Here is a 55004-nt window from a genome sequence, read left to right as displayed (position 1 = left end):
CGACCCCGTTTCGGGGTCGAACCGAACCCGACCCTCGACGGCGAGTTTGTCGAGGTGGGCCCGCACCGTCGCCGCCGCGAGCGCGCGCACCCCCGAGAGGTCGCGGTCGTAGGCCGCGTCGACGACGCTATCGACCGACGACGCCCCCTTGCGGACGGCGCGCTGGATTTGGCGCTCGCGGTCGAGTCGGTGGTCGTAGAGACGGTGGAGCGTCGCCCGCGGGTCGTCGACGACGGGGCCGTGCCCCGGATACAGCCGTTCCGGGTCGCGCGCGAGCAGTCGCCGGAGCGCAACGAGATAGGCGCGCATATCCCCCTCCGGCGCCGCGACGGCGACGCTTCCGGTCGCCATCACGAGGTCGCCGGCGACGACGCCCGCCGGCGTCTCGAAGGCGACGTGGTCCGGCGCGTGACCGGGCGTATCGAGGACGGACAGACCGCTCACGCACTCACCCTCGGCGAAGGTGCGGTCGGGAGCAACGTCGGTCGCAGACTCGAAACGGGCTTCGCGCCCGCGCCGCGCCCAGACGGTCGCACCCGTCTCGGCGGCGTAGTGCGCCACCCCACCGACGTGGTCGGGGTGGGCGTGGGTGACGGTAACGTGGTCGACGCCCCGGTCGGCGACGGCCGTATCGAGAGCGTCGGTGCGGGCCGCGGGGTCGACGAGGACGACGCCGTCGTCGCCGTCGAGGAGGTAGGCGTTCGTCGCGCCGCCGGGCGCCGACGTGTCGGTCGGGACCGAAACCCGGCGAACGCGGGAAGTCACTTCTCGATGATGCTCTCTTCGACCGCCTCGCCGAAGTGGCGGGCCACGTCCTCGTAGTAGACGAGAATATCGTCACCGGGTTCGAGGTCGGTGACGGCGGTCCGGCCCTCGTCGGTGTGGACCTTGATGGTCTCTGCGTTCTGGAGGAGCGTCTCGATGCGGTCGACGCCGTCCTCGGTTTCGACCTCCGCCTGAATCCGGAACATGGGGCGTTTCTCGATTTTCACGCGGCCGACGACGGTTTCGCGCGTTGCGCCCTCGGTGTCGACCACCTGCACCTCGTCGCCGCTCTGGAGTTCGGCGAGATACGTCGTCCCGCCACCCGGTGAGCGCGCGTAGGCGTGGACGGCGCCCGCGTTCACCCGGAAGGGGCGGGAGGCGACGTACGGAGATTCGGCCGTCTCGGCGTGGACGAAAAAGAGCCCGCGCGACATCGACCCGACGAGCATCCCCTCGTCGTGTTCCATGAGCGACCCGGTGTCGACACAGACCCGGTCGGCCATGCCCGTCCGCTCGACTTTCGTCACTTCGGCGTACTGCAGGTCGAGTTGTTCGCGGTCGGCGGCGTCCCGCATCTCGCAGGTCGAGCGAATCTCGTCGGGGTCGCCCGAATCGAGGAGGACGCCGTCGGCACCAATCTCTAGCGTCTCGAAGGCCGTCTGGGCCTCCTCCGCGCTGGTGACGCCGGCTATCAGGTCCGTCTCCTCGCCGATGCGGGCGATGAGGTTCTCCAGCGGGATGATGGTCCAGTCCTCGCCGACGACGATGGTGTAGTCGGCGTCCTGCGCGGCGGTTTCGGCGAAGCTCTCGTAGTCCTCGTCGAAGATGCGGACGTACGCGCCGCGTCCGCGGGCGTCGTCGCGGCGGAGCGTCGAGAGGTCGGCAGAGCCGGAGAAATCGGGCGGCAGGTCGACCGTGCCGTCGCCCTCGCTATTCTTGCCGACGATGTACGCGTCGGCGGTCGGGCGGTCGGATTCAGCGTCCTCGACGAGGTCGGCGTCGGTTCGGAACGCCGCGACGTTCACGTCACCGAGTTCCCGGACCTGAGCCACGTCGGACTCGTCGACGAGCACCCAGTCGACGCCGGCTTCGAGACCGGCAGTGATGCGTTCCTTTCGCGACTCCCAGTCGCCGACATCGCCGTCGGCTTTCAGCCACACGCTCCGTGTCATTATCTGAGACTCGACGGGGCATGGCTTCAACGTGGCGGATAGTGACGGTCAGGCTTCGAGGAGACCGCCGCGCCGAAGCGCCTCGTCGACGCCGACGTCGTCGTGGAGGATGGCCGAGATGGCGCGCGTGATGGCGCCGGGGTCGTCGTGCTGGAAGATGGAGCGCCCCATCGAGACGCCGGCGGCGCCGCCGTCCATCGCCCCGCGGACCATCCGAACCGTCTGGCGGTCCGTCCCGCGACTCCCGCCGGCGATGACGACGGGGAGACGAGTCGCCGAGCAGACGGGGGCGAAACTGTCGCCGTCGCCGCTGTATCCCGTCTTGACCACGTCGGCACCGAGTTCCTCCGCAAGGCGGACGGCGTGGGAGAGTGCCTCGGGGTCGTCCTCCTCGATGTCCGGCCCGCGGGCGTAGGCCATCGCGAGCGTCGGCACCCCGAGTTCGGTCGCGCGCTCGGTCACGTCCGCGAGCGCCGTCATCTGCTCCGGTTCGTACTCGGAGCCGACGTTGATGTGGAAGGAGACGGCGTCGGCGCCGGCCCGGAGCGCCGCCTCGACCGTGCCCGTGCGTCGCTTGTCGTCCTCGTCGGGGCCGATGTTCGTCGACCCGTTGAGGTGGACGATAAAGCCCGCGTCGTTCTTGTGGTCGTGGACGCGCGGCGCGACCCCTTTCTGGGTGAGGACGGCGTCGGCACCGCCCCCCGTCACCGCGTCGATTGTCCCTTCGATGTCGACCAGTCCCTTCACCGGCCCCAACGTTACTCCGTGGTCCATCGGAACGATGAGGTAGCGGTCGTTCGTGGAGATGCGCTGAAGGCGTGCGCGTGTTCCCGCATTCATGTGTTACCCTGTACCAGTGTCGCTTATGTACGTTCCGGATGCGGCTGTTCGTCCGCCGCCGCCCCCCGGAGCGCACCCTCCTTGATTTCGCGGGCTTTCGCCTCCAGTCGGCTAGCCACCGTCACCGGCGGGTCGCCGCGTTCGACGCCCTGCTCCACGATATCGATGAGTGCAGAGCCGACGATGACGCCGTCGGCGCCGGCTTCGACCACTCGCTGGGCGTGTTCGCCCGACGAGATACCGAATCCGACCGCCTTCGGCACGTCCCAGTCCACGACGCGGGCGAGGCTCTCCTCGGTCTGGTCCGAGAGCGCCGTCCGCGCTCCCGTCGTGCCGAGCCGCGCCTGCACGTAGACGTAGCCCGACACCTGCGACATGATGCGCTCCAATCGCTCGCCGCGCGTCGTCGGCGCGACGATGAAGACGAGTTCGCAGTCGTACTCGTCACAGGCGTCACGGAGCGGGCCGGCCTCCTCCGCAGGCAGGTCGGGGACGACGAAGCCGTCGATGCCCGCCTCCGCAGCGCGGCGAACGAAGGCCTCCGGCCCCCGCTCCTCGTCCTCGCCGAACTGGTAGATGAGGTTGTAGTAGGTCATACAGACCAGCGGAACCTCGACGTCGAGGTCCTCGACGAACTCGAAAAAGCGGGTGGGCGTCATCCCCGCCTCCAGCGAGCGGACGATGGCGTTCTGGATGGTCGCCCCCTCGGCGATGGGTTCGGAGAAGGGCAGGCCGAGTTCGATGATGTCTGCCCCGCCCCGTTCCAGCGCCTCGACGTAGGAGAGCGACGCCTCGTAGTTCGGGTCGCCCGCGGCGAGATAGGGGATGAAGGCCGGGCCGTCCGCGAAGGCCTCGTCGATACGGCTCACTGGAACCCCCCCGTCTCCGCGAAGGTGTCGATGTCAGGGGCGATGTCGATATCGCGGCCGTGAGTCTCCTCCAAGACGGTTTCGAGGTCCTTGTCGCCGCGGCCCGAGATGTTGAGCAAGACGGTGTCGCCCAGTTCGTCGTGGTGCTCCTCGACGTACGCGACGGCGTGGGCGGATTCGAGCGCGGGGATGATGCCCTCTAACTGCGAGAGGCGGTGGAAGCCTTCGAGGGCGGCGTCGTCGTCGACGTTCGCCGGCGTGACGCGGCCGCGGTCGGTCAGGTCGGCGAGTTCGGGTCCGACGCCGGCGTAGTCCAGTCCCGCCGAGACGCTGTGTGACTCCATAATCTGGCCGTCGCGGTCCTGCAAGACACGCGTTCGCGACCCGTGGAGGACGCCCTCCGTCCCCGTCGAGAGCGTCGCGGAGTTGGGCGCGACGCCCGCCTCCTCGTCCACTTCGAGGCTACTTCCGCCGGCCTCGACGGCGTACAGCGAGACGTCCTCGTCGTCGACGAACTCCGCGAAGACGCCCATGGTGTTCGAACCGCCACCGGCGCAGGTGACGACGGCGTCGGGAAGCGCACCGGTTTTGTCCTGTATCTGCTCGCGGGCCTCCTCGGAGATGACACGTTGGAAGTCACGCACCATCGCGGGGAAGGGGTGAGGGCCGACGACGCTCCCGATGACGTAGTGGGTGTCCTCGACGTTCGTCGCCCAGTCGCGCATCGTCTCGCTGATGGCCTCTTTCAGCGTCCCGCGCCCGACGGTCACCGGGGTCACTTCGGCGTCGTTGAGACGCATCCGGAACACGTTGGGGCGCTGGCGGTTGATGTCTCGGCGGCCCATATACACTTCACAGGGCATACCGAGGTGGGCACACGCCATCGCCGTCGCGGTGCCGTGCTGACCGGCGCCCGTCTCGGCGATGATGCGCTCTTTACCCATGTACTTCGCGAGCAAGACCTGCCCCAAGGCGTTGTTCAGCTTGTGCGCGCCGCCGTGGAGGAGGTCCTCGCGCTTGAGATACACCTCGCAGTCGTAGCGCTCTGAGAGCCGGTCCGCGTGCTGGACGGGGGTCGGACGCCCGCCGAAGTCCGCGAGGCGCTCCCGGAACTCGTCCATGAAGCCGTCCTCGTTGTTCAGAACGTAGCGCTCGTAGGCGTCTTCCAGTTCCTCGATGGCTGGCATCAACGCTTCCGGAACGTACTGTCCACCGTACTCGCCGAATTTTCCTGTATGAGAACTCATGCTGTCGTAAATCGTCGCACGTTTGCTGTCACGTCGCCGTCCATAATCGCGCTCCCGATGAGCAGGGCGTCGGCGCCCGCCTCGCGCATCCGGCGGACGTCCGCCACCGAATCGATACCACTCTCTGCGACCAGCGTCACGTCGTCCGGGACGTGGGGCGCAATCGACTCGAAGGTGTCGAGGTCGACTTCGAGTTGGCCCAAATCGCGGTTGTTGACGCCGACGAAGTCTGCCCCCGCTCCGAGCGCGCGGTCGAGTTCCGCCCGCGTGTGCACCTCGACCAGCGGCTGGAACCCCCGTTCCTCGGCGGCCGCGACGAGGCCGGACAGGTCGTCGACGAACCGCGCAATCAGCAGGACCAAATCGGATTCCACGAGGTCGAGTTGGGACTCGTCCACGATAAAGTCCTTGCGCAACACCGGGACGTCGACGGCGGCCCTGACGGATTCGAGCGCCGCCGTCGACCCGCCGAAGTGCTCGGGTTCGGTCAGGACCGAGAGCGCCGCAGCCCCACCCTCGACCATGGCCCGCGCGAGTTCGACCGGGTCGTCGTCGCGCCGCCCCTCGGTCGTCGGACTCGTCGGTTTCACCTCCGCGATAACCGGAACCCGGCCGTCGGCCTCGGCGTCCGCAATCGCCGCCGAGAACGAGCGGGGGTCGACCGACACGCGCTCGTCGCCGCCCGCGCGCTCCTGTGCCGCCGACAGAATCGAGCGCACTTCGGCCGCAAGTTCTTCACCATTAGCGTCCATCATTGTACACTAACGGACTGATTTGCACATAAGCCTTGCGTCCCGCTCGCTGGCCTCGCACGGGCGACACACGACAACCACTATGAGTCGACCGGCCCACCACGTCCGCATGGAAGGTATCTACGCACGAGACTCGTCGGTACTCGATCGCGCGGTGCAAATCGGCGTCGTCGCCGAGCGCGTGATTAGCGTCTCGTTCCCCGCCGAACCGCCCGCCGACGCCGAGCCCGAGCATCCGATTCTGGACCGCATCTTCGAGTATCTCGACGGCGCCGAGGACCACTTCGACGACGTGCCCGTCGGCCTCACCGTCCCGACGGAGCAACGGACCGTCCTCGAAGCCGTCCGGAACGTCCCCTACGGAGAGACAGTCGACGTCGCCCGCGTGGCGCGACTGGCGGGACTCGACGACGAGGACGAAGCCGCTCTCGACACCGTCCGCGAGGCGCTCCGGGCGAACCCCGCACCGCTCATCATCCCCGACCACCGCGTTTCGGGGCCGGGTGCCACCCCCGCGGCCGTCGCCGAACGACTCCGTGACCTCGAAGCCTAATCGCCCCGCTCGTTGACGACGAACTCCAGCGCGTTCACGAGATAGTGAGCGAGCACGACTGTCGCCAGACTCCCCGTGAGGACGAACGCCGCCGCCAGCACGAATCCGAGGAGACCGGTGACGACGACGCCGATTCGACCCTGCGCGCCGTGACCGAGCGCGAAAGCGACGGAGGAGGAGGCGGCGAGGAGCCACGGCGACACGTCGAATCCCGTCGCGAGCGCGCCGACGAGGATGCCCCGGAAGAGCAGTTCCTCGAACCCGGCGACGAGCGGGAGCGCCACGAACAGCAGGACGGCCCAGCCCGCGGGGGACTCGGGCGAGAGCGCCTCGCGGAGCGCTTCGGACTCGCCGAGACCGAACCGGTCGCCGAGTCGCGAGCCGAGGGTGTTCAGCGCGTGGAGCGCGACGCCGAGGGCGACGCCAGCGCCGAGCGCCGCCGGCCCGACGGCGGTAGGAGAAAGACCGAGCGCCGAGAGCGGAATGTCGGCGAGCCACACCCCGAGACCGAGCAGAAGAGCGAACAGCCCCTGCGAGACGACGACGTTCAGAAGTAGCGACGCCGTCGGGGGAGACGGCGACCCGACGACGCGGTCGTTCAGTGTCGACGGGTAGTCGTCTGGTGACTCGGTGGTCGAGGTGAGCGCGTCCGCGGACGCGTGTGACAGAAAGAGCAGACCCGCGAGGACGACGCCGACGAAGCCGGCGAAGGCCGTCCACGCGGGCATTACGGGAGCACGCCGCGTCTACTGCGGGCTGGGGCTGCTCGGACCCTGATTGACGCTCTGTTTGTCGAGCGCCGAGCCCGTGATTTGCTTGAGTCGAGCGACCAGCGAGTCCTTCTCGGGCTCGCCTTCGAGCGCCACGTCGAGCACTTCGCTGATGTGGCTGACGGGGATGATTTCTATCATGTCCTCGTACTCGTCCTCAATCATCACGTCCTGCATGTTGGCCTCGGGGATGATGACCCGGTCGCAGCCGGTCTTGGCGGCGGCCTCGATTTTGTGCGTGACGCCACCGACCGGGAGGACGTCGCCCCGGACCGAGAGCGAGCCAGTCATCGCGAGCGACTGGTCGACGCCGACGTCTTCGAGCGCGCTGATGACCGCCGTCGCGACGGTGATGGACGCGGAGTCGCCGTCGACACCGCCCTCACCCGCCTGAACGAACTGGATGTGGATGTCCTTCTGGGTGATGTCCTCGTCGGAGAACTTCTTGATGATGGCGGAGACGTTGGAGACGGCCTCCTGTGCCATCTCCTTCAGCTGTCCGGTGGCGATGACCTCGCCCGGACCCTGCGACGGCGTCACCTCGGCCATCACGGGAAGGACGATACCGGAGTCCTCGCCCATGACTGCGAGGCCGTTGACGCGACCGGCGACGTAGCCTTCGCTGACCTCCAGTTCGTAGTCCTTGCGGCGCTGGATGTAGTCGTCCGCGAGCTGCTGTTCGATGCTTCGCGAGCGACCTTTCGCCTGCAGGACGTGGTCGCGGGTAGTGTTGTCGGCGTCCTCGGCGCGAGCGATGTCGCCCGCGACGCGGACGAGCCCACCGAGGTTGCGGAGTTCGAGCGTCAGGTGGCCCTTCCGCCCCGCGCGGCGCCGCGCTTCGAGGATGACCTCTTTGACGGCGTCGTCGGTGAAGTGCGGGAGCCGCCCGTCTTTCTCGACCTCTTGGGCGATGAACCGGGCGTACTTCCGGCGCATCTCGGGCGTGTCCTCGATGGTGTCGTCCATGTACACCTCGTACCCGTACCCCTTGATGCGGGAGCGGAGCGCCGGGTGCATGTTCTCCATGGCGTCGAGGTTCCCGGCGGCAATCATGACGAAATCACAGGGGACGGGTTCGGTCTGGACCATCGCGCCCGAGGAGCGCTCGGACTGGCCCGTGATGCCGAACTCGCCCTCCTGAATCGCCGTCATCAGGTGCTGCTGGGAGCGGACGTCGAGCGTGTTGATTTCGTCGACGAACAGCACGCCCTTGTTGGCCTTGTGGATGGCGCCGGGTTCGACCCGGTCGTGGGACGGCGTCTCCATCCCGCCGGACTGGAACGGGTCGTGCCGAACGTCGCCGAGCAGCGCGCCGGCGTGGGCGCCGGTGGCGTCCTCGAACGGCGCCGTCTGCTGGTCCGCCGTGTTCACGATGAGGTTCGGAATCATCGCGTCCGAACCACGGGAGCCGTAGCGGAAGGCGAGATAAATGATACCCGCCGCGAGGATGCCGAGCAGGATGTTCCCCGCGATTATCAGGGAGTAGCCCAGCACGATGGCGATGATAATCCACATCAGGAACGAGCGCATCTGGTTGCGCTTGCGGGCTTCCTCCTTGTGGGCCTCGACTATCTGGTCGCCCTTCCCCGAGGGAACGGTCCGAACTTTGGGTTCGTTGCCGTCGTCGGGGTTGTGATAGACCAGCACGTCCTGCAGTTCCTCCTTCGGGAGGAGTTCGCTCATCGCCTTCGCGAGCATGGACTTCCCCGTCCCGGGGGAGCCAATCATCATGACGTGCCGGCGCTGTTTGGCCGCCTTCATGACCACGTCGCGGGCGTGTTCCTGACCAATCACCTGGTCGACGAGTCGGTCGGGGACCTTAATCTCGGCAGTCGAGTCTATCTGCAGACCACCGAGGAGGCCGTCCTCCGCGTCCTCGTCGATTTCGGCGTCTATCTGGACGTCGCTGCCGAGGTCCTCGATGGACCCCTCGTCCGCGTCGTCCGCACCCGTATCGGTGTCCGGGTCGGACGGGACAGGGACGTCGTCTTCCCATTCGTCGGCCCCACCGGCGTCGTCGTGGGGCGGGTCGTCGTCGACCCGCTCCGCGCCGTCGGCCGGGCGCTCGTCCGTGTTTGTGTCGTCGTTCATAGAACGGTGTCGTTGGTCGACCTGAAGGGTGCGCGATTGATATACTTTCTCCCACACCGGAGGTACGATAACGACCAGATACCTGCGTTAGAGCCAGTTTCTGTCCGGTATTCGAGCGATGAGCCGACTCGCCGAATTTATAAACACTCGCACGCACATCGGTACCATGCGGGGGTTTTACATTGGCCGCTTTCAGCCGTATCACGACGGCCACCAGCAGATGGTCAGCGAAATCGTCTCCGAGGTTGACGAACTCGTCCTCGGAATCGGCAGTGCTGGCCACTCTCACGGGATTCGAAACCCGTTCACCGCGGGCGAGCGCGTGATGATGGTCACGAAGTCCGTCGCCGAGTTCGACCTCACGACCTACGTCGTCCCCATCGAGGACCTCGACCGGAACTCGGTCTGGGCGAGCCACGTCCAGAGCATGACACCAGCCTTCGACGTCGCCTACTCCAACAACCCGCTCGTCATCCAACTCTTCGACGAGGCGGGGGTCGAAGTCCGTCAATCGCCCATGTTCAACCGCGACGTCCTCGAAGGCACCGAACTCCGTGAGCGCATGGTCGAGGGCGGCGAGTGGCGGCCGCTCGTCCCCGACCCCGTGGTCGAGGTAATCGAGGAGATAAACGGCATCGAGCGCATCCAACGGGTGAGCGAAACCGACACCAACGGTCAATGATAACGCTCGCGTCCGATTTCGGCAGTCCGTACCCCGCGGCGATGAAAGGCGTCATCCTCCAGCAGAGCGACGCCCGTCTCGTGGATGTGAGCCACGACTTCCGCCGCGGCGCGGTCCGCGAATCGGCGTTCTGGCTCCGCGAACTCCTGCCAACCTTTCCGCCGGCGACACATCTCGCAGTCGTCGACCCCGGCGTCGGCACCGACCGGGATGTCCTCGTCGCGCGCGCCGGCGACCACACCCTCGTCGGCCCGGACAACGGACTGCTCGTCCCCGCGGCGAGGCGGCTGGCCGACGACGTGGACTGGTTCCACGCCGACGCCGGCGACCCGGCGTCGAGTACGTTCCACGGCCGCGACGTGTTCGCCCCGCTCGCGGCGACGGTCCACGACACGACCGTCCCGCTCGACGACCACGAGCGCCTGACCCCAATCGACGAGCCGGTCGACTGCCGACTCCCCGAGGCAGTCGTCGACGACGACGGCGCTCGCGGGTGGGTGCTCGCCGTCGACGACTTCGGGAACGTCGTCACGAACGTCCCCGGCGACTTCCTCGACGGGCGCGACGCGATTCGCGTCAACGGCGAGCGCGTCCCTGCCGTCGAGACGTTCGGCGCCGTCGACCCCGGAAGCCCGCTGGCCGTCATCGGCAGCCACGGCTACGTCGAGTGTGATGTCAACGACGGGCGGGGCGACGAGTGGTTCGGTCTCTCGCCCGGCAACGACGTCCACCTCGACCCCGTCTGAGCGAGGGCGTCGTCAGCGCCAGTCGTACCGCGCGACGGCGCGGTCGGTACGGTCGGAGACGCCGTGTGGGTTGCGCGTCGCCGACCGGTCTTTCACGCGCGCGATGACGCCGTCGGCGGCGCCGCGCGCGATACCGCTGAGGACGTCGCGGCCGATGCCGAACCACTCGGTCGGGTTCAGGTCGCCGCGGACGACGTCGCCCGCGGCGCCGAGTGCGTCCCGAATCGCCCGCCGACTCGTCCCCGTCGCCGACACGGGGCGGATTCCGTAGTTCTTCACGAGGCGGTAGGCGAGCGCGCGGAACTCCGTGCCGTGGTCGTCGGGTGTTCGGCTGCCGTCCGCGGAGTACTCCTGTCGAACACACATGTCGGAGCGCCACGCCACCTCGTAGCCGAGGCCGGCGAGTCGGTGGGCGGCGTCGCGGTCACCGCCCGTCTCCAGATACTCGTCGAAGCCGTCGAGGGCGTCGAGTACGGACCGCCGAAAGGCGACGTTGCCGCCGTTGAAATACGTCACGTCGCGAGAGCCGACGCGGGCCCGCTCCGACTCCTCGGTCGTCATCCCGCCGTCGAGCGTCCGGTGTGTCGGCCCGGTGACGACCGGGGCGTCGGTCAGCCCGTCGGTGAGGCCGTCGAGCCACGTGGATTCGACGACGAGTCCCTGATGCAAGAGCGCCACCACCTCGCCCGTCGCGGCTTCGAGTCCGGCGTTGCGGGCGACGTTCTCCGTCCGGGTGGCGACTTCGATGAGGACGTCGACGTCGTCTCGGTCACGAACCATTCCGGTAGTGCCGTCGGTCGACGGGCCGTTGACGACGACGACTTCCGCGCCCGGGACGTGCGCGGCCAGCGCGTCGAGCGCCGCCGCGAGCCGGTCACGTCCGTTGAGCGTCGGTAGCACTACCGAGAGCGCCATACCCGTCTACACCGACTCGGGGCGTATAACGATTCCCTCTCGCCGAATCAGACGTGGGCGTTCCAGTACGACACCGAGGCGAGGTGTGTCCCCAGCGGCGTGTCGCCGATGGTGGTGTCGACCGTTCGGAACGCGTCGGCCAGCCGATTCGGAATCTTCCGGTAGAAACCGTAGGGGAGGACGAAGTCGTGACTCGCGTCCGTCAGCGTTAGCCCGGCGCCCTCGATGAGGCGGTGGACCTCCTCACGACCGTAGAGCCGCGACCCCATCGGCAGGAGCCAGTTGTAGAGGACGCGCGTGCTTCGGTCGTTGAACGTGTCGAAAAACACCTGCTCTTTCGAGACGCGGCACATCTCCGAGAGGAACTTCGCGGGCGTGTCCGCGAGGTGGAAAAACCGCATCGCGAAGACGGTGTCGAAGTGGTCGTCCGGGAAGGGGAGCCGAGCGGCGTCACCCCGGAGGAACTCGATTCGGTCGGAGACGCCGGCCGCGCGCGCCTTCTTTCGCCCCTCGTCCATCATCGCCGAGGAGATGTCCAACCCGGTGATGTTGGCGCCGCGCTCGGCCAGCATGACGGTGAATCGCCCCGTTCCACAGGCGATTTCGAGGACGTCCTTGTCTTCGACCGGACCCAGCGCCTCCAACACGGCTCGCTTTTCGCGGCGGTCGATGAGACGCCCCCCGCGCGAGAACCGCTTGACGTCGTACTCTTGGGCAATCTCGTCCGCCTGGTACCACTCCGCTCCTTTCACGCTACGCGTCTCTCGGGCCGAAGATTAAAACCGTACTGGATGGCACCGCGAGGAACCGATATGTCGACTTCGAGAAGTCGTTACCTCATATTGTAATTAAACGCATATAAGGTATCTCGTGTGTTTGCACGCATATGGAGATAACCTTTACCACTAACGACATGGACGACCATGTATGAGCACCACAGCAGCAGACTCCGTTGGCGACGACCGACTGACCACCACCGAATACCGAGAGCGACTTCGCGAACTGCCGCCGAGCGCGAAACTCGTCGCAAAGGTGCTCGAAGGCGACTCGCCGCTGTCGCAGGGCCAGCTCGCCGAAGAGTCGCTGCTCCCCGACCGGACGGTCCGCTACGCGCTGAACCGTCTCGAGGAGTCCGACATCGTCGGCTCCCGCTACAGCTTCAAGGACGCGCGCAAACAGGTCTACTTCCTGCGAACCTGAAGGCCGGCGTCAGCCGTTTTCTTCGGCTCGCTCGCTATCCGAGCCAGCACACCACGGACAGAACGAGAGCTCCGGGTCCAGCGTCCGGCCGCACGAGGGACACGATGGCGCCTCGGTCTCGGCGTCGACCGACCGAGCCACGTGGTACGTGTCCACCGTGTTCAACGCGAGCAACACGACCACCGGGAGCGTGACCCGAAGCGGGAGCGTCGCCACCGTCGCCGTCTCGGGGTTGGCGAACGTCGTGACCAGTACGAGTCCCGCACCGAGGACGAGCGAGAACCACGCGACCGCGCGCCGCCACCGTCGGAGGTAGGCGTGACCCACGCCGCCGATACCGAGTGCCGCCCCCGCGACGCTCACGAGAACCGCGACCACGACCCGTCGGTCCGGTGTAGTCATCTTCGACCGATGTGAGCGCCACGCGCTTATACCTCTCGTCCGACGCCGCTCACCGACCGCCGAGGCGGTCGACGAGGTCCGCGAGCGTCGCCAAGTCGTACTGTCCGGGTGCGGTCGCCTCGTCGGGGTCGAGCGGCGCGTACCCGATTTTCGACCCGTAGAGCGGTGCGACCGCTCGGGTGTGGCGCCCCGCCTCGCCCATCGCCATCGTCGCCACCCGGTCGCCGCGGGCCGTCGCCGCGTGGGTCGCCGATAGCACCCGGAGCGCGTCCTCGCGGTCCGTCGCCGTCACCGCCGCCTTCCCGACGTCGCCGTGGTCGGCGGCGGCGGCGAGCAGGTCGTTCAGTCGCGACTCGGACGGCGTCGCCTCGAAGTCGTGGACCGAGGCGATGACGCGCGCGCCGTTCTCTCGAACCGTCTCGGCCACCGACGCACCGACCGCCTCTCGCAGGCTCGCGAGTTCGATGTCGACGGCGCCGACCGCGTCGTACTCGCTCGCCGTCGCGAGCGCGTCCAGTCGCTCGGCCTCGGTGCCCGTCGCCTCACCGCCCTCTGCGGGGTCGCGGTTCGTGACGATGAGCGGGAGGTCACCGTCGTAGTCGTCGAGCGCCGCGAGCGGGTCGGCCGCGAGGTCCATCCGAAACTCGACGGCGTCGGCGTGGGGCCGCGCCGCCGGTTCGTCCCCGAGGTCGGCCGTCGCCGCCGCGAGCACCAGCGAATCGAACTCCATCACCGGTCACTCGGAGGGGGAGCCACTAAACTCCTCTCCGTCTGCGGGCCGGTGGTCGACAGCGTAGCGCCGCCCCGACTCGACCGATTCCGAGTCGACGCCCTCGACGACGTAGGGCCGGATGCGCCGCTCGCGCTTGGTCACCACCTCGAAATCGTAGTGCTCGGCGTCGTAGCCGCCGTCGCGCTCGGCCATCGCCTCCCGATGGCGGTCGAGACGGGCCGCGACGCGACGCCGCGAGGCAGTCGGCAGGTCGGTCAGTCGCTCGTCGAGCGCGGTAAAGAGGTCGCCGTCGAGGTCGAATCCAACCGAGTTGCGGGCGGTGTGCATCGCGGCCAGCGCCGTCGTGCCCGTCCCCGCGAAAGGGTCGAGGACGCGGTCACCGCGCACCGAGAACATCCGAAGGAGGCGGAGCGGAATCTCCAGCGGGAAGGCAGCGGAGCGGTCCCGCCGGTCGTCGTCGGTGTCGGCGAGCGCCTGTCCCTCGCCCCGAACCTCCCAGAGGTCGGAGAACCAGCGGTTGCGCTCCTCCCAGAAGAAGGCGCTCTCGTAGCGTCGGTCATCGCCCGGCGGAAAGGAGCGGGTGTCGCCCTTCCGGAAGATGAGGATGTACTCGTGTTCGAGGGTGACGTAGGCGTTCGAGGGGAGCGTCCCCGACCCCATGAACTTGGTGAGGCTGTTGGTCGGCTTGCGCCAGAGTACGTCCGGAAGCGGCGTCAAGCCGCGAGAGCGGAGGGCGTCGATGATTCGGGCGTGGTTCGGAAACTGCTGGAACTCGCCCCCGATGGAGCGGGTGGCGTCGCCGACGTTGATACAGACGACGCCGCCGGGGGCGAGGGTTCGCATCACCTCGTCCCAGACGGCGTCTAACTGCGCGTGCATGCGTTCGAAGGCGGCGTCGCCGTCGCCGGCGTCGAGGGCCGCCGCCACGTCCGGGTCCTGCGCCGAAAAGAGGTCGTCCCAGAGGTCAATCATCGGGTACGGTGGCGACGTGACGACGAGGTCGACCGACTCGTCGGCGACGGCGTCCATCGCCGCGGCGTCGCCGACGTGCAGGACGTGCTGAGTCCGCATCGCCTGCACCTCCCCGGCCCCCGCAGGTATCGGTGTCGGTTCCGGCGGTGGCCACCGCGTTCTTTACCGTCGGCCCCCTGTGACCGGTATGACTCCCCCGCGTCGCATCGTCTCGCTCGCGCCCGCCGCCACCGCGACGCTCGACGCACTCGGCGTCGCGGACCGCCTCGCCGGCGTCACGAGCCACCATCGGGGCGACATCGACGCCGCCGTCCTCGGGGGGTGGCTCGACCCGGACCTCGACCGGGTCGACGCCCTCGACCCCGACCTCGTCTGTACCAGCGACGCCCTCCAGTCCGACGTACGCGACGCCATCCGTGACCGCGGGATTCGTGTCCACGACGTCGACGCCACGACGCTCCCCGAGGCCATCGAGGGGTTCGCCGCCCTCGGCGCCGCCGTGGGGGAAAGCGAGGCGGGTGAGCGACTCGCCGCCCGGAGCCGCGAGCGACTCGACCGCGTCCGGGCGCGCGCGACCGACGACGCGCCCACCGTCTACTGCGAGGAGTGGGCCGACCCGCCGATGGCCGCCGGCAACTGGGTGCCCGAGGTGGTCGCCGCCGCCGGCGGAGAGTACCCCTTCGTCGACCCCGGCGACCGCTCGCGAGCGGTGAGTAAAGCGACGGTCGAAGCCGCCGACCCCGACCACGTCGTCCTCCATCTCTGCGGGCAGGGGACGGATGTCGACCCCGCGACGGTGACCGAGCGCGGGTGGGACATCGACGCCGCGGTCCACGTCGTGGACGACGCACTCTTGAATCAGCCGAGTCCGAACTTGCTCGACGGCGCCAAACGCCTCGCCGACCTGTTCGAGTGAGGTCGCTCAGTCGGCGTCGGGGTCCGCGGCGTCCGCGTCGGGCGCCGACTCGCCGGACGCCTCGTCGACCGCACTCGTCAGCGAGACGTTGAGCGCGAGCATCGAGATGACGCCGCCAGCGACGGTGACGAGGTTCTTCACGGCGTGGTCGAGGACCGCGGCGCCGAAGGCGGTCGGCCCCGTCACGGGCGTCAGCCCGGCGACGAGGAGCGTGAAGGCCGCCTCGTACAGCCCGATGCCGCCCGGCGAGAGCGGGAGCACCTTCGCGAGGTTGCCGACGCTCACCGCGAAGAAACCGACGGCGACGAGCGTCGACGGCGCGAGCGCGACGTCGAAGGCGGCGAGGACGAGCACCGCCGTCACCACGTCGAGCGACCAGATGGCGAGGCTGCTCGCGCCCACCCGCGCGAAGGCGGCGCGGTCGGCGGCGACCGTCTGGACGCCGGAGACGAAGCCCTCCAAGACGCCCGCGACGTAGTCGGCGTAGGAGTCGCTGCTCACACCGGTAACGACCCGGCGAATCAGGTTGTCGTCACGGCGGGCGCTCACCACGATGGCGACGACGGCGAGCAGTGCCGCCACCGCGACGCCGACGGCGACGGTGAGTGCGACGCGGGCGCTCCGGGGGTCGACGCCGGGGACGCCAGCGGAGACGGCGTCGACGACTTGGTCCGTCGCGCCCGTGAGGACGAACCCGACGAACACCGTCCCGCCGAGGAGCGTGATGGTCAGCAGGTCGAAGACGCGTTCGACGGCCAGCGACGCGAATCCGGTTGGGTACGGAATCCCGCGGCGCGCCTTCACGACGTAGGCCCGGACGCCGTCGCCGAGGCGAGCGGGGAAGACGAGGTTCCCCGTCTGACTGATAAACACCGCGCCGGTGAGGAAGCCGAGGCGTTCGCGATAGCCGAGTTCGCGTAGGATGTCGCGGTAGCGAGCGCCTCGAATCGGCCACGAGCAGAGATAGACGAGACCCGCGAGGGCGACGAGCGAGAGGTCGGCGCCTTCGAGTTCCGTCAACACCGCCTGCGGGTCGAGATACACCGTCATGAGCGCGAGGGCGACGAGGGTGAGGAGGACGCCCGCGCCGACGCTCACCCGGCGGGTGATGCGGGGGGCGACCGACAGTTGCCACCAGAGCCGGAGAATCTGGCTCCCCATGCCGAACACGTCCCGGACGAGGTCGACTTTCGTGTCGCCTTTCGGCTCCCACTCGACGGGAAACTCCGCGACGGTCAGGCCGGCGCGCTGGGCGCGAACCAGCAGTTCGGTGTCCCAGAACCAGTGGTCGTCCTCGATGTCTCGGTGGAGGCGGACGAAGGCCTCGCGGCTCAGCGCCTTGAACCCGCACTGGTGGTCACAGAGCGACGAGCGAAGGAACAGCCGGACGAGACCGTTGTAGGCGCGGGAGGGCACTCCCCGTTTCGCCGGGCGGTCGGCGACGCGGCCGGGCATCCAGCGCGACCCCGTGGCGACGTCGGCGTCGCCGGAGCGCACCCGCTCGACGAGTTCCTCCAAATGGCGCATGTCCGTCGCGCGGTCGGTGTCGAAGTAGACGAGCGTGTCGCCGCGCGCGGCCTCGAAGGCGCGTTCGAGCGCGCCGCCCCGACCCAGTCGCTCGTCGCTGTGGTAGTGTCGAACCCGGTCGTCGGCGGCGGCGAGGCGGTCGGCGATGTCCGGCGTGCGGTCGTCACAGCCGTCCTCCGCGACGATTACCTCGTACGAGTCGTCCGGGAGGAAGGCGCCGAGCGTGTCGAGCGTCGTCGTCACCGTCTCCTCGATGGTGTCCTCCTCGTTGTACGCGGGGAGGACGACGCTCACCGACACACTGCCGGACGAATCCATTTGGCGAGGATGGTCGGGCCGTAGTCAAGAACTTTCTGTCTGACCGCCCGTTTTTTGTCTCGCTCGACACGACGAGGGACATGACGACAGTCGGCCTCCCGATACTGAGCATCGTCGCACTGGTTGGGTTGCTGGTCGCGAGTGCCTTCTTCTCCAGCACCGAAATCGCCGTCTTCTCGCTCTCGCGGGCGTGGCTCGACGAACGCGTCGCCGCAAAGGACCCCCGCGCCTCGATACTGGCCGAACTGCGCGAGGACCCGCATCGACTCTTGGTGACGCTTCTCGTCGGTAACAACGTCGTCAACGTCGCCATCTCCAGCATCCTCGCGGTCCTGCTGGCCGAGCGCTTCACGGGCGAAATCGCCGTTCTGCTCACCACCGTCGTCGCGAGTAGCGTCGTCCTCGTCTTCGGCGAAATCCTGCCGAAGGCGTACGGCCTCGGCAACGCCGAGGACTGGGCGCTCACGACCGCTCGCCCGGTGTGGGTCGTCGAGCGCCTCCTCCTGCCCGTCGTCGTCGTCTTCGACTTCGTGACGCGGCGCGCCGGCTCCGTCATGGGCGGTGACCCGGATATCGAGGAGCCGTACACGGACACCGCCGGCGAAGGAGCGAAGTGAGCGGCGCGCCAACGGCAGGCCGTGAAAGAGTTCGAGCGCAAGCAACTCCTCGAGCGCGTCAACCGTGAGGGGGCGACGGTCGGCGCGGACATTCCCGAGCGAATCACGATACAGGGCGAGGAGGTGGACCTCCAGCAGTTCGTCTTCGAAATCAAGCGTCGAGACACGGTGCCGGCGGGCGAGCGCGAGCGGGTCGAGCGAGCGAAGAAGAACCTTCGTCGGGAGCGGATAGAGCGCCTCGAACGAATCGAGGAGGGCGAGGTGAGTTACAGCGAGGGCGAGGACGTGGTCGACAGCATCATCGGCATCGACCGCGCGCTGAACGCACTCGAACAGCTCGGCCCCGCCGACTTAGAGCGCGAGGCCGAAGCGCAGGAAGCGGCCGACCGCAAGCGGTGGATGAACTTCCTCAAGAAGGCGCTCGGCCACAAAGACACCAGCCACAACACGCGGGGGCGGCTGTGAGCCGCAACGCCGAAATCGCCGACCGGTTCGAGGAGATGGCGGACTACCTCGAAGCGAAAGACGTCGAGTTCAAACCCCGGAGCTATCGCCGTGCCGCCGAGCGCATCCGCGAGTATCCGACGCCAATCGAGGAGGTGGCGGCGGAGGGGAAGTCGGCGGTGAAAGACATCGAGAGCGTGGGCGACGCGCTCGCGTCGAAAGTAATCGAGTACGTCGAGACGGGCTCTATCGAGGAACTGGAGGAATTACGGCAAGACCTGCCCGTCGACATGGCGGCGCTCACGAGCGTCGAGGGCGTGGGGCCGAAGACGGTCGGCACGCTCTACGAAGCACTCGGCATCACGACCCTCGACGAACTCGAAGCCGCCGCGCGCGACGGCGAGATTCAGTCGGTGTCGGGCTTCGGTCCCAAAACCGAGTCGAACATCCTCGAAAACATCCCCTTCGCCCGGCAGTCACAGGAACGGGAACTGCTCGGTGACGCCCGCCCCATCGCCGAGTCGGTCCGTGACTACCTCCGGGACGCCGACCCGGTCGCCGAGGTGGCCATCGCGGGGTCGATACGGCGGTGGCGCGAAACCATCGGCGACGTGGACGTCCTCGTCGCGAGCGACGACCCGGACGGCGCCGTCGAGGCCTTCCTCGATTGGGATTCGGAGGCCGATATCATCGAGTCCGGGGAGACGAAAGTCAGCGTCCGCGCCCGCGACATGCGCGTCGACTGTCGCGTCGTCGTCCCGTCGGAGTTCGGGGCCGCCCTTCAGTATTTCACCGGCAGCAAAGACCACAACGTCCACCTCCGCAACCTCGCGCTCGACCGCGACCTGAAGATGAACGAGTACGGCGTGTTCGACGTGAGTTCGGTCGACGACGAAGACGGCCAACGCGCGGGGACGCGCGTCGGCGGCGAGACGGAGACGGAGATGTACGAGGCTCTCGACCTCCCGCTCATCCCGCCGGAACTCCGCGAGAACCGGGGCGAAATCGAGGCCGCGCGGGCGGGCGACCTCCCGGACCTCGTCGACCCGTCCGCGCTCCGGGGCGACCTCCACACGCACACGGAGTGGTCGGACGGGGGCGAGTCCATTGCGTCGATGATAGCGGCGGCGGTAGACCGCGGCGACGACTACATCTGCATCTCCGACCACGCCACGGGACCGGGGATGGTCGGGGGCGTCGGCCTCGACGACGACGACCTTCGCGAGCAGATGGACGCCGTCGCAGACGCCGCATCGGATGCCGACATCACCGTCTTCCACGGCGTCGAGGCTAACATCGACGCCGACGGCGACCTCTCGGTGAGCGACGACGTCCTCGCGGACCTCGATGTGGTCGTCGCGTCGCCACACAGCGGGCTGGGCGCGGACCGCGAGGCGGCGACCGACCGCCTCGTGGCCGCAGTCGAACACCCCGAGACGGATGTCCTCGGCCATCCGACTGGTCGACTCATCAACGACCGCCCCGGTCTCGCGCCCGACCTCGAACGCGTCGCGACGGCGGCGGCCGAGGCCGGGACGGCGCTCGAAGTGAACGCCAACCCGCACCGACTCGACCTGAACGACGATGGGGTTCGGACCGCCATCGACGCGGGGGCGACGATAGCCGTCAACACCGACGCCCACAGCGGGCAGGAACTAGAACTGCGGCGCTACGGGGTCCGCACGGCGCGACGCGGTTGGGCCGAGGCAGCGGACGTACTCAACACGCGGTCGCCCGCCGACCTGACCGCGTGGCTCGACTGATGGGGCGCTTTCTCTGTGACGCGATGCTCGGCAAACTGGCGCGATACCTGCGGATGTGCGGCCACGACACGGCGTACGCGCTCGACCGGGGCGTCGAGGCCGACGACGACATCGCGACCCTCGCCCGCCGCGAAGACCGCCGCCTCCTCACGCGCGACGCCGACCTCGCGGCCCGCACCGACGGCGCGATTCGACTCGCCGCGAAGGATATCGAGGGGCAGTTGCGCGAACTCGACGCCGCCGGGGTTCGGCTCTCTCTTCCGGACGCGCCGCGACGCTGTGGCCGGTGTAACGGGGCACTCGACCCAGTGGACTCGGCGGCGTCGACGCCCGACCACGCCCCCGACCCCTCGGAGACCGACGTCTGGGAGTGTGTGTCGTGTGGGGCGCACTTCTGGAAGGGGAGTCACTGGGACGACGTGCGCGCGCGGCTCGCGAGCGTGACCCAGTCGGTGCGGGACAACCGCAACGGTTGAGGGGGCGGGGCGTCTGCATCGACCGATGCCCGAGTGCCGATACTGCGGTGAGACGTTCGACGACGAAGACGCCCACGAGGCACATCTCGAGGGGACGCACGCGGACGAACTCGGCCCAATCGACCGTCGGCGCCTCTCCGTCGACGACGATGACGGTGGGATTAGCCTCCGATTGGCCGCGCTCGGCGTCGTCATCCTCCTCGCGGGCGTCGTGGTGGTGTATGCGACGCTCATGGGAAGCGACGGGGCGGGACGCGTCATCGAACCCCGAGACACCGGGGCCGTCCACTACCACGGGACCATCAACGTGACAATCGACAACCAGTCGGTCGGTTTCAGTCAGCAACGCTTCCAGTACGAATCCACGGGCGTCGACGCCTTCCACTTCGAGGACGGGGACGGCTCGCAGTGGCACGTCCACGCCCGGAGCGTCACGCTCCAGTGGGCGATGGCGACGGTCGGTCTCGAAGTGAACGAGGGGACGGTGACCGTCGACGGAACGACCTACGGCGACGACCCGGGCGAGACGTCTATCGTCGAAGTCGACGGTGCGGAAGTCGAGCCGTCGACGTACATTCTGCAGGAAGGCGACCACATCCGAATCGTCGTGGCGTCCGACTAGCGCTCGCTCCAGTCTTCACAGGCGTCCATATCGGCCATGACGCCGTCGTGGTAGCCACAGTAGGGCTGGATGCCGCGCTCGGTTCGGACGTACTCGAAGTGTTCGCAGTTGCCGCAGTAGCGGTCGGCGGCGTCGGTCGATGCGCTGGGTGCCGCCGTCGACTTCCAGACCTCGCCGCCGTCGCCGGGCGAATCCGGCGACGCGGGCGACGCCGCCGTCGACCCGCCGCCGGTGGTGGTCGAGACGGAGGTGACTTCGCGAACGGTTTCGTCGTCGGAGCCGCCGTCGCTCATCTGGGGGCTGACGGTGCCGGTCGGTCCCGACGTGGTGCCGCCGAGACCGACCCCGCCCATCGACTTCGAGCGGTCGACTTCGACGACTTTCGTCTCACCCTGTCGCGTCACTTCCATCGTCACGGTGCCGCCGGGGTCGTTTCGCGTCTTGAAGTTGGCGATGCCGACGAACAGACACCAGAAGGTGGTGAGCGCGCCGAGGAAGTAGACGCCGGCGGTCGGAAGCGTCAGGTCGACCATGCCGGGTGCGCAGGTGGCGCCCGACCACCGGCAGGGGTAGGCGTGGGCGAAGAGCGCGACGCCGAGAAGGGCGACGCTGGCGCCGATGCCGGCGGCGGCGCGTGTCGAGCGTTCCGCGGGCAGGACGGCGGAGATGCCGAGGAAGACGGCGGGCACCCCGACGCCGGCGAGGATGCCCCCATACTCGCGAACCTGATAGAGCGTGGTGCCACCGCCGAGCAACACGTCGGTCGTCGCGACGATGATGCCCGCAACGACGAGGACGATACCGGCGACGAACAGAGCCGACCCCGCGTATATCTGTCGGAGACTCGGGCCACTCCGGTCGTCCCCGTGGTAGACCTCCCCGAGACTGGTCATACCCGAGGCTACACCGGCCGCACACAAAACCCTACGTCAGACGGGCGTGTGACGGTACTCGCGCGTCCGCGGGTCCGAAGCCATTAACTCACACCGCGAAGTATCGCTGCGCATGAGCGACGACACGGACGAAGAGGCAGAGCCCGCAGTCGAACTCGGCGAGGGCGACCCGGTCGAGGGCGCACCGCTCGCCAGAGTGGCGTCCCGACTCACTTGGCCCCAAGAGGCGAGTGCCATCCGCCGCAAGGAGGGCGACGCGACCGTTCGCACGCCGGACGGCCCGCGGACGGTTGGCTCGATTCTCGACGACGTCGACGAGACGTACTTCGACACCCGCCAGACCTTCCTGTCGACGGCCCGGTCGGCCATCGGAACGGGCCCGATTCCTACCGCCGAGGAGTGACGGCGCCGCGGACTCTCACCGACTGGTGATTCGCCTGTGGATTTATCCTCACGAGAGCCGTTGGTCCAAATATGGCTACGTTCCGACACATCCTCATCCCGGTCGACGGGAGCGAAGCGTCGACGCGCGCGGCGGAACACGCGTTCGACTTCGTCGCCGACGCGGGCGGCCGCGTGACGGCGCTGTACGTCATCGACATGGGCGACGCCGGCTACGTGGCGGTGCCGAGCGACATCGCCGAAACCAAGGAGCGGATTCGGTCGAAAGGGGAGGAGATAACCGCCGAAATCGAGTCGATGGCCGCCGACGCGGGCGTCGAGTGTGAGACGGCGGTAGTCACGGGCATCGTCGACGAGGCCATCGTCGAGTACGCGAGGGAACACGACGTCGACCTGATAGCGATGGGCAAACACGGCAAGCGCGACCCGGACAAGCCGCTCATCGGCAACACGGCCCGGCGGGTGGTACAGGAGTCGCCGGTACCGGTCCACACGGTTTAGAAGTCAGAGAGCGTCGTCTGGAGGCCGGCAACCATCGCGGACTTGCGGCGGAGCGCCGACAGCGACGTGGGGAGGTAGTCGACGACATCGCGGACGGCGTCGGCGAGCGTCTCGGCGGTGGCGCACTCGCCGTCGAAGGCGTGTCTGACCCCCTCGCGGACCTGCCAGACGCCGGCCGGCCCCCAGTAGTCGTCGGAGACGTGCCGGAGGACGAGACATTTCGCCTGTCGGTTCCGGTCTTCGAGGTGTTCGAGCGCGGCGAGTCGGGCGGCGTGATACGCGCCCGCCGTCTCCTCGACGTAGTCCGTCCGCCCCTCGTACCCCTCGCGGTCGGACGCGAGCCACATTCCCGCCTCGGGGTCGGGGTTCCAGACGCTTCCCGGCGCTTTCAGTTCGACGAGTTCGTACTCCCACTGGCCGGGCGCGAGCAACACCCAGTAGGCGTTGCCGAGGAACTCGTTGCGGTGAATCTCCACCTCGTTCACGCTCTGGGCGTCTCGGAGCGACCCGCGGAGGAACTGGCCGACGGTGTCGTCGACGGCGGTAATCGACCACCGCGTCGGGACGAGTCGGCGGTTCTCGCTCTGGCCGAGCGCCCCCGCCGAGAGGATGGTGTTCACGTCGTAGACGTCGAACCCGCGGCGATAGAGGTAGTTGATGGCGCCCTCGGCGCGCCAGTCGTCGTCCTCCAGCGTCTTCTCCACCGCGCGGGGGACGTGAGGGTTCTCGCCGAGCGTCGCCGACCGAGCGCTGGCGCTGGGACCGGTGGGCGTCGAGACGCCGTCGGCGTCGAACTGAACCTGCGGGTCGCCATCGAGGCCGATTTCGACGTCGACTGGGCGGTCCGCGATGGCGACTTCGCGCCCGACGCCGACGAAACCGTCCCACGTGTCGTGGACGTCGACGGGCGACGACCGGCGGGAGTTGAGCAGACTCGTCCGCCGGCGAAACACCTCGGTCAGGTCGACGCCCTCGTCGTACCACTCGCCGCTGGTGGCGAAGCGAGCGGCGTCGCCCTCGTTGCCGACGGGCGAGAGGATGCCCGTCGAGACGTTCGGGTAGTTGGACTGGCCGACGAAGATGGAGGGCGAGACGCTACCGACGATTGAATCGCCGGACACCGTCTGCTCGATGCGGTCGGCGACCGACTCGACGTGGTCGAGGATTTCGTAGGATTTCTCCTGTGCGAGGCGCCGTCGCTCGGCGCGTTCGTTTGCCTCGATGTCGATGAACTCGTCGAGGCGCATACCGACGCTACTGCCCGCCGTGGCTTGATACTGTCGGGTCTAACTGTGGATGCCCATGGCCTCGATTTGCTCCTGATACCGGTTGCGGATGGTGACTTCCGTCACCTGCGCCACATCAGCGACTTCGCGCTGGGTCTTTTTCTCGTTACAGAGCAGGGACGCGGCGTAGATGGCGGCGGCGGCGTAGCCCGTTGGCGACTTGCCCGAGAGCAGGCCCTTCTCCGCCGTCGTCTCGATGATTTCGTTGGCCTTCGACTGCACCTCCTCGCTCAGTTCGAGTTCGGAGCAAAAGCGCGGGACGTACTTCTTCGGGTCGACCGGCTTCATCTCCAAGCCGAGTTCCTGCGAGATGTAGCGGTAGGTGCGCCCGATTTCCTTGCGTTCGACCCGTGACACTTCGGAAATCTCCTCCAGCGAGCGGGGAATGCCCTCCTTGCGACAGGCGGCGTAGAGCGCGGCGGTGGCGACGCCTTCGATGGAGCGCCCGCGAATCAGGTCCTCGTTGAGCGCACGTCGATAGATGACCGACGCCACCTCTCGAACCGACCGCGGCACGCCGAGCGCCGAGGCCATGCGGTCGATTTCGCTCAGCGCGAACTGCAGGTTGCGCTCGCCCGCGTCTTTCGTTCGGATTCGCTCCTGCCACTTCCGCAGGCGGTGCATCTGCGAGCGCTTCCGGGACGAAATCGAGCGGCCGTAGGCGTCCTTGTCCTTCCAGTCGATGGTCGTCGTCAGCCCCTTGTCGTGCATCGTCTGCGTGGTCGGCGCCCCCACGCGCGACTTCTCCTGTCGTTCCTTGTGGTTGAACGCCCGCCACTCCGGACCGGGGTCGATTTGCTCCTCCTCGATGATGAGTCCAGTCTCTTCGTGAATCAGTTCGCCGTCAGCCGTCCTGACGAGGTCCTCGGGGTCGAGGTCGTCGAGGTCGACGTCCTCGTCGGACTCCTGCTCGTCCTCGCCCTGCCATCGCGTCCGGTCGTCCCGCTGGCGGGTGGGCCGTGTCATCGCGTTTTTATAGTCGTACTTTGCTGGTACTTAATTCCTTGGTCGGTGCGGTGGTCGTCGAGACGCGAGCACGGTCCTGAACCACGAACGCGACGGTCACCGTCAGAGTCGTCTCCCGACCCACCAGTATGTAGAGCACTATATACTGTTCATAGTAACAACGAAACGCGGTTCGGCTGTCGGGGAAGTCGTCGCATGTCCTCTCAAGAGCGGTTCGAACTGGCACCGGAACACGATACACATCACACCGGTATCGCGCTGTACGACCCGACCGACGGGTCGATTTTGGACGCCAACGAACGGCTGGAGGCGATGTTCGGATACACAACCAGCCAGTTACGGGACCTCTCTGTCGCGGAGTACACCGCAAACACGCACCCGTACTCCGAGTCCGAGTTTCAGGACCGACTGCAGGCGAGCGCCGCTGGGGACCCACAGAAGTTCACGTGGCGCGTCAAGCGAGCTGATGGAGTTCTCATCTGGGTCCAGCTGTTCGCGTCTCGCCGGCAATTCGGCGGACAGAGCTGCGTTCAAGCGGAGATTCGAGACATCACGGAGTACTACGAGACGTACCACCGGGCGGAGCTATTCTGGCGGCTACTCCGACACAACTTGCGAAACGAGGCCGCCGTCATCTTGGGATACATGGACCGCATCGGCGCCCACGCCGAGACGGAGGCGATACGGGACGTGGTCGCAACCGTTCGGGAACGGGGCGAGAACCTCGGCAACATGGCCGAGTCGGTCAAGGAGATCGAGGAGGCGGTGACGGACACCGAGACGGACTGCGCCCGCCGCCGCGCGACGGAAGCGGTCAGGGAAGTCGTAAACGACGTCACGAGCGACTACCCCGCCGCGAAGGTGTCTATCGCCGAGCGGGCGGAGATGTGGATAGACATCGACGACGCGTTCACGCACGCGCTCACACACGCGCTCGAAAATGCCATCATCCACAGCGACGAGCGAGCACCGACCGTCGACGTCGAAATCGGGCCGTCGCCGAACACGGGTCGGGTCGAGATTTGTATCACGGATTCGAACGCGGAGATTCCAGAGGAGGAACTGGCGGCGCTGTTCGCCCCGAGCGAAACTACGAACACGTCCCACGGCTCCGGAATCGGGCTGTTCGTGATGAAGTGGTGTGCCGAATCGCTCGGCGGCGAGATTTCGTTCGAGACACGGGAGCCACGGGGCAACGCCGTCTATCTCTACTTCCCGCCGAAGGAGAGCCCGAAGACGGCGGCGTAGACTCGGTGTCGGTCATCCGACGTCGCCGCCCGAGAGATACATAGCCGTATTGTCGGCTATTAGAAAGCGCTTACCGTGGACACGGGGTAGGCGTATCCGAGACCCGACGACCGCTCGTGCGGCCGTCGACCCAGAGTGCAATGAACACGCCACCCCAGTTTAGCGACGACGTGGAATCACATCACGACCGATTCGACACCGACGCATACGCCGACATCTACGTCGTCGGGGACGTCCACGGAAGCCGAGCGACGCTCGAAGCGCTCCTCGAAAATCTGGATTTGGGTCCCGACGACCTCGTGATGTTCGTCGGCGACCTCATCAGAAAAGGCCCGGACAGCCCCGGCGTCATCGACCTGGTCCGCGACGACCCGCGTCTCGTCAGCATCCGCGGCAACAACGAGCAGAAAATCGTCCGCGGCGACAGAGCGCCCGCGTGGCTCAGGGAGGGCGACCGAGCGTATCTCGAATCGCTCCCCGTCGTCATCTCCTTCGACGACGCCCTCGTCGTCCACGGCGGCGTCGACCCGGAGCGAACCCTCGACAGCCACACCGTCGAGGAACTGCTGACGATGCGTTCGCCACACGGCGATGGGTACGACGGCCCATTCTGGTACGACACCTACGACGGACCGTACCGCGTCTTCTTCGGGCACACCGTCCACGACCGCCCGGTCGTACTGGACCACGCCGTCGGCCTCGACACCGGGTGTGTCTACGGCGGGACACTCACCGCGTACGACTACCGAAACGACGAGTTCGTCACCACGGACCCGGCGACGACACACCAGCGTCGCGAGGATTCGAAAGTCGTCGACCCGATTTGAGGCGGTCGACCCCTACTCGTACTCCGCTCGAAGGCGGCGGCGCGCCCCATCACGCGTTTTGAAGTAGCGTCGCCGGCCGTCGGTCGTTCGAACCGCCCAGTCGTAAGTGTCGCTGTCGGGCCGATACCAGTGCTCGGCGTACGCGTCGAACGGAGAGCGGTCCCCGCCGTCCGAGTGTGGCCGTGTGTCGGGCGTCACGTCGGAGTCGTCGGATATCTCGGGGGCGGCGGACGCGTCGGTTGCCGCGACACCCTCGACGAGGAGGTCCGATTCCCGGTCCGTGTCGACTGTGATTCCCGGTCCGTCACCGGAGTCGAGGGCAGTCTCCACGGCCGCCATCAACCCCTCTTGGACGTCCCGGACCGGGTCGCCGTCGGGCGACACCTGCTCGTAACTACCGTCGGACTGCATCACCCATCGGCGGCGGTTGTCCGCGAGCGACGTCTCCAGAATGAACCGGAGTTGTCGGCGCAGGTCCGTGGCTTCGACGGGCGTGACGGCCTCGACTCGGTAGTCGAGATTTCTGGTCATCCAGTCGGCCGAGCCGATGTACCACTCCGGGTCGCCCCCGTTCTCGAAGTAGAATATCCGCGAGTGTTCGAGAAAGCGGCCGACGATGGAGTGGACGGTGATGTTCTCGCTCACGCCGTCGATACCGGGACGGAGTCGGCAGATGTCCCGGACCAGCAGGTCGATTTCGACGCCGGCTCTCGACGCCCGGTAGAGCTCTTCGACCATCGCCGGGTCTTCGAGGCCGTTTACCTTCACGACGATTCGCGCCCGCCTGCCGGCGCGGGCGTGGTCGGCCTCCCGCCGAACCATGTCGGTGAAGCGCTCGCGCATCGTCACGGGCGCAATCAGGAGCTTCCGGAAGCGGTCGTCGAGCGTCGGCCCGGTGAAGAAGTTGAAGACCTTGGTGAGGTCGAACCCGATGTCGCGGTCGGCGGTGAACAGCCCGAGGTCGGAGTACCCCTTCGCAGTCCCGGAGTGATAGTTGCCGGTCCCGACGTGAGAGTAGAGTTGGACGCCGTCCTCTTCCTGTCGGACGACGAGTGCCGTCTTGGTGTGGGTCTTCAGGCCCACGGTGCCGTAGGCGACGTGGATGCCCTTCTCTTCGAGCTGTCGAACCCATTCGAGGTTGTTCTTCTCGTCGAATCGGGCCTTGAGTTCGACCATGACCGCCACCTGCTTGCCGTTGTCGGCGGCGTCGATGAGGCTCTGGACGACCTTCGAGTCACTCGCCGTGCGGTAGATGGCGGCCTTCACCGCGAGCACGTCGGGGTCGGTCGCCGCCGCGTCGAGAAACCGCTGGACCGTCCCCTCGAACGAGTGATAGGGGTGGTGGGCGAGGATGTCGCCGGACCGAATCTCGCTGAAGATGTTCGTCGCGCCGTCCCGGTCGTCGCTCGCGACGGGACCCAGTCGGGGGTGTGTCTTCGGCGTCCACGACGGCAGTTTGAGGTCGGGGCGGTCGAGTTCGGTCAGTTCGAAGAAGTCCTCGAAATCTATCGGCCCCTCGCGAGCGAACACCTCTCGGTCCTCGACGCCGAGTTGCTCCTTGAGTATGGAGCGTGACTTCGCGGGCATATCCGCGTCGACCTCCAGCCGAACGACCGTCGCGAAGCGTCGCTGTTCGAGAACCTCCTCGACCATGTCGATGAGGTCTTCGGCGATTTCCTCGTCGCGCCGGACTTCCGCGTTCCGCGTCACTTTGAACTTCGACACGTCGCGAATGTCCAGATTCGGGAGCAACAGGTCGAGGTTGGCCTCGATGAGGTCCTCGATGAGCACGTACTGCTCCGTCTCGTCGGGGACCGGAATCAGCCGCGGCTGATTCGGCGGTATCTTGATGCGGGTGAAGGTCGGGTCGTCGGCGCCGTCCGAGGAGAGCACCGCGAGCGAGAGGGAGAGATTCGAGATGAAGGGGAAGGGATGTGCCGGGTCGAACGCGAGCGGCGTCAGCGTCGGCAGTATCGACTCCTCGAAACTCGTTCGCAGTCGCTCCTGCGTGTCTCGGGAGAGGTCGTCGGGCGCGGAAATGTCGATGCCCGCATCCGCGAGCGTCGGTTTCAGGACAGTTTGCCAGTACTCGGACTGCTGTCGAAAGAGCGGGCGGGCGGTGTCGAGCACCTCGACCCACTGCTGTTCCGGCGTCCGTCCGTCGGGCGTCGTCTCGGTCACGCCGGCGTCGATTTGTTGTTTGAGTCCCCCGACGCGCTTCATGAAGAACTCGTCGGTGTTTTTTGTGAAGAAGGCGAGAAACCGGAGTCGTTCGAGCGGCGGGTTCCGGTCGTCCATCCCCTCACGAAGGACGCGTTCCTGAAACGCGAGTTCCGAAAGCTCCCGATTGAGATAGTAGTCGGGGTCTGTCAGGTCTGGCGACACGGACTCACTTGACGGCGACCGCTCAGTCGTCATCGGTCTGGGAGAGTGTGGCTCCGGCCGTCTGAGCGGCCGGTACGGGTACGTCCTCCGGGAGCCACGTCGCGGTCGGCTGTCGCCACGCTTCGACCGGCAGGCGGTCGATGTCGTCCCCCGAGACGAGTATCTCGAGCGCCTCGTAGGTGATTTGATGGGCCCGAATCGCGGCCTTGCTCTCGGAGAGCTGGTGGGTTCGGAGATGCCGCTTCGCCGTCGAAATGATATCCGTCTTCGAGTGGTCGCTTCGTCTTCCGTCCAAGGCTCGCACGGCGTCACAGACTGGACAGCTGAGGAGTACGGCTCGTGACACGAGTAACAGACTCGGATTCCGGTACAAGAACCCCGATTAATAGGCCTATTTCCGGATATATAGCGCCCGAGTGTCGAATAATACTCGATATAGATGTACGGTTGCACATCCAACCGGCGAGTCCCCCCGCACCGGAGGGTAGGCGACGGGTCGCTGGAACGAACGGCCTTTGAGTCGGCTCCACGAACCCCCGCTAATGCCGACTATCGACTGTGACCCCGAGGTGGCGCGTCAGCGGCTTGAGGAGGCCGGCATCGACGTCACGGAAGGGAACACGGACCACGAGCGCTGGCGGGCGGAGCGCGGCGACGCCGTCGCGGTTGCCTACGACGAGACGGTGGTCGTTCAGGGGTCGCGGCCCGCGGACCTGACGGCGCTGCTCTCGGATGCGGGCGGGCGAGCCCACGTCTACTTCGACGGGGCGAGTCGCGGCAACCCCGGCCCCGGCGCCATCGGGTGGGTCATCGTCTCGGGCGACGGCATCGTCGACGAGGGCGGCGACACCATCGGGCGGACGACGAACAACCGCGCGGAGTACGAGGCGCTGATTCGGGGGCTGGAGGTGGCCCGCGACCACGGTTTCGACGAGATAGACATCCGCGGCGACTCGGAGCTCATCGTCCGGCAGGTGCGCGGGGAGTGGAACACGAACGACCCGGACCTCCGCGAGCGCCGCGTCCGGGTACGGGAGTTGCTCGACGACTTCGACCGGTGGTCGCTGGAGCACGTACCGCGAGAGATAAACGACCGCGCCGACGAACTGGCGAACGAGGCACTCGACGATGACTGAACTGCCACGCGAAACCGTGACGGCAGCAGAGCGCTTGACCCGGCTCGCTCGTCGTGCGGTCGACGACAGGGAGGCGGCGGCGTACGAACGGGACCGCGACGAGCGACTCGCCGAACACGGGTTCACCGCGCGCGTCCGCGAGAGCGACGACACGCTCGTCCTCCATCCAGCGACGTGGCTGGAGGACGGGACGGTCCAGATGGACCGCATCGAGGACACGGACCGGGCGGTTGAGGTGTCGCTGTCGGGGAGCGGCGACGCCGAAGAGTGGGAGACGGTCGAGGAGCACAACACCGACGTGGTCGAGCGCGTCGAAGAACGGGCGGGCGAGATACACGCGGAGAACGCCCGCGCCTTCGCCGACTTCATGGGCAATCACTACTCGCGCCGGGTGGAGACGGCGACGGCGGCGGAGCTAGAGGAGTTCCTCCGCGAGTACTATCCGCGGAACGCGTGGCCGAGCGACGAACAGCAGGCGGCGGTGACGCAGTCGCTCGAGTACGTGTTCGAAGTGACAGAAACAGCGATGCCCGACGTTACTGCTGTGCGTCGATAAGGTCGCGAACCGAGTCGGCTCGGTCCTCGTCGGTGACGAACTTCGAGAGCTCCCAGTTCAGACGGTTGAGGACGGCGTCTTCACCGTCCTCGGTCAGTGCGTACTGGTTCGTCCGCTTGTCGAGTTCGCTCTTCTCGACGAGTCCCATCTCGACGAGGTCATCGAGATTGGGGTACAGACGCCCGTGATTGACTTCGGTTCCGTAGTAGTCTTCGAGCTGTCGTTTGATAGCCAGTCCGTACATCGCCTCCTCCGAGAGGATGACGAGGATGTTGTGCTGGAAGGCCGTGAGGTCGCGAACGATGCCGGGGTCGTTAGTTACTGCTTGTGCCTCTGACATACTTATAGACATGTCACGGGGATATTTAACGCTTCTCAACTCTTCTGTCTGCGCAGCCTACAGCGCCCCTACCTCGGTAATCCAACGTTATCCAGTTTAGACATATCGGTCATCGAACCAGTCATACGGCGCGAATTCGACGACTGCCCGGTCGTCGCCATCTGGCTCGGCGCGTGCCCGGTACGGGGCGGTTGACCGAGGCGGTCGACCGCTCGAAGTAGTCAGCTACTCTCAGAAGCGGCTGCTCATGTACCTTTTCATTCGTGTTGCCCGAAACCCGAAAGGACTATTGTCCGCTTCGGCCGTCGTATCGGTATGGTGAATCTGTGGCAAGACCTCGAGCCCGGTCCGAACCCGCCCGAGACGATTACGGCAATCGTCGAGTGTCTGAAGGGCGAGCGCAACAAGTACGAGTACGACAAGGACGTGCCCGGCGTCGTTCTCGACCGCGTCCTCCACAGCAACGTCCACTACCCGAGCGACTACGGGTTCATCCCCCAGACGTACTACGACGACGAGGACCCCTTCGACGTGATGGTGCTGGTCGAGGACCAGACGTTCCCCGGCTGTGTCGTCGAAGCCCGCCCCGTCGCGCTCATGAAGATGGACGACGACGGCGAGCAAGACGACAAGGTCATCGCGGTACCGACCGAGGACCCGCGGTTCGACCACATCGAGGACATCGACGACATCCCCCAGCAGACCCTCGACGAGATTGACGAGTTCTTTGCCACGTACAAGAACCTCGAAGAAGGCAAGGAAGTCGAGACGCTGGGCTGGGAGGACAAGGCAGCGGCGAAAGACGCCATCGAACACGCCATCGACCTCTACGACGAGCAGTTCGCCTGAGGCGCGCTCGGTCGGTGAGACGGCCGCGAGCCGTCGCCGCCAGCGAACGAACCCCTTTTTGTCGCCGCCGCTGTTAGTGGCGGTAATGGCTCAGTGCGACGAGTGCGGCAGCCACGAGAACCTGCCGTATCAGTGTCGGCGCTGCGGCGGGACGTTCTGTTCCGAACATCGATTACCGGAGAATCACGACTGCCCCGGACTGAACGAGTGGGACGACCCGTCGGGCGTGTTCGACAGCGGCTTCGACGACAGCGTGCAGAACGCGGGCAGTAGCCAGAGCGTCGCCGACCGACTCAAGTCGCTGACGGGACGCGGTGGCCCCCTCGGCTACCTCCGCGGCAACGTCGCGTACCTGTTTCTCGGCCTCATGTGGGTCACCTTCGCCCTCCAGTTCCTCGTCGAGGGGCTGGTCGGGAGCGAGGCGATGCAGACGCTCTTTGTCCTGCGCTCGGACCACCTCACCTACGTCTGGACGTGGTTCACCTCCATCTTCGCTCACGGAAGCCTCATCCACATCGCTGGCAACAGCATCGTGCTGTACTTTTTCGGCCCGCTCGTCGAGCGCTACGCCGGGTCGAAGCGATTCGCCGCCCTGTTTCTCGTCAGCGGCGTCCTCGCGGGCCTCGGGTTCGTCCTCGCGAGCATCGCGCTCGGCGCCGCCGCCGTCTCCGTCGTCGGCGCCAGCGGCGCCATCTTCGCCGTTCTCGGGGTCCTGACGGTTCTCAACCCCGGCCTTCGCATCTATCTGTACTTCATCATTCCCATTCCGCTGTGGCTGTTCACCGCTGGCTTTGCGGTCATCTCCGTGCTCTTTTTCCTCTCGCCGCAGGCCGCCTCCTCGGCCAATCAGGCGAACGTGGCCCACCTCGCGCACCTGATTGGGCTGGTGATAGGACTGGCGTACGGAAAGCGAATCAAGCAGCCCCGGCGGGTCCCTGACCGGTTGACGTTCGGTGGTGGTCCCGGCGGTCCGGGCGGTCCGGGCGGCCCCGGCGGTCCGGGTGGCCCCGGCGGCCCCGGTCGGCGGTGACACTCGTGCAACCCGTCCGCCCCGAGTTCGTCCCCGACCCCGACCAGTCCCGCGAGGAGATGGAGGCGCTCCAGCGAGCGGTCGCCGACGCCGCGACGTTCGCGGACGACTTCGAGTTCGACCCCGCCGCCGTCTCCGTCGCCAGCGACGCGTCGCTCACGGGCGACCGGCCGGTCGTCGCGGGTGTCGACCAAGCCTTTCTCGACGACCGGGCGGTCAGCGCCATCGTGTGTCTGCGCGGCGGCGAGGTAATCGAGCGGACGAGCGCCGTGACCGACCTCTCGATACCCTACGTTCCCGGGTTGCTCTCCTTCCGCGAGGGTGGTCCCATCCTCGACGCGTTCGCGTCGCTGTCGGTCGACCCGGACCTCGCTCTCTTCGACGGGAGCGGGCGCATCCACTTCCGGCAGGCGGGGCTGGCGACGCACATCGGCACGGTCCTCGACGTACCGAGTATCGGCGTCGCGAAGAACCTCCTCTGTGGCCGGGTCGAGGCCGACGTCGACGGCCGGCCGGCGGGGTGGCGCGCGCCCGTCCGCGCCGACGACCGGGTCGACGCGCCCGAGGGGACGGTTCTCGGCTACGCCTACCAGTCGCGACAGTACGACTCGAACCCGGTCATCAACCCGCTGTACGTCAGTCCGGGCCATCGCGTGAGCGCCGAGACGGCCGTCGACCTCGTCGAGCGCCTGTGTGCGGGCTACAAGTTGCCGGAGCCGACGCGACTGGCCGACTCGTACGCCGACGAGTGCAAGCGAGAGCTGTGAGGGGGCTTCGGACGTTTTAAGCCGTATCTCGCTCGTAGCCCACGGTAATGAGCGACGAGCAAGAACTCGGCATCACCGAGTCGAAAGAACACAGCACCGGGGAGTGGTACGCCGAAGTCGTCCGGAAGGCCGGCCTCGCGAACTACGGCCCGGACGGCATGAGTGGATTCATCATCACGCGCCCGCGCGGGTACGCGCTCTGGGAGGCGGTTCAGGACGCGCTCGACACCCGATTCAAGGCAACGGGCGTCCAGAACGCCTACTTCCCGATGCTCATCCCCGAATCCTATCTCGAACGCGAGAAGGACGTGGTCGAGGGGTTCGACCCGGAGGTGGCGTGGGTCACCCACGGCGGCTACGAGGAACTGGAGGAGCGACTCGCCGTCCGCCCGACCAGCGAGAGCATCATCGCGCCGTACATGAGTCAGTGGGTGCGGAGCCACCGCGACCTGCCCCTCCGCGTCAACCAGTGGTGTAGCGTGGTCCGGTGGGAGGCCACGGAGACGAAGCCCTTCTTCCGAACCAAGGAGTTCCTGTGGCAGGAGGGTCACACCGCGCACGCGAGCGAGGAAGAAGCGTGGTCGGAGACGACGACCCGCCTCGACCAGTACGAGGAGGTGTACGAGGACGTCCTCGCCATCCCGGTGTTGCGGGGGAAGAAGCCGGAACACGACAAGTTCCCCGGCGCGGACACGACGACGACGGTGGAGGCGCTGATGCCCGACGGCAAGTCGGTACAGGGGGCGACGAGCCACTACCTCGGCCAGAGCTTCGCCGAGGCCTTCGACATCACCTACACGGACGAAGACGAGGAGGAGCGCGTGGCCCACACTACCTCGTGGGGGCTGTCGTGGCGGGCGCTCGGTGCGCTCATCATGACCCACAGCGACGACCAAGGGCTGGTCCTGCCGCCGACGGTCGCACCCGAACAGGTCGTCATCGTCCCCATCTGGCAGGCGGAGACGAAAGACGACGTGCTGGAGTACGCGGAGGGTATCGCGGACGACCTGCGCGGAGCGGGCGTCCGCGTCGAACTCGACGACCGCGACGGGCGCAATCCGGGCTTCAAGTTCAACGAGTGGGAGCTGAAAGGCGTCCCGCTCCGAATCGAAGTGGGACCGAACGAAGTCGAGGAGGACTCGGTGACGCTCGTCCACCGACCGGACGGGGAGTCGACGAGCGCCGACCGCGAGGGACTGGTCGACACCGTCCACGACCACTTCGATACGGTGTACGCGAAACTCTACGCGAACGCGGAGGAGACGCTGGAGGGGAGCGTCCGCGAGGCGACGGACCGCGCGGACATCCTCGGCACCATCGGCCAGCACGGCGGGTACGTGAAGGCGCCGTGGTGTGGCGACGAGGCCTGCGAGGCGGAGGTCAAAGACCAACTGGCCGCCGAAATCGTCCTCGTGCCCTTCGAGGGCTCCGAGAGCGACACCGAGCCGATTCACGAGGGCGAGACGTGTGCGCTCTGTGACGACGAAGCGGTCGAGACGGCGTATTTCGCCCAGTCGTACTGACCGCCCGTCCGGCCAAATTAATCATTATACATGTTCGCTAAGGTGATGCAGTGTATTAGTATGATATATATTACCTTGTATGTGGTTAGTGAAGTCATACGGTAACAGGGACAGGCTGATAAGTGGGAACATAGAAGGGGGTTTATGACCAAGCCGCGGAGAGGCGCCCACGCCGATCAGCAGGGGCTGGCTGACCCCGTAGACGACAAATCGAACTGCGGTGTAGGCGTCGTTCTCGACCTCGAAGGCGGCGACTCGCACGAGACCGTCGCCGACGGTATCGAACTGCTCATCAACCTCGAACATCGGGGCACGACGGGCGCCGAGGAGGCGACCGGCGACGGTGCCGGTATCATGATTCAGCGACCCGACGAGTTCTTCGACGGCGTCGTCGACGCCGACCTCCCCGAGACGTACGCGGTCGGCTCGGTGTTCATGCCGCAGGACGGCGCCGCTCGACAGGGCCTGATGACTATCTTCGAGCGGACGCTGGCCGAACACGACCTCGACGTGTTCCACTGGCGGGACGTGCCGACGGACAACCACGAACTCGGGCAGACGGCGCTCGACTCGGAACCCGACGTCTACCAGCCGTTCATCCGCCCGGAGACTGAGATGGACGACGAGGCGTTCGACCGCGCGCTCTACGTCGCTCGACGCGCCGTCGAGAACGAAATCGACGACCTCGATTCGGCTGGCGCCGGCCGGTTCTACATCTGCTCGCTCGACCGCGAGACGCTCGTCTACAAGGGGCTTCTCAAGGCGACACAGCTCCCGACGTACTACCCGGACCTCGTCGACGAGCGCGTGAAGTCGACGCTTGTCCTCGTCCACGCGCGCTTCTCGACGAACACGCTCGGGGCGTGGCATCTCGCCCACCCCTATCGGAACATCATCCACAACGGCGAGTTCAACACTATCCGTGGCAACATCAACTGGATGCGGGCCCGCGAGACGGACCTCGAACATCCGGACTTCGGCGACGACATCGACACGCTGAAGCCCATCATCAACGACCCGAACCAGAGCGACACGGCCTCCGTCGACAACGCGCTCGAACTGCTCATGCAGGGCGGGCGTGACCTCCCCCACGCACTCCGGATGCTCATCCCCGAGGCGTTCCGCAAGGACGACGAGATGAGTCAGGAGCGCAAGGACTTCTACGACTACCACGCGAGCCTCGTCGAGCCGTGGGACGGCCCGGCGCTCGTCGTCGGCACCGACGGCGACCGCATCGCCGCCGCCCTCGACCGCAACGGGCTTCGCCCCTGCCGGTACGACGTGACCGAGGACGGCCGCTTCATCATGGCCAGCGAGGCCGGCGCGCTCGACACCGACCCCGCGGACATCGAGGAGCGACATCGCCTCCAGCCCGGTCAGTTGCTCGTCGCCGACCCCGAACGGGGCGAAGTCGTCCCCGACGACGACGTGTTCGACGACCTGACCGACGAGAAGTACGGCGAGTGGGTCGAGCAAGAGCAACAGCATCTCGACCCCGGCGCCGAGACGGACTACGAGCCACGTGGCGAAGTCGATTCGCTTCGCGCCCAGCAGGCGGCCTTCGGCTACACCTACGACCAACTCGAACACCTCGTCGAACCGATGGCCGAAGACGGCAAGGACCCCGTCGGCTCGATGGGCGACGACACGCCGCTGTCGGTCCTCTCCGACTTCAACCGCCCGCTGTTTACCTACTTCAAACAGCTGTTCGCACAGGTGTCGAACCCGCCAATCGACTACATCCGCGAGGAACTGGTGACGAGTCTGGAGTCCCGGCTCGGTCCCCAGCGCAACCTCCTCGACGAGACGCCGGAACACGCCCGACAGCTCGTCGTCGACTCTCCAGTCCTGACCGACGGGCAGATGGCAGACATCAAAGACTACGACGGCGAGTTCTCCTCGACGGTCGTCGACATGACCTATGAGAAGGGGACGGACCTCGAACGGGCGGTCGAGGACCTGCGGCGCGACGCCCGCGAGGCCATCGAGGCCGGTGCCGACATCGTCGTGCTCTCGGACCGCAACGCCGGCCCGGACCGCGTCCCCATCCCGAGTCTGCTGGCGATGGGCGGCGTCCACCACGCGCTGGTTCGGAACGGCCTCCGAAATCACGCCGGTCTGGTAATCGAGTCCGGCGACCCGCGCGAGGTCCATCACCTCGCGACGCTCATCGGCTACGGCGCCGACGCGGTCAACCCCTACCTCGCCTACCAGAGCATCAGCGACGTCGTCGCCGGCCCGGACGGGGCCGACGAGGACGCGGCCATCGCGAACTACAAGAAGGCCCTCGAAGACGGCCTCCTGAAGACGATGGCGAAGATGGGCATCTCCACCGTGGAGAGCTATCAGGGCGCCCAGATTTTCGAGGCGGTCGGTCTCTCCTCGGACTTCGTCGCCGAGTACTTCGAGGGGACCGAGATTCGGACGGAGGGTATCGGCATCCCGCAGATAGAGGACGACCTGCTGACGCGACACGCCGTCGCCTACGGCGCCGACCCCGAACTCGAACGGCAGGGCGAGTACGAACATCGCTCGAACGGGATTCACCACAAGTGGAACCCCAAGACGGTCGGCACGCTCCAGCAGGCAGTCCGCTCGGGCAGTTACGAGAAATACACCGAGTTCGCAGACCTCATCAACGAACAGCAGGGAGAGGGGACGCTACAGACGCTTCGCGGACTGCTGGAGTTCGACAGCGACCGCGACCCCGTCCCGCTCGACGAGGTCGAACCGGTCCACGAAATCGTCGAACGCTTCTCGACGGCGGCTATGTCCCTCGGGTCGCTCTCGCCCGAGGCTCACGAGACTAACTCCATCGCGATGAACCGCCTCGGCGGCAAATCCAACACCGGCGAGGGCGGGGAACCGCCGGAGCGTTTCGATACCGAGAAGGAGTGCAACGTCAAGCAGGTCGCATCCGGCCGCTTCGGCGTGACCTCGAACTATCTCTCCTCGGCGGAGGAGATTCAAATCAAGATGGCCCAAGGGTCCAAGCCCGGCGAAGGGGGCCACCTCCCCGGCAAGAAGGTCAACGAGATGATTGCCCACGTGCGCTACTCCACGCCGGGTGTCGGTCTCATCTCGCCGCCGCCGCTGCACGACATCTACTCCATCGAGGACCTCAAACAGCTGATTCACGACCTGAAGACGGCCAACCCCGAGGCCGACATCAACGTGAAACTCGTCGCCGAGGCGGGCATCGGGACCATCTCGGCCGGCGTCGCGAAGGCCAACGCCGACGTGGTTCACATCTCGGGCCACTCCGGCGGGACCGGCGCGTCGCCCAAGACGTCCATCAAGAACGCGGGACTTCCGTGGGAACTCGGCGTCGCCGAGGCCAACCAGATGCTCCGCGCGACGGGGCTGCGTGACCGCATCCGCATCTCCACTGACGGCGGCCTGATGACGGGACGCGACGTCGCCATCGCGGCGCTGCTCGGCGCCGAGGAGTACATCTTCGGCACCTCCAGCCTCATCACCTCCGGCTGTGTGATGGCCCGTATCTGTCACACCAACAACTGCCCGACCGGCGTCGCGACCCAAGACGAGGAACTCCGCGACCGCTTCTCCGGCCAGCCCGAACACGTCATCAACTACATGGTCTTCATCGCGGAGGAACTCCGCGAAATCATGGCCGAACTCGGCTTCCGGTCGGTCGACGAGATGATTGGGCGACCCGGTGTCCTCGAACAGGCAGAGACCGACCACCCCAAGGCCAAACACCTCGACCTGTCGGCCATCATCGCCGAACCCGAGGGTGGCGAGCGCCACAAGGTCCGCGAGCAGAAACACGCGGACATCGCCGAGCACATCGACCACGACCTGATTGGCGAGGCCTCGAACGCCATCGAGGAGGGCGAACCCGTCCACATCCATCAGGACATCTCGAATCAGGACCGCGCAGTCGGCGCCATGCTCTCGAACCGCATCTCCCAGCGCTACGGCGAGAGCGGCCTGCCCGAAGACACCATCTCCTGTTCCTTCGACGGCATCGCGGGACAGAGCTTCGGTGCCTTCCTCGCCAACGGGGTCCGGATGGAACTCGTCGGCGCCGCCAACGACTACGTCGGCAAGGGACTCTCGGGCGGGAAGGTCATCGTCCGCACCCCCGAGACGGCAGCCTACGACGCCGACGAGAACATCCTCGTCGGCAACGTCTGTCTGTACGGCGCCACGCAGGGCGAACTGTACGTCAACGGCCTCGCCGGCGAGCGCTTCGGCGTCCGCAACAGCGGCGTGAAAGCCGTCGTCGAGGGCGTCGGCGACCACGGCTGTGAGTACATGACCGGCGGCGTCGTCGCCGTCCTCGGCGAGACGGGGCGGAACTTCGCGGCCGGGATGTCCGGCGGTGTGGCCTACGTCTACGACCCCGACGGCGACTTCGAAGGCCGAGTCAACAAGGGGATGGTGACCATCCACGACGACCTCGAAGACTCGGACGAGGCGATGCTCCGCCGACTCGTCGAGAACCACGCGGCCTACACCGACAGCGACCGCGCGGCGGCGTTGCTCGAAGACTGGGGCGCCGAAGTGCGGAACTTCACGAAGGTCATGCCCGACGCCTACGCGTCGGTCATCGCGGAGGAGAGCCGCGAAGACGTGCGCGACGAACTGCCCGAACCGGCGTCCGACGCCGGCAGTGCCGAAGTCGACGCTGGAACGGTCCAGACGAGCGACGACTGAGAGAGAACTGTTTTCGGCGGTGTTACGCGTCGTCGATACCCGGCACTTCCGCTTCGAGCCACTCGCGGAACCATTTCACGCGCTTGAGTCGCTGGTGGGCGACGCTCTCGGCGGCGTCGCTCTCGACGCGGCGGGCGGCGTCGCGCCCGCGTTCGAGGACGCGGTCGACCATCTCGCCGGCGTCCATGTGGGTTCGTGATTCGTAGCCCATCCGGAGCAACATCAGGAGGACGCCGTTGGCACCCACCTTGTCGAGGATGTCGGCCTCGATGAGACACTGCGTTTCGAGCGAGACGTCGCTGACCGGTCCCTGATAGGAGTGGTCACGGACGGACTGGGTCACTTGGTCGACGAAGGACGTGGGGTAGTCGCCGCGCGTGGTGAGATACTCGTTGGCGACGCGGGCGCCCTCGTCGGCGTGACGCTCCTGTTCGGCTTCGAGTTTGGCGATGTCGTGAAACAGCGCCGCGACCCGGACCACGTCGACGTCGGCGCCCTCGCGCTGGGCGATGTCCGTCGCCAGTTCGACGACGTTCAACGTGTGGTTGAACCGATACTCGGCGCTGTGCCACGGATACCACCGCATCCGGCCACCGTCGTCCTCGGTTTCGACGCTCGCTGCGAGGTAGTCCGAGACAAAGCCCTTCATCTCCTCGAACGCCTCGTCGGAGACGGCGGATTCCTTTATTTCAACGCCCACGGTCCCACCTCCGTTGCGTTCGTGTTGCTTTCATTGTCGAAAAAAGGAGTGTTCGACTATTAGGCGTTACGACAAGACGAACGCTCTCGGCGGTGCCACGAGGGCGACTATCGGCGGCGAGCGCCGACCGACGCCAGTACCACACAGAGTGCGAGCGCCGCGCCGGGATGGACGACGGCGACGAGGAGCGTGGTCGATAAGGCAAGCACGACCGAGTCACGCTCGACTCGGGCGGCGAGGCGTTCACACCGAGAGCGAGTGGTTGGGGTTGCGGGGGAACACATGGTGAGCGGTCGACGGACGACAGTTCGATGGAGGGCCGAAGCGTGCCCGTCGAGAGCCGGTTTCGGGTCGATTGTTTCGATTGTTCGGCTCATCCCGAACAAACATACCAAACAATTTAATGCTTACGGTCCATCCGGTCGTGACGTGAACGCACGGGGACGCGAGCGCCGGCACGGAGGGTGGCGATGACCGATTCGGACGCGGTCAGGGAGGACGTCATCGAGTCGATGGAGCGGTCGGCGGAAGTGTACGGGCTGAGTCGGAGCGCCGGACGCGTGTACGGCGTCCTGTATTTTGCGTCCGAGCCGCTGTCGATTCCGGAACTGGTAGAGCGGACGGGCTACGCGAAATCGACCATCAGCAACGTGACGCGGAAACTCACGCGTATCGGCCTGCTCCGGCGTCGCTCTTCGGGCGGCGGCGGGCGACGCGTCCAGTTCGAACCCGAGCCGAACCTCTGGTTCGTCGTGCAGGACGTGTGCCAACAGCACGTCGCCAGAGAGATGGGGTCGACGCGGCGGACCCTCGACCGCGCGCTGACACAACTCGACGCCGACGACGACGCGTACGACCGAATCGACGAACTCGCGGCCACCTACGACGAGTTCCAGACGCTGCTGGACCTGTTGATGGACCACCCCATCGAGGAACTCATCGCGGCCATCGAAGCCTACGAGAGCGACTGATACCGCTCACCAAGAGACGGTGTAGATACAGGTGTCGTCGCCGTCGCGTCGGCATCGCTCACCGCGCTCCTCGACGAACACGAACGACTCGACGGGGGCGTAGGTCCGAGCCACGGCGCGAATCAGTCCTCGGTCGAAGGGACAGGGGTAGGGATTCCGGCAGGTCACCCGTCCGCGACGCTCGCCGTCGGACTCGAACAGGTAGTGGCCGATGTCGCCGCCACGATGATTGCGCTGGTACGCCTCGTCGATAGAGCGCAGGCCGGCCTCGACGGAGTCGACGGCCGTCGGCCACTCGGCGACATCGGGAATCTGCTCGCCGAGGCGGTCCAGAATGTGGGGTTCGAGTTCGTCGGCGATGACCGCGAAGGTGTCCAGCCATGCCTGCTGGGGGTACCACTCGTCGGCAGAAGGGTCGTCGATGCCGTTGGCCGCGAGGGCGTCGAACGCCGTCTCCCGATACGACGCCGAGAAGCGAGACATGGCGTCGTCGGCGACGGCGAGGATGGTCCGGCCGTGGACCTCTACGGCCTCGTCGAAGGCCTCGTAGGATGCCATCGTACATCGTCGGTGAGGCAGCGGGAAATAGCTTTGCGAGTCAGCGACGCGGCCGTTCGAGTGCGTCGTCCCCCCGACAGCGATAGAATCGAACCCGCGCGGCGAGCAGTCGCCACGCGACCACCGCCAGCGCCGCCCCACCGGCGTTAACGAGCATATCGGCCATCGAAAACGTTCGGTAGGCAAATCGCGACTGCACGACTTCGATGCCCACTCCGAACGCCGTCGCGAACCCGAACGCCACACAGAGTACGGGCCACGTCGGGCGGCCGCCGGTCTGTAGCGCGTACGCGACGAGCATCGCAATCGCGGCGTACGCGATGGCGTGGAGCCACACCGTCTGCGGCACGAGGCCGAACGGACCCAGAATCGGGCCACCCGACGACGGCGGGCGAACGATGGAGGCCGCGAAGACGAGCGTCGACACCGCGAGGACGAACGTCAGCCGCATCCACCGGGGAACGAGTGGCAGACGAAGGCGATGCGTGGCCATGCGCCGAGAACGCTCCCCAGCGACAAACGTCCGGTGGTCGCGGGGAGCCACGACCGCATCGGTTATACGTGTGAGGCGAATATCCACGTTCCGTGGTAGCACATACCGTGGCGTACGTGGAGAAAGTGTGCGCCTACATCACCAGAGGCGACGGGTCCGTGTTGGTGTTCGACGGCCCGGGACACGAGGACCGACAGGTTCCGAAAGGGACTGTCGAGCCGGGAGAGACACCGCGGGCGGCGCTGTATCGCGAAGTCGTCGAAGAGAGCGGGTTGGCGACGTTCGAGGGCGTCAGCCACCTCGTCACCGACGTCTGGACGCGGCGCGAATCGCCACCGAAGCGATACGTCCGCCACTTCTATCACGTGCCGGTCCACGAGACGCGGGACGCGTGGACCCACGTCGTTACCGGCTCTGGCGCCGAATGCGGCGCCGAGTTCTCGTTCTCGTGGCTCGACCTGCCGACCGACGCCCCGTTCGCGCTCGCACTCGACGACTACCTCCACACGCTGGCGGGCGTCGACGAGAGCGTGTCGGCGAGCGCGGCGGCCGATTGACGATACGAAGGCCGAGTCGGCGATGAGTCGACTTTAACTGTCTACTGGTTCTACGACTCGTCGGATGTCCGACCCGCTCGACTCGCTAGCCGCGTTCATCGAGAGCGGAGAGATACGCGACCTGTCGCTGGCCGTCGTCAACCGGACGCGCCCACAGCCGATTCAGGATATGCTCGAGGAGACGTTCGGCGGCCAGTCGGTGGACATCGAGGAACTCGATGACCCGGACGCCGAGGAGAACCTCGTCGTACTGGTGGAGGACGACGACGTCGTCGCCTCGTCCCCGCTGTCGGCGCTCGAAGACGAGATTCTGATGGTCAACTCTGACCTCTACATCACGAGAGCGAAGTCGCTGGGGGACGTGACACTCCCCGACGTGGTGGCGGAACTGGCCGATACCCGGTTTCGCGTCCGCGGCTATCCGGTGTCGAACGCGGAGAAACTCCCCCTCATCCTCATCTCGCGGTACATCGAACAGTTGGCGTGGGCTCACGAATCCGGACGGCTCCGGTCGTCGTTCCAGCGACTCTCCCGACTCGACGACGAGCGGGGGACCAGACAGGTGTATCGGCAACTCGGCGAGACGGCTGTCGACGTCCACGTCTACGGCGTTCCGGACTGGATTCCGCCGCGGTCGTTCCCCGGCGTCATCCACGCGGGCTACCACGGCGAGTTCCGGAGTTCGTGGTTCGTCGTCTATCACTCGACGACGAAAGACGCCCGCTCTGCCGCGCTGGTGGCCGAACGCGTCGACGAGAACGAGTGGGACGCGGTGTGGACGTTTCGGGAGGACCGGGTGCGCGCCGTCAACCGCTACGTCGAGCGAGCGCTGTGAGCGAAGCGAAAACCGATAGGGACGGAACACGTTGCCCCGGTATGGAACCAACCTTCGTCTACGACGACGACTGCGGGTTCTGTACGTGGTGGGCAGCCCAGTTCGGCCGACGGACCGACCTCCGAATCGTCGGCTTCGCCGAACTCACGCCGGCGCTCCGTGACCGACTCCCCGACGAGTACGAGGAGTGTGCCCATCTCGTCACCGACGAGGCAGTCTACTCCTGTGGTGCCGCCATCGAGCAAGCGCTCCTTCGCACCGACATCGCGAGCGATGCGCGACCGCTCGTCTCCTTCCTCCGGCAGTTCGAGGAGTACGAGGACCTCCGCGAGCGGGCGTATCGCTGGGCCGCCGACAACCGAGACACCCTCGGACTCGTCGTCTCGAAAACGCCGCCGGTGGACGACGAGCGTCGCTGAGGTGAGCCAAGAGACCGTTCGCTCAACGTCTCAGATGGAGGGAAATTGGGAAGCCTCTATTTGTGCGGATTGATAGAGGCTGTTGCATGGCCGAGACGAGAGCGCCGCGCGTCCTCCACGTCGACGACGACGCTGATTTCGCGGCGCTGACGGCGGAGTATCTGGAACGAGCCAGCGACAGTCTCGTCGTCGAGACGACGACGAGTGCGGCGACGGCACTCGACCGACTCGACGACGGCGGAATCGACTGTGTCGTCTCCGACTACGAGATGCCCGAGATGGACGGCCTCGAACTACTGTCGGCCGTCCGCGAAACCCGTCCGAACCTCCCGTTTATCCTCTTTACCGGCGCCGAGAGCGAGGAGCTAGTGAGCGACGCGCTCGCCTGCGGCGTCACCGACTGCCTCCGGAAGCGCTCCGGCACGGCGGTGTACGACCTCCTCGCGAACCGTATCGAACACGCCGTCGAGAAGCGCCGCGCGACGCGAGGCGCGGACGGCGCCGACCGCCAGAAACGGTACGAGCGCGTCGCGGACGCCCTCTCGATGGGCGTGTATCGAACCACGGCCGACGGCGAAATCGTCGATGCCGACGCCGCACTCGCGGACATCTTCGGCGCCGACTCCGCGGACGCCTTGCTCGGTCATACGGTCGACGAGTTCTATCTCGGCGACGACCGCACGGCGGTTCGCCGGCAACTGGCGTCCGAGGGCGTCGTCAGGAACGTGGAGGTACGACAGCAGACGCTGAACGGGGCGACAATCTGGGTGTCGCTCACGGCGGTCCGGACCGAGACGGACGACGGCGTGTACTTCGACGGCGTCGTGCGGGATATCACCGAGCGCAAGCGGCGCGAGCGACAGCGGCGGCAGTTCCGGAGCGCGGTCGAACACGCCGGCCACGTCGTGTTGATTACCGACGCCGACGGCATCATCGAGTACGTCAACGACGCCTTCGAGACGGTCACCGGCTACAGCGCGACCGAAGCAATCGGCCGCCGGCCGTCGATGCTCCAGTCCGGGGAGCACGACGAGGCGTTCTACAGCGACCTCTGGGAGACAATCTCGTCGGGCGACGTCTGGCAGGGCGAAGTCGTCAACGAGCGCAAGGACGGCACGCAGTACGTCATCGACCAGACCATCGCGCCGATTGGCGACGACGGCGAGTGCAACGGCTTCGTGGCCATCAATCGAAACGTCACGGAGCGCAAGGAGCGAGAGCTGAATCTGGCCTTTCTCAAGCAGGCCATCGACCAAGCCGGAATCGGCATCGGAACCTACGGCGACGACGGCTACGCCACGTACGTCAACGAGCGGCTGGCCGAACTGTTCGGAACCGACCGGGAGGCGCTCCGACAGCGCCACTTGGCCGCGCTCGACCCCAATCTCGACCCCGGCCGATTCGCCGACTACTGGGACTCGTTTACCGACGGCGAGCGTCGCATCTACGACACCCACATCGAACGCATCGACACCGAGGAGGCGGTGCCCGCGGAGGTCATCACCTCGCGCGTCGAAATCGACGGCCAGCCGTTCCAAGTGAACACGGTCCGGGACGCGACCGACCGCAAGCGACGAGAGCAGGACCTCGAACGGTTCCGGAGCGCGGTCGAACACGCCGGCCACAGCGTCCTCATCACCGACACCGACGGCGTCATCGAGTACGTCAACGACGCCTTCGAGTCGATGAGCGGATACTCCGCCGCGGAGGCCATCGGCCGGACGCCCGCGCTCCTCAACTCCGGCGAACACGACGAGGCGTTCTACAGCGACCTCTGGGAGACCATCCTCGACGGCGACGTCTGGCAGGGCGAAGTCGTCAACGAGCGCAAGGACGGCACGCGGTACGTCGTCGACCAGACCATCGCGCCCATCACCGATGACGGCGAATACAGCGGGTTCGTGGCCATCAACCGCGACGTGAGCGAACTCAAGGAGTACGAACGGGAACTGGAGGCCCAGAACGAGCGGCTCAAGGAGTACGGCCAGACCGTCGCTCACGACCTTCGGAACCCACTCGCACTGCTCGAAGCCGAACTCGCGCAGTTCGAGATGGACGTCGACGACGCGGACGAGACAGTCGACGCCGACGCCGTCCAAGAACTCTGTACCGACGTCGGAACCACGGTCGACCGAATGCAGGCGTTGATAGACGACCTGCTGACGATGGCCAAGCAGGGACAGCGAGTGCTCGACTCCGAGTCGACATCGCTCGAAAACGTCGCGACCGACGCGTGGGACCAAATCGACGCCGCATCGGCTACGCTGTCCGTCGAGGACACCGACGTCGAGGCCGACCCGGACCGCCTCCGAGAGTTACTCGCCAACCTCTTTCGAAACAGCGTGGAACACGCCGGGAGCGACGTCGCCGTCGCGGTCCGCCCCCTCGATTTCACGGCTGGCTTCGCCGTCGAGGACGACGGCCCGGGCATCCCCGAGTCGGACCGGGACGAGGTGTTCGAGCGCGGGTTCACGACTGCAGAGAGCGGAACCGGGTTCGGCCTCGCAATCGTCGAGCAGATAGCCGAGGCCCACGACTGGAGCGTGTCGGTGACGGAGGGCGAAGCCGGCGGCGCACGGTTCGAGTTCCGGGTCGAGTGAGGCGACTCCACAACGACCGTGGCGTTTTTTTGGGGTACGTGGAACCACTCCGGATATGCCCGCCACGGCCCTCCAAACCGGCGCCGAGATGCCCGCTGCGTTCCAGATACTGTTCGTCCTCGTCCCCCTTCTCGTCGCGGCTCTCGGGTTCGCAATCGCCGCGGTTCCACACCGGCTAGCCCGGTGGCGGATACGCGGCGCTGACGGGACTGCACAGGTGGACCCGAATCAGACACTGCTCCTCGTGATACGAATCGGAGGCGTCGTCGTCGCGATTATCGCGCTTCTGATGGCGTTCGGGGCGTCCGGGGTGATGTTCTGAAGGGACTTGAAGCAGTCACTACCTCTCGACACAATGTGGGGTTCGTGTGAGCGCAATCACGCCGGAATAATTACTCCAGCTGATACACTGTCTGAAACTGTGACACGTAAGGCGATCATACAGGGCGAGATGCATGCGTCGCCAAGGGACGCAAAGAATCTCTTTGATAGGGACACATCCAGCGCGGACGCTCTTTTCATTGAGGGCCGAAGCGCAACAATTCAATTGGATTCGTACACCCACGGGTACGTCCTATTTCTCCTCGGATATCTCACGCTCGAACTGATTTATCTAACGTCCAGCTGGCTTCGCGAGCTCGTTCCCGGAGGCAGGTGGGACACCCGGGAAGAAGCAGAGCGTAGAAACCTCGTAATCGAGGACGAGATTGATGCTGAGCTACACGAAATATGGGCCCTCGCTGAAGGTAAGACTCGATGGCGTCTGTATCTCCTCACAATCATAGCAATCACCTACGCATTGCTCAACATCTTCATTGGATCTCCTGCTCTTGGCATTATCCCTGTTGGTCTTACATCTGTTATAATCGTATGCCTCGCCCCACTCGGATTCTCCGCGGGTATCGTAATCCTCGCTTTGGCCCGTGAAGGAATTCGAGACGAAATCATGTCGGAATCAATATTGAAGGCCGCTGATGAGAAAGGATACGACGATATACTGATTCTATGCGGCCAAGCCCATGCGGAAGGCATTGAGCAAGAACTCGAAAGTGAAGGCTGGAAGGTAGAACGTATCGACAGTACCCACCCACTCACCACGATTGGTAGCTGGATCTGAGTTATATCGGGACGTATCCATTTCGTCGTTATTCAGGGTATAGACACCCGTTATAGGCGATGTAACGCTCACAGCTTGAATAGTCACTTAGCCTTGTGTCACACAACAATGGTCACAGTACCAGAGCAGATGACTTATTCTGCATTTCAAACCAGTCTCCGGCTACAAAAGTGGCAAATAATCCTCGAAGAAGACGATTCGAACCGATTCGGTCATAGTCCCGGGCGGATTCGAACCGCCGTCCTGGGCTCCAAAGGCCCAGATGATTGGCCACTACACCACGGGACTACACTCTCGTCTCGGCGGTCGGCCCGTATAAATCCAGCCGTTCCAGACAGTCGGTCCGACTCAGTTCGCCGGCTTCTCGCACTCGACTTCGAGTTCCCGGCAGGCGTCGGTTTCGGCGTCGAAGCAGTCCGGGCAGTTCGGGTTGCGGTCGATGATGGTGTCGAGACGCTCGGCGACCGTATCGTCGATAACCGCTTCGAGTTCGCGGGCCTCGCCCCGGAAGTCGTCGACTTCGAGGACGTTGGCGAGGAAGCGCTCGATGATGCAGTAGGTCTGGATGGCGTCGCGAGCGCGCATGATGCCCTCGTCGGTGAGCGTGACGCCCTTGTACTTCTCGTGTTCGGCGAAGCCCCGGTCTTCGAGTTTGCCAATCATCTCGTTGGCACTCGCCGGACTCACGTCGAGCATATCCGCGAGCGCCCCGGTCGCTGCCGGGCCGTCTTCCATCTCCTGAAGCAGGTAAATCGCCTTGAGGTACTGGTCTGCAGTGTTCATTCCCGTGTCTCCATGACGTTCGTCACTTCTTCGACGCCCTCTGCCTCTTCCTCGCGGATGGACCGAAGCACATCGAGCAGTCGGTCGCGGTCCACCGAAAACCGGGCGTCGCTAGCCTCGATTGCCGCCACGAGGTCGTCGTAGAACTTGTACGCAGTCTCTTCGTTGCAGAGTTGGTCGTAGAGCACGCCGTCGAAGTCCTCGGGTTTCGTCTGGGCGTACTGCGCCTCGACGAGCGCCTCGATGTCCTCGAACGGGATGCTCTCGGCGTCGAGGTCGTCGATGAGCGTCTCCAGACGCTCGCGGTGTTCCGCCGACTCCTCGGCGGCTTCAGAGAGCAACGCCTCGATTTCGGGGTCCGACCCCGCTTCCGGTTCCAGCGACTGGTAGTGATGGTGGGCGCGGGCCTCGACAACCTCCTCGAGGACGATGCCAATCTGGAGCAGGCGCGCGAGTTGGCGGTCGGAGCCGACCCGGTGGCTGACGCTCACGGCGCCAAACACCTCCGGACGATACGTTCGGACAGCGGAATCATACTCTGCAATCGGGGAGAGGGGAACTTAAGCCGTTCCCTGTGGTCGGCTCGGGGTCGCTACTCGCGGAGTCGCTTCGCGACCAGCGCTTCGAGGTCCTCGCGAAGCTCGTCGACCTCGATTTCTTCGAGGACGGGGACGAAAAAGCCCTCGACGAGCATGTTGCGCGCGGTGCGCTCCGGAATCGTCCGCGAAGTGAGGTAGAACAGGTCCTCTTGGTCGACCTGTCCGACCGTCGCCGAGTGCGACGCCTCGGTGTCGTGGTTGTTGATGATGAGCTTCGGGGAGGCGTCGGCCTCGCTGTCGTCGCTCAACATCAGCGTGTTCTCGCGCTGGTAGGAGTTGGTGTCCCACGCGTCGCGACCCACGTCCTGAACCCCCTCGTACACCGAGCGGGCCGTGTCGTCGAGGACGCCACGGGTGACGAGGTCGGCGGTCGTGTGTTCGGCCTTGTGCCAGACCCGCGCGTTCACGTCGAAGTGCTGGTCGTCGTGGCCGAAGAAGGCGCCGACGATTTGGCTCTCGGAGCTGTCGCCGTTGAGTTCCGTCTCGATGTCAGAGCGGGTAAGTCGGGAGCCGATGTTGCCCTCAATCCAGTTTATCGTCGAGTAGACGTCTGCGTCGCCACGCTTCATCGTGACGTTGTACGTCTCCTCGTCGAGCGTCTGGAGCGAGCCGTACTGGACGTAGCTGTTCTCGCCGGCGGCGACTTCGACGAGGTTGCTGTAGTAGCGCTCGCCCTTGACGTCGGTGTCGCCCGTGTCGATGCGCTCGAGAATCGTCACAGAGGACGAGTCCTCGGTGACGACGAGCGTGTGACTGAACAGCGACCGGGAGTGCATGTCGGTCCGGATGGTCACGTCCTCGGCGTCGACGCCCTCGGGGACGTAGATGAACGTGCCCGTCGTGAACAGCGCGACCGACAGCGCGGTCAGGTAGTTCGTCTCCGGGTCGATGACGGAGCCGAACTTGGCCTTCATGAGCTTCGGATGCTCCTTGACCGCTTCGGTGAACGGAAGCACTTCGACGCCCTCGTCCGTGACGCGCTCGGTCGAATCAGACTGGGTGAGCGGGTCGGCCAGCTCGTCGAAATCGAGCTGGTCGAGGTCCGTCCACTTGCGACCCGGCGTCTGGATGACGTCGGGCATCTCCAGACGGTCCATCGCCTTGAGCGCCTTCAGACGCGTCTCGCGGAGCCAGTCCGGCTCGTCGCGACTGTTGGCTATCTCGTGGACGGTCGCTTCCGAGAGGTCGGCTGGTTTCTGCGCGCTCATTATCCGAGGCTCCCCTCCATCTCGAGTTCGACGAGACGGTTGAGTTCGACCGCGTACTCGATGGGCAGTTCCTCCGTAATCGGCTCGATGAAGCCGGAGACAATCATCTGCTTCGCGTCGTCGTCGTCGAGGCCGCGGGACTGGAGATAGAAGACGTCCTCGTCCCCGATTTTGCCGACGGTCGCCTCGTGAGCCACGTCGACCGTGGACTCGTTGATTTCCATGTACGGCATGGTGTCCGACGTACTCTCGTTGTCGAACATCAGCGCGTCACACTCGACAGACGTCGAGGAGTTGGACGCGCCGTCCGCGATGTGGACGAGGCCGCGGTAGTTGGTGCGGCCGCCGTCTTTGGCGATGGACTTGGACTCGATGGTGGATTTCGTGTCCGGAGCGTTGTGATACACCTTCGCACCGGTGTCGATGTCCTGTCCCTCGCCAGCGAAGGCGATGGTGATGTGGTTGTCGCTCGCGCCGCGACCTTTCAGAATCGTCGCGGGGTAGAGCATCGTCGCTTTCGACCCCATCGACCCCGAAATCCACTCCATGCGGCCGTCGGACTCGACGAGCGCGCGCTTCGTGTTCAGGTTGTAGGTGTTTTTCGACCAGTTCTGCACGGTCGAGTACTGGACGTGAGCGCCCTCGCCGACGAACACTTCGACGCCGCCGGAGTGGAGGTTGAAGGCCGAGTACTTCGGGGCGGAACAGCCCTCGATGTAGTGGACTTCGGAGTTCTCCTCGGCGATGATGAGCGTGTGCTCGAACTGACCCATCCCCTCGGAGTTCATCCGGAAGTAGGCCTGCACGGGCATCTCGACGGTGGTGTCCTCGGGGACGTAGACGAAGGACCCGCCGGACCAGATGGCGCCGTGGAGCGCCGCGAACTTGTTGTCGCTCGGCGGCACGCACTTCGTCATGAAGTGCTCGCGGACGATGTCCTCGTGCTCTCGGAGGGCTTCGTCCATGTTGCAGAAGATGACGCCCTTGTCCTCCCAGCGTTCCTGCATGTTCTGGTAGACGACTTCCGACTCGTACTGGGCGCCGACGCCCGAGAGGGCGTTTTTCTCGGCTTCCGGAATGCCCAGTTTGTCGAAGGTGTCTTTGATGTCGTCGGGGAGGTCCGTCCAGTCGTCGACGCTCTCGCGCGCCTCGACGTCCGGCCGGATGTACGGGATGATTTCGTTGACGTCGACTTCGGAGAGGTCGGGCTGACCCGGCCAATCGGTCGGCATCGGCATCTCCTGGAAGTGTTCGAGCGCCCGGAGACGCCGCTTCAGCATCCACTCGGGTTCGCCCTTGTCCTCCGAGATGACGCGAATCGTCTCCTCGGTGAGGCCCTTCTCGGCCTGGAAGGAAGACCGCTCTTCCTTCTTGAACTCGAAGCGGGCTTCGGTATCTGTCTCTTTGAGGTGGTCTTGATCTGAACTCATAGTGTAGTGTTGTGGTCGCAGCCGTATTACGCTGTCTCGTAGACCTGCTCGCGGACCCAGTCGTAGCCCTCGTCCTCGAGTTTCTCTGCCAGCTCCGCGTCGCCGCTCTGTGCAATCTCGCCGTCTATCATCACGTGCACGTGGTCCGGCTCGACGTAGTCGAGGATGCGCTGGTAGTGGGTAATCTGGAGCACGCCCGTGCCCTGTTCGTCACGGAGCGCGTTGATGCCCTCGGAGACGTCCTGCAGGCGGTCGATGTCGAGCCCGGAGTCGATTTCGTCCAGCACGGCGACACAGGGCTCGAGGATGGCGGCCTGAAGAACCTCGTTCTGTTTCTTCTCGCCGCCGGAGAAGCCGGCGTTGAGATAGCGCTGGGCGAACTTCTCGTCCATGTCGAGCAGTTCCATCTTCTCCTTCAGGAGCTGCTGGAACTCGGCGACGCCGATTTCGCCTTCCTCGACGTCACCCTCCATCGGGGAGGTGTCGTAGCCTTCGTCTTCTTCGTCGGCCTCTGCCTCGGCCTCGTCCTCGTCTTCGAAGAGTTCCTCGCGTTCCTCGGTCTTGGCGTTGAGCGCCTGTCGGAGGAAGTTCGTCATCGTGACGCCCTCGATTTCGGCCGGATACTGGAAGCCGAGGAAGATGCCGAGCGCCGCACGCTCGTTCGGTTCGAGGTCGAGCAGGTCCCACTCGCGCTTCTCCTGCGGAACCTCACCCTCGATATCACTTACGTCCTCGTCGTCGAGGATGAGCATGATGTTCCCGTCGGTGACCTCGTAGGCCGGATGGCCGGCGATGACCTTCGCCGTCGTCGACTTGCCGGATCCGTTCGGTCCCATGAGGGCGTGAATCTCGCCCGAGTTGACCTCCAAGTCGACGCCGCGAAGAATAGTCTCGCCGTCGTCTTCTGCGACTTTGGCGTGAAGATTGTTGATCTGTAGTGTTGCCATAACCCTATCGCTAGACTGGGCTGTAAGACGCATAATGCTTACGCATTCTCCCCTTTCGAGTTCCGTGAACGAGAACTAATATTTTCGTTCCAAGAAAATGCCTTTCAGAACTGGCCGAGCCCGGTCTGGCGCTGCCCGCTTTTCACCTCGTCCCACGAGAGTCCGAGCGCCTCGATAATCCGCTCGATTGGGCCTTTGAGCGTCTTTTCGAGCATCTTGTCCCAGTCGATTTCGAACGCGTCCGGAATCTGGTCGGCGTACTCGAAGCAGATGACGTCGGGGTCGCGCTTGAACGAGGCGTAGAGCGGGTCGGTCTGCGGGTCGAAGGTCCCCTCGGCCTCCAACTCTCGGAAGAACTCGGGATGGACCTTCTTCAGATAGAGTCGCTTCGGCTTGCTGCCGCGCTGGAAGTTCGTCCCGAGCAGGAGGTTGGCGTATTTCGCGCCCCGGACCTGCGCCGTGTCGGTGTCGTAGGCGCCGAGGCGCTTGCCGATGCCACCGGGAATGCCCACGTCGTTCAAGTCGACGTTCCCCGCCTCGAAGTCCTCGATGACATCGTAGACGTACTCCTCGATGTCGTCGACGTCGTCGCCCGTGACTATCATCTCGATGACCTGCCGCTGGACCTCCTTCGTAATCGGGGCGATATCCGAGCGCTTGTACTCGAAGCCCGTGATGTCGATGTCGTCGACGTGGTTGCCCTCCTTCCAGACGATGTGGCCCGCGTAGCGTTTCTTCTTGCCCGCTTGGAAGAAGCGTCGGTAGAGCTTCTCGAACTCGATTTGGAAACGGTGGTGGTGGGCGTTGAGTTCCTCCAGCGCGAACTCGTCGTAGGAGTCGTTGATGGCTTCTTCGAGTTCGTAGCCCGTCTCGATGGCGCCAGCGACCTGCTGGAGGTCCGACTCGCTCATCTCGGGGTGGGCCTCTCGAATCTCGTCGGAGACGTCGTCGGTCGTCGCCTCGTCGCCGAGTTCCAACATGACGCTGTCGGTGTCCCCGTAAG

General features: G+C 65.9%; 58 protein-coding genes and 1 tRNA gene (2 of these 59 running past the window's edge). 28 read left to right on the top strand and 31 right to left on the bottom strand.

The features are described 5' to 3' along the window. The 6 genes in view from ACQUSQ_RS12010 to trpC are tightly spaced (at most 48 nt apart) and all read right to left on the bottom strand, a layout consistent with a single transcriptional unit that may run on beyond the window. Positions 1-765, bottom strand: partial view of an MBL fold metallo-hydrolase gene (locus ACQUSQ_RS12010; protein WP_435069479.1) — the 5' portion only. Its footprint begins 15 nt before the window's first position; 765 of the gene's 780 nt are visible here — the first part of the coding sequence; its start codon is at positions 763-765; the stop codon falls past the left edge of the window. Further along, positions 762-1937 (bottom strand): 3-dehydroquinate synthase II, encoded by a 1176-nt coding sequence (locus ACQUSQ_RS12005; RefSeq protein WP_435069478.1) that lies wholly within the window; start codon positions 1935-1937, stop codon positions 762-764. Before ACQUSQ_RS12005 ends, ACQUSQ_RS12010 begins: the two co-directional genes overlap by 4 nt. 48 nt (positions 1938-1985) lie before the next feature. After that, positions 1986-2777, bottom strand: a complete 792-nt coding sequence (locus ACQUSQ_RS12000; RefSeq protein WP_435069477.1) for a 2-amino-3,7-dideoxy-D-threo-hept-6-ulosonate synthase — start codon at positions 2775-2777, stop codon at positions 1986-1988. A gap of 23 nt (positions 2778-2800) precedes the next feature. Then, positions 2801-3646 carry a tryptophan synthase subunit alpha gene (gene trpA, locus ACQUSQ_RS11995; protein ID WP_435069475.1) on the bottom strand — a complete coding sequence of 282 codons (846 nt, stop codon included), beginning with the start codon at positions 3644-3646 and terminating at the stop codon, positions 2801-2803. Continuing rightward, the gene (gene trpB, locus ACQUSQ_RS11990) at positions 3643-4893 is read right to left on the bottom strand and encodes a tryptophan synthase subunit beta (RefSeq protein ID WP_435069473.1); all 1251 of its coding nucleotides are present in this window, start codon (positions 4891-4893) and stop codon (positions 3643-3645) included. The genes trpA and trpB overlap by 4 nt, the downstream gene beginning before the upstream one ends. Continuing rightward, entirely contained in the window at positions 4890-5645 is a 756-nt protein-coding gene (gene trpC, locus ACQUSQ_RS11985; RefSeq protein ID WP_435069650.1) for an indole-3-glycerol phosphate synthase, read from the bottom strand. Before trpC ends, trpB begins: the two co-directional genes overlap by 4 nt. A 109-nt stretch (positions 5646-5754) precedes the next feature. Here trpC and ACQUSQ_RS11980 point away from each other — a divergent pair, with 109 nt between their 5' ends. Continuing rightward, the gene (locus ACQUSQ_RS11980) at positions 5755-6198 is read left to right on the top strand and encodes an MGMT family protein (RefSeq protein ID WP_435069471.1); all 444 of its coding nucleotides are present in this window, start codon (positions 5755-5757) and stop codon (positions 6196-6198) included. On the opposite strand, the gene ACQUSQ_RS11975 is transcribed toward ACQUSQ_RS11980, so the two are convergent. Both ACQUSQ_RS11975 and lonB read right to left on the bottom strand, forming a co-directional pair. Then, on the bottom strand, positions 6195-6926 hold the full coding sequence (locus tag ACQUSQ_RS11975) for a CPBP family intramembrane glutamic endopeptidase (protein ID WP_435069469.1): 732 nt from the start codon (positions 6924-6926) through the stop codon (positions 6195-6197). The two genes, ACQUSQ_RS11980 and ACQUSQ_RS11975, sit on opposite strands and share 4 nt — an antisense overlap. A gap of 18 nt (positions 6927-6944) precedes the next feature. After that, positions 6945-9059 (bottom strand): ATP-dependent protease LonB, encoded by a 2115-nt coding sequence (lonB, locus tag ACQUSQ_RS11970; RefSeq protein ID WP_435069468.1) that lies wholly within the window; start codon positions 9057-9059, stop codon positions 6945-6947. A 166-nt stretch (positions 9060-9225) separates the two neighbouring features. Here lonB and ACQUSQ_RS11965 point away from each other — a divergent pair, with 166 nt between their 5' ends. Next, positions 9226-9741: a nicotinamide-nucleotide adenylyltransferase gene (locus tag ACQUSQ_RS11965; RefSeq protein WP_435069467.1), complete on the top strand. Its 516-nt coding sequence runs from the start codon at positions 9226-9228 to the stop codon at positions 9739-9741. Then, entirely contained in the window at positions 9738-10487 is a 750-nt protein-coding gene (locus ACQUSQ_RS11960; protein ID WP_435069466.1) for an SAM hydrolase/SAM-dependent halogenase family protein, read from the top strand. Before ACQUSQ_RS11965 ends, ACQUSQ_RS11960 begins: the two co-directional genes overlap by 4 nt. A gap of 12 nt (positions 10488-10499) precedes the next feature. Here the strand turns inward: ACQUSQ_RS11960 and ACQUSQ_RS11955 are convergent, their stop codons facing one another. Continuing rightward, positions 10500-11402 carry a glycosyltransferase gene (locus ACQUSQ_RS11955; protein ID WP_435069464.1) on the bottom strand — a complete coding sequence of 301 codons (903 nt, stop codon included), beginning with the start codon at positions 11400-11402 and terminating at the stop codon, positions 10500-10502. Positions 11403-11449: 47 nt separating this feature from the next. Continuing rightward, a complete protein-coding gene (locus ACQUSQ_RS11950) occupies positions 11450-12154 on the bottom strand; it encodes a class I SAM-dependent methyltransferase (RefSeq protein ID WP_435069462.1) in 705 nt (234 codons plus the stop codon). 175 nt (positions 12155-12329) lie between these two features. Here ACQUSQ_RS11950 and ACQUSQ_RS11945 point away from each other — a divergent pair, with 175 nt between their 5' ends. Further along, entirely contained in the window at positions 12330-12602 is a 273-nt protein-coding gene (locus tag ACQUSQ_RS11945; protein WP_435069461.1) for a winged helix-turn-helix domain-containing protein, read from the top strand. 9 nt (positions 12603-12611) lie between these two features. Here the strand turns inward: ACQUSQ_RS11945 and ACQUSQ_RS11940 are convergent, their stop codons facing one another. The 3 genes from ACQUSQ_RS11940 to ACQUSQ_RS11930 are packed head-to-tail and all read right to left on the bottom strand — an operon-like array spanning position 12612 to position 14808. Beyond that, positions 12612-13004: a DUF7575 domain-containing protein gene (locus ACQUSQ_RS11940; RefSeq protein ID WP_435069459.1), complete on the bottom strand. Its 393-nt coding sequence runs from the start codon at positions 13002-13004 to the stop codon at positions 12612-12614. A gap of 49 nt (positions 13005-13053) precedes the next feature. Further along, positions 13054-13734 (bottom strand): type I 3-dehydroquinate dehydratase, encoded by a 681-nt coding sequence (locus ACQUSQ_RS11935; RefSeq protein ID WP_435069457.1) that lies wholly within the window; start codon positions 13732-13734, stop codon positions 13054-13056. Positions 13735-13740: 6 nt separating this feature from the next. Further along, complete coding sequence (locus tag ACQUSQ_RS11930; protein WP_435069455.1) at positions 13741-14808, bottom strand: DNA-methyltransferase; 1068 nt, start codon at positions 14806-14808, stop codon at positions 13741-13743. Between the two features lie 88 nt (positions 14809-14896). On the opposite strand from ACQUSQ_RS11930, the gene ACQUSQ_RS11925 reads away from it, so the two are divergent. Beyond that, on the top strand, positions 14897-15625 hold the full coding sequence (locus ACQUSQ_RS11925; RefSeq protein ID WP_435069453.1) for a helical backbone metal receptor: 729 nt from the start codon (positions 14897-14899) through the stop codon (positions 15623-15625). Positions 15626-15631: 6 nt separating this feature from the next. Here ACQUSQ_RS11925 and ACQUSQ_RS11920 read toward each other — a convergent pair whose 3' ends face one another. Next, a complete protein-coding gene (locus ACQUSQ_RS11920) occupies positions 15632-17470 on the bottom strand; it encodes a flippase-like domain-containing protein (RefSeq protein ID WP_435069452.1) in 1839 nt (612 codons plus the stop codon). An 80-nt stretch (positions 17471-17550) separates the two neighbouring features. On the opposite strand from ACQUSQ_RS11920, the gene ACQUSQ_RS11915 reads away from it, so the two are divergent. Genes ACQUSQ_RS11915 through ACQUSQ_RS11895 form a run of 5 tightly spaced genes read left to right on the top strand, consistent with a single transcriptional unit; the run spans position 17551 to position 21392 of the window. Further along, positions 17551-18087 carry a CNNM domain-containing protein gene (locus ACQUSQ_RS11915; protein ID WP_435069450.1) on the top strand — a complete coding sequence of 179 codons (537 nt, stop codon included), beginning with the start codon at positions 17551-17553 and terminating at the stop codon, positions 18085-18087. A gap of 21 nt (positions 18088-18108) precedes the next feature. Then, entirely contained in the window at positions 18109-18552 is a 444-nt protein-coding gene (locus ACQUSQ_RS11910; protein WP_435069448.1) for a DUF5788 family protein, read from the top strand. Further along, positions 18549-20294 carry a DNA polymerase/3'-5' exonuclease PolX gene (polX, locus tag ACQUSQ_RS11905; protein ID WP_435069446.1) on the top strand — a complete coding sequence of 582 codons (1746 nt, stop codon included), beginning with the start codon at positions 18549-18551 and terminating at the stop codon, positions 20292-20294. Before ACQUSQ_RS11910 ends, polX begins: the two co-directional genes overlap by 4 nt. Then, positions 20294-20770: a Mut7-C RNAse domain-containing protein gene (locus tag ACQUSQ_RS11900; RefSeq protein ID WP_435069444.1), complete on the top strand. Its 477-nt coding sequence runs from the start codon at positions 20294-20296 to the stop codon at positions 20768-20770. Before polX ends, ACQUSQ_RS11900 begins: the two co-directional genes overlap by 1 nt. Positions 20771-20795: 25 nt before the next feature. Then, complete coding sequence (locus ACQUSQ_RS11895; protein ID WP_435069443.1) at positions 20796-21392, top strand: hypothetical protein; 597 nt, start codon at positions 20796-20798, stop codon at positions 21390-21392. Here the strand turns inward: ACQUSQ_RS11895 and ACQUSQ_RS11890 are convergent. Further along, positions 21389-22285 carry a DUF7139 domain-containing protein gene (locus ACQUSQ_RS11890; RefSeq protein ID WP_435069441.1) on the bottom strand — a complete coding sequence of 299 codons (897 nt, stop codon included), beginning with the start codon at positions 22283-22285 and terminating at the stop codon, positions 21389-21391. The two genes, ACQUSQ_RS11895 and ACQUSQ_RS11890, sit on opposite strands and share 4 nt — an antisense overlap. A gap of 112 nt (positions 22286-22397) precedes the next feature. Here ACQUSQ_RS11890 and ACQUSQ_RS11885 point away from each other — a divergent pair, with 112 nt between their 5' ends. Together ACQUSQ_RS11885 and ACQUSQ_RS11880 are read left to right on the top strand one after the other, a co-directional pair. After that, positions 22398-22688, top strand: coding sequence for a DUF5789 family protein (locus ACQUSQ_RS11885; protein WP_435069439.1), 291 nt, complete (start codon positions 22398-22400; stop codon positions 22686-22688). A 71-nt stretch (positions 22689-22759) separates the two neighbouring features. After that, positions 22760-23188, top strand: a complete 429-nt coding sequence (locus tag ACQUSQ_RS11880; RefSeq protein WP_435069437.1) for a universal stress protein — start codon at positions 22760-22762, stop codon at positions 23186-23188. Here the strand turns inward: ACQUSQ_RS11880 and nreA are convergent. Both nreA and ACQUSQ_RS11870 read right to left on the bottom strand, forming a co-directional pair. Continuing rightward, on the bottom strand, positions 23185-24435 hold the full coding sequence (gene nreA, locus ACQUSQ_RS11875; protein ID WP_435069435.1) for a DNA repair protein NreA: 1251 nt from the start codon (positions 24433-24435) through the stop codon (positions 23185-23187). The two genes, ACQUSQ_RS11880 and nreA, sit on opposite strands and share 4 nt — an antisense overlap. A gap of 39 nt (positions 24436-24474) precedes the next feature. Then, a complete protein-coding gene (locus ACQUSQ_RS11870) occupies positions 24475-25440 on the bottom strand; it encodes a transcription initiation factor IIB (protein WP_435069433.1) in 966 nt (321 codons plus the stop codon). A 195-nt stretch (positions 25441-25635) separates the two neighbouring features. On the opposite strand from ACQUSQ_RS11870, the gene ACQUSQ_RS11865 reads away from it, so the two are divergent. After that, positions 25636-26688 carry a PAS domain-containing sensor histidine kinase gene (locus ACQUSQ_RS11865; protein ID WP_435069432.1) on the top strand — a complete coding sequence of 351 codons (1053 nt, stop codon included), beginning with the start codon at positions 25636-25638 and terminating at the stop codon, positions 26686-26688. Positions 26689-26828: 140 nt separating this feature from the next. Further along, complete coding sequence (locus ACQUSQ_RS11860) at positions 26829-27515, top strand: metallophosphoesterase family protein (RefSeq protein ID WP_435069430.1); 687 nt, start codon at positions 26829-26831, stop codon at positions 27513-27515. Positions 27516-27527: 12 nt separating this feature from the next. On the opposite strand, the gene ppk1 is transcribed toward ACQUSQ_RS11860, so the two are convergent. Next, entirely contained in the window at positions 27528-29933 is a 2406-nt protein-coding gene (ppk1, locus tag ACQUSQ_RS11855; protein ID WP_435069429.1) for a polyphosphate kinase 1, read from the bottom strand. Next, positions 29923-30246 (bottom strand): hypothetical protein, encoded by a 324-nt coding sequence (locus ACQUSQ_RS11850; protein WP_435069427.1) that lies wholly within the window; start codon positions 30244-30246, stop codon positions 29923-29925. The genes ppk1 and ACQUSQ_RS11850 overlap by 11 nt, the downstream gene beginning before the upstream one ends. Before the next feature lie 196 nt (positions 30247-30442). On the opposite strand from ACQUSQ_RS11850, the gene rnhA reads away from it, so the two are divergent. Both rnhA and ACQUSQ_RS11840 read left to right on the top strand, forming a co-directional pair. Continuing rightward, positions 30443-31036 carry a ribonuclease HI gene (rnhA, locus tag ACQUSQ_RS11845; RefSeq protein WP_435069425.1) on the top strand — a complete coding sequence of 198 codons (594 nt, stop codon included), beginning with the start codon at positions 30443-30445 and terminating at the stop codon, positions 31034-31036. Beyond that, on the top strand, positions 31029-31592 hold the full coding sequence (locus ACQUSQ_RS11840) for a DUF7108 family protein (protein WP_435069423.1): 564 nt from the start codon (positions 31029-31031) through the stop codon (positions 31590-31592). The genes rnhA and ACQUSQ_RS11840 overlap by 8 nt, the downstream gene beginning before the upstream one ends. Here ACQUSQ_RS11840 and ACQUSQ_RS11835 read toward each other — a convergent pair. Further along, complete coding sequence (locus ACQUSQ_RS11835; RefSeq protein ID WP_435069421.1) at positions 31573-31932, bottom strand: PadR family transcriptional regulator; 360 nt, start codon at positions 31930-31932, stop codon at positions 31573-31575. The two genes, ACQUSQ_RS11840 and ACQUSQ_RS11835, sit on opposite strands and share 20 nt — an antisense overlap. A 315-nt stretch (positions 31933-32247) precedes the next feature. On the opposite strand from ACQUSQ_RS11835, the gene ACQUSQ_RS11830 reads away from it, so the two are divergent. From ACQUSQ_RS11830 to gltB, 5 genes are all read left to right on the top strand, one after another. Beyond that, positions 32248-32781 carry an inorganic diphosphatase gene (locus ACQUSQ_RS11830; protein ID WP_435069419.1) on the top strand — a complete coding sequence of 178 codons (534 nt, stop codon included), beginning with the start codon at positions 32248-32250 and terminating at the stop codon, positions 32779-32781. An 85-nt stretch (positions 32782-32866) separates the two neighbouring features. Continuing rightward, a complete protein-coding gene (locus tag ACQUSQ_RS11825; RefSeq protein ID WP_435069418.1) occupies positions 32867-33811 on the top strand; it encodes a rhomboid family intramembrane serine protease in 945 nt (314 codons plus the stop codon). A 5-nt stretch (positions 33812-33816) separates the two neighbouring features. Further along, positions 33817-34578, top strand: coding sequence for an endonuclease V (locus tag ACQUSQ_RS11820; RefSeq protein WP_435069648.1), 762 nt, complete (start codon positions 33817-33819; stop codon positions 34576-34578). A gap of 47 nt (positions 34579-34625) precedes the next feature. Then, positions 34626-36101 carry a proline--tRNA ligase gene (gene proS / locus ACQUSQ_RS11815; protein ID WP_435069416.1) on the top strand — a complete coding sequence of 492 codons (1476 nt, stop codon included), beginning with the start codon at positions 34626-34628 and terminating at the stop codon, positions 36099-36101. Positions 36102-36245: 144 nt separating this feature from the next. Then, on the top strand, positions 36246-40784 hold the full coding sequence (gene gltB / locus ACQUSQ_RS11810) for a glutamate synthase large subunit (RefSeq protein WP_435069414.1): 4539 nt from the start codon (positions 36246-36248) through the stop codon (positions 40782-40784). A gap of 22 nt (positions 40785-40806) precedes the next feature. Here gltB and ACQUSQ_RS11805 read toward each other — a convergent pair whose 3' ends face one another. Next, the gene (locus ACQUSQ_RS11805; RefSeq protein WP_435069412.1) at positions 40807-41484 is read right to left on the bottom strand and encodes an HD domain-containing protein; all 678 of its coding nucleotides are present in this window, start codon (positions 41482-41484) and stop codon (positions 40807-40809) included. Between the two features lie 107 nt (positions 41485-41591). Then, entirely contained in the window at positions 41592-41861 is a 270-nt protein-coding gene (locus tag ACQUSQ_RS11800) for a hypothetical protein (protein ID WP_435069411.1), read from the bottom strand. Between the two features lie 93 nt (positions 41862-41954). Between ACQUSQ_RS11800 and ACQUSQ_RS11795 the strand changes: the two genes are divergently transcribed. After that, on the top strand, positions 41955-42455 hold the full coding sequence (locus ACQUSQ_RS11795) for a GbsR/MarR family transcriptional regulator (protein ID WP_435069409.1): 501 nt from the start codon (positions 41955-41957) through the stop codon (positions 42453-42455). 6 nt (positions 42456-42461) lie between these two features. On the opposite strand, the gene ACQUSQ_RS11790 is transcribed toward ACQUSQ_RS11795, so the two are convergent. After that, positions 42462-43013, bottom strand: a complete 552-nt coding sequence (locus tag ACQUSQ_RS11790) for a hypothetical protein (RefSeq protein WP_435069407.1) — start codon at positions 43011-43013, stop codon at positions 42462-42464. 40 nt (positions 43014-43053) lie between these two features. Then, positions 43054-43506, bottom strand: a complete 453-nt coding sequence (locus tag ACQUSQ_RS11785; protein WP_435069405.1) for a VanZ family protein — start codon at positions 43504-43506, stop codon at positions 43054-43056. Between the two features lie 92 nt (positions 43507-43598). Here ACQUSQ_RS11785 and ACQUSQ_RS11780 point away from each other — a divergent pair, with 92 nt between their 5' ends. The 6 genes from ACQUSQ_RS11780 (at position 43599) to ACQUSQ_RS11755 (ending at position 49034) form a co-directional block, all read left to right on the top strand. Then, positions 43599-44063 (top strand): NUDIX hydrolase, encoded by a 465-nt coding sequence (locus ACQUSQ_RS11780; protein ID WP_435069403.1) that lies wholly within the window; start codon positions 43599-43601, stop codon positions 44061-44063. 64 nt (positions 44064-44127) lie between these two features. Then, positions 44128-44898, top strand: a complete 771-nt coding sequence (locus ACQUSQ_RS11775; protein WP_435069401.1) for a DICT sensory domain-containing protein — start codon at positions 44128-44130, stop codon at positions 44896-44898. A 41-nt stretch (positions 44899-44939) separates the two neighbouring features. After that, positions 44940-45317: a DCC1-like thiol-disulfide oxidoreductase family protein gene (locus tag ACQUSQ_RS11770; RefSeq protein WP_435069399.1), complete on the top strand. Its 378-nt coding sequence runs from the start codon at positions 44940-44942 to the stop codon at positions 45315-45317. A gap of 86 nt (positions 45318-45403) precedes the next feature. Continuing rightward, the gene (locus ACQUSQ_RS11765) at positions 45404-47917 is read left to right on the top strand and encodes a PAS domain S-box protein (protein WP_435069398.1); all 2514 of its coding nucleotides are present in this window, start codon (positions 45404-45406) and stop codon (positions 47915-47917) included. 55 nt (positions 47918-47972) lie between these two features. Beyond that, positions 47973-48239: a hypothetical protein gene (locus ACQUSQ_RS11760; protein WP_435069396.1), complete on the top strand. Its 267-nt coding sequence runs from the start codon at positions 47973-47975 to the stop codon at positions 48237-48239. Between the two features lie 99 nt (positions 48240-48338). Continuing rightward, positions 48339-49034 carry a hypothetical protein gene (locus ACQUSQ_RS11755; RefSeq protein ID WP_435069395.1) on the top strand — a complete coding sequence of 232 codons (696 nt, stop codon included), beginning with the start codon at positions 48339-48341 and terminating at the stop codon, positions 49032-49034. 215 nt (positions 49035-49249) lie between these two features. Here ACQUSQ_RS11755 and ACQUSQ_RS11750 read toward each other — a convergent pair. From ACQUSQ_RS11750 to ACQUSQ_RS11720, 7 genes are all read right to left on the bottom strand, one after another. Next, positions 49250-49322 (bottom strand) — tRNA-Gln (locus ACQUSQ_RS11750). Positions 49323-49382: 60 nt separating this feature from the next. Further along, the gene (locus ACQUSQ_RS11745) at positions 49383-49817 is read right to left on the bottom strand and encodes a metal-dependent transcriptional regulator (protein ID WP_435069393.1); all 435 of its coding nucleotides are present in this window, start codon (positions 49815-49817) and stop codon (positions 49383-49385) included. Continuing rightward, a complete protein-coding gene (locus ACQUSQ_RS11740) occupies positions 49814-50308 on the bottom strand; it encodes a ferritin family protein (protein WP_435069392.1) in 495 nt (164 codons plus the stop codon). The genes ACQUSQ_RS11745 and ACQUSQ_RS11740 overlap by 4 nt, the downstream gene beginning before the upstream one ends. Positions 50309-50409: 101 nt before the next feature. Then, the gene (gene sufD / locus ACQUSQ_RS11735; protein ID WP_435069390.1) at positions 50410-51624 is read right to left on the bottom strand and encodes a Fe-S cluster assembly protein SufD; all 1215 of its coding nucleotides are present in this window, start codon (positions 51622-51624) and stop codon (positions 50410-50412) included. Continuing rightward, on the bottom strand, positions 51624-53054 hold the full coding sequence (gene sufB, locus ACQUSQ_RS11730; RefSeq protein ID WP_435069388.1) for a Fe-S cluster assembly protein SufB: 1431 nt from the start codon (positions 53052-53054) through the stop codon (positions 51624-51626). Before sufB ends, sufD begins: the two co-directional genes overlap by 1 nt. 26 nt (positions 53055-53080) lie before the next feature. Then, positions 53081-54001 (bottom strand): ABC transporter ATP-binding protein, encoded by a 921-nt coding sequence (locus tag ACQUSQ_RS11725; protein ID WP_435069387.1) that lies wholly within the window; start codon positions 53999-54001, stop codon positions 53081-53083. Between the two features lie 104 nt (positions 54002-54105). Next, on the bottom strand, positions 54106-55004 hold the 3' end of the coding sequence (locus tag ACQUSQ_RS11720) for a DNA-directed DNA polymerase (protein ID WP_435069385.1). The gene runs 1855 nt beyond the window's last position; the window shows 899 of its 2754 coding nt (coding positions 1856-2754); its start codon lies off the right edge, out of view; the stop codon is at positions 54106-54108.

Source organism: Haloplanus sp. C73 (assembly GCF_051195115.1).
Classification (GTDB): domain Archaea; phylum Halobacteriota; class Halobacteria; order Halobacteriales; family Haloferacaceae; genus Haloplanus.
This window is presented reverse-complemented; position numbering and strand designations above follow the sequence as displayed.

Bases quoted from the DNA above. Each gene is read 5' to 3' on its own strand.
- ACQUSQ_RS11795 (WP_435069409.1), top strand. From the start codon at position 41,955: ATGACCGATTCGGACGCGGTCAGGGAGGACGTCATCGAGTCGATGGAG.
- ACQUSQ_RS12005 (WP_435069478.1), bottom strand. From the start codon at position 1,937: ATGACACGGAGCGTGTGGCTGAAAGCCGACGGCGATGTCGGCGACTGG.
- gltB (WP_435069414.1), top strand. From the start codon at position 36,246: ATGACCAAGCCGCGGAGAGGCGCCCACGCCGATCAGCAGGGGCTGGCT.
- ACQUSQ_RS11900 (WP_435069444.1), top strand. From the start codon at position 20,294: ATGGGGCGCTTTCTCTGTGACGCGATGCTCGGCAAACTGGCGCGATAC.
- ACQUSQ_RS11775 (WP_435069401.1), top strand. From the start codon at position 44,128: ATGTCCGACCCGCTCGACTCGCTAGCCGCGTTCATCGAGAGCGGAGAG.
- ACQUSQ_RS11885 (WP_435069439.1), top strand. From the start codon at position 22,398: ATGAGCGACGACACGGACGAAGAGGCAGAGCCCGCAGTCGAACTCGGC.
- ACQUSQ_RS11935 (WP_435069457.1), bottom strand. From the start codon at position 13,734: ATGGAGTTCGATTCGCTGGTGCTCGCGGCGGCGACGGCCGACCTCGGG.
- ACQUSQ_RS11835 (WP_435069421.1), bottom strand. From the start codon at position 31,932: ATGTCAGAGGCACAAGCAGTAACTAACGACCCCGGCATCGTTCGCGAC.
- ACQUSQ_RS11895 (WP_435069443.1), top strand. From the start codon at position 20,796: ATGCCCGAGTGCCGATACTGCGGTGAGACGTTCGACGACGAAGACGCC.
- ACQUSQ_RS11745 (WP_435069393.1), bottom strand. From the start codon at position 49,817: ATGAACACTGCAGACCAGTACCTCAAGGCGATTTACCTGCTTCAGGAG.
- ACQUSQ_RS11915 (WP_435069450.1), top strand. From the start codon at position 17,551: ATGACGACAGTCGGCCTCCCGATACTGAGCATCGTCGCACTGGTTGGG.
- ACQUSQ_RS11870 (WP_435069433.1), bottom strand. From the start codon at position 25,440: ATGACACGGCCCACCCGCCAGCGGGACGACCGGACGCGATGGCAGGGC.
- ACQUSQ_RS11725 (WP_435069387.1), bottom strand. From the start codon at position 54,001: ATGGCAACACTACAGATCAACAATCTTCACGCCAAAGTCGCAGAAGAC.
- ACQUSQ_RS11955 (WP_435069464.1), bottom strand. From the start codon at position 11,402: ATGGCGCTCTCGGTAGTGCTACCGACGCTCAACGGACGTGACCGGCTC.
- ACQUSQ_RS11920 (WP_435069452.1), bottom strand. From the start codon at position 17,470: ATGGATTCGTCCGGCAGTGTGTCGGTGAGCGTCGTCCTCCCCGCGTAC.
- ACQUSQ_RS11980 (WP_435069471.1), top strand. From the start codon at position 5,755: ATGGAAGGTATCTACGCACGAGACTCGTCGGTACTCGATCGCGCGGTG.
- ACQUSQ_RS11865 (WP_435069432.1), top strand. From the start codon at position 25,636: ATGTCCTCTCAAGAGCGGTTCGAACTGGCACCGGAACACGATACACAT.
- ACQUSQ_RS11840 (WP_435069423.1), top strand. From the start codon at position 31,029: ATGACTGAACTGCCACGCGAAACCGTGACGGCAGCAGAGCGCTTGACC.
- ACQUSQ_RS11860 (WP_435069430.1), top strand. From the start codon at position 26,829: ATGAACACGCCACCCCAGTTTAGCGACGACGTGGAATCACATCACGAC.
- ppk1 (WP_435069429.1), bottom strand. From the start codon at position 29,933: ATGACGACTGAGCGGTCGCCGTCAAGTGAGTCCGTGTCGCCAGACCTG.
- trpB (WP_435069473.1), bottom strand. From the start codon at position 4,893: ATGAGTTCTCATACAGGAAAATTCGGCGAGTACGGTGGACAGTACGTT.
- ACQUSQ_RS11825 (WP_435069418.1), top strand. From the start codon at position 32,867: ATGGCTCAGTGCGACGAGTGCGGCAGCCACGAGAACCTGCCGTATCAG.
- ACQUSQ_RS11890 (WP_435069441.1), bottom strand. From the start codon at position 22,285: ATGACCAGTCTCGGGGAGGTCTACCACGGGGACGACCGGAGTGGCCCG.
- ACQUSQ_RS11830 (WP_435069419.1), top strand. From the start codon at position 32,248: ATGGTGAATCTGTGGCAAGACCTCGAGCCCGGTCCGAACCCGCCCGAG.
- ACQUSQ_RS11760 (WP_435069396.1), top strand. From the start codon at position 47,973: ATGCCCGCCACGGCCCTCCAAACCGGCGCCGAGATGCCCGCTGCGTTC.
- ACQUSQ_RS11960 (WP_435069466.1), top strand. From the start codon at position 9,738: ATGATAACGCTCGCGTCCGATTTCGGCAGTCCGTACCCCGCGGCGATG.
- ACQUSQ_RS11880 (WP_435069437.1), top strand. From the start codon at position 22,760: ATGGCTACGTTCCGACACATCCTCATCCCGGTCGACGGGAGCGAAGCG.
- ACQUSQ_RS11790 (WP_435069407.1), bottom strand. From the start codon at position 43,013: ATGGCATCCTACGAGGCCTTCGACGAGGCCGTAGAGGTCCACGGCCGG.
- sufB (WP_435069388.1), bottom strand. From the start codon at position 53,054: ATGAGTTCAGATCAAGACCACCTCAAAGAGACAGATACCGAAGCCCGC.
- lonB (WP_435069468.1), bottom strand. From the start codon at position 9,059: ATGAACGACGACACAAACACGGACGAGCGCCCGGCCGACGGCGCGGAG.
- sufD (WP_435069390.1), bottom strand. From the start codon at position 51,624: ATGAGCGCGCAGAAACCAGCCGACCTCTCGGAAGCGACCGTCCACGAG.
- ACQUSQ_RS11965 (WP_435069467.1), top strand. From the start codon at position 9,226: ATGCGGGGGTTTTACATTGGCCGCTTTCAGCCGTATCACGACGGCCAC.
- proS (WP_435069416.1), top strand. From the start codon at position 34,626: ATGAGCGACGAGCAAGAACTCGGCATCACCGAGTCGAAAGAACACAGC.
- nreA (WP_435069435.1), bottom strand. From the start codon at position 24,435: ATGCGCCTCGACGAGTTCATCGACATCGAGGCAAACGAACGCGCCGAG.
- ACQUSQ_RS11765 (WP_435069398.1), top strand. From the start codon at position 45,404: ATGGCCGAGACGAGAGCGCCGCGCGTCCTCCACGTCGACGACGACGCT.
- trpC (WP_435069650.1), bottom strand. From the start codon at position 5,645: ATGGACGCTAATGGTGAAGAACTTGCGGCCGAAGTGCGCTCGATTCTG.
- ACQUSQ_RS11945 (WP_435069461.1), top strand. From the start codon at position 12,330: ATGAGCACCACAGCAGCAGACTCCGTTGGCGACGACCGACTGACCACC.
- rnhA (WP_435069425.1), top strand. From the start codon at position 30,443: ATGCCGACTATCGACTGTGACCCCGAGGTGGCGCGTCAGCGGCTTGAG.
- ACQUSQ_RS11770 (WP_435069399.1), top strand. From the start codon at position 44,940: ATGGAACCAACCTTCGTCTACGACGACGACTGCGGGTTCTGTACGTGG.
- ACQUSQ_RS11785 (WP_435069405.1), bottom strand. From the start codon at position 43,506: ATGGCCACGCATCGCCTTCGTCTGCCACTCGTTCCCCGGTGGATGCGG.
- ACQUSQ_RS11800 (WP_435069411.1), bottom strand. From the start codon at position 41,861: ATGAGCCGAACAATCGAAACAATCGACCCGAAACCGGCTCTCGACGGG.
- ACQUSQ_RS11975 (WP_435069469.1), bottom strand. From the start codon at position 6,926: ATGCCCGCGTGGACGGCCTTCGCCGGCTTCGTCGGCGTCGTCCTCGCG.
- ACQUSQ_RS12000 (WP_435069477.1), bottom strand. From the start codon at position 2,777: ATGAATGCGGGAACACGCGCACGCCTTCAGCGCATCTCCACGAACGAC.
- ACQUSQ_RS11925 (WP_435069453.1), top strand. From the start codon at position 14,897: ATGACTCCCCCGCGTCGCATCGTCTCGCTCGCGCCCGCCGCCACCGCG.
- ACQUSQ_RS11940 (WP_435069459.1), bottom strand. From the start codon at position 13,004: ATGACTACACCGGACCGACGGGTCGTGGTCGCGGTTCTCGTGAGCGTC.
- ACQUSQ_RS11930 (WP_435069455.1), bottom strand. From the start codon at position 14,808: ATGCGGACTCAGCACGTCCTGCACGTCGGCGACGCCGCGGCGATGGAC.